General features: G+C 41.3%; 63 protein-coding genes (1 of these 63 running past the window's edge). 43 read left to right on the top strand and 20 right to left on the bottom strand.

From position 1 onward, the window contains the following. The 6 genes from V7K42_RS01865 to V7K42_RS01840 form a co-directional block, all read left to right on the top strand. On the top strand, nt 1–93 hold the 3' end of the coding sequence (locus tag V7K42_RS01865) for an HNH endonuclease (RefSeq protein ID WP_334913007.1). The gene continues 219 nt to the left of window position 1, outside the view; 93 of the gene's 312 nt are visible here — the last part of the coding sequence; its start codon lies off the left edge, out of view; it ends in the stop codon at nt 91–93. A 99-nt stretch (nt 94–192) separates the two neighbouring features. Beyond that, on the top strand, nt 193–699 hold the full coding sequence (locus tag V7K42_RS01860; RefSeq protein ID WP_334913005.1) for a hypothetical protein: 507 nt from the start codon (nt 193–195) through the stop codon (nt 697–699). A 91-nt stretch (nt 700–790) separates the two neighbouring features. Then, nucleotides 791–5,452: a hypothetical protein gene (locus tag V7K42_RS01855; RefSeq protein WP_334913003.1), complete on the top strand. Its 4,662-nt coding sequence runs from the start codon at nt 791–793 to the stop codon at nt 5,450–5,452. Beyond that, nucleotides 5,449–5,691, top strand: coding sequence for a hypothetical protein (locus V7K42_RS01850; RefSeq protein WP_334913001.1), 243 nt, complete (start codon nt 5,449–5,451; stop codon nt 5,689–5,691). Before V7K42_RS01855 ends, V7K42_RS01850 begins: the two co-directional genes overlap by 4 nt. Nucleotides 5,692–5,757: 66 nt before the next feature. Next, nucleotides 5,758–6,387, top strand: a complete 630-nt coding sequence (locus V7K42_RS01845; protein ID WP_334912999.1) for a hypothetical protein — start codon at nt 5,758–5,760, stop codon at nt 6,385–6,387. Next, complete coding sequence (locus V7K42_RS01840) at nt 6,371–6,952, top strand: hypothetical protein (RefSeq protein WP_334912997.1); 582 nt, start codon at nt 6,371–6,373, stop codon at nt 6,950–6,952. The genes V7K42_RS01845 and V7K42_RS01840 overlap by 17 nt, the downstream gene beginning before the upstream one ends. Here V7K42_RS01840 and V7K42_RS01835 read toward each other — a convergent pair. Next, nucleotides 6,949–7,200, bottom strand: a complete 252-nt coding sequence (locus V7K42_RS01835) for a hypothetical protein (RefSeq protein ID WP_334912995.1) — start codon at nt 7,198–7,200, stop codon at nt 6,949–6,951. The genes V7K42_RS01840 and V7K42_RS01835 overlap by 4 nt on opposite strands. A 73-nt stretch (nt 7,201–7,273) precedes the next feature. Here V7K42_RS01835 and V7K42_RS01830 point away from each other — a divergent pair, with 73 nt between their 5' ends. Both V7K42_RS01830 and tnpA read left to right on the top strand, forming a co-directional pair. After that, nucleotides 7,274–7,735, top strand: a complete 462-nt coding sequence (locus V7K42_RS01830; RefSeq protein ID WP_334912993.1) for a helix-turn-helix domain-containing protein — start codon at nt 7,274–7,276, stop codon at nt 7,733–7,735. A gap of 21 nt (nt 7,736–7,756) precedes the next feature. Next, complete coding sequence (gene tnpA, locus V7K42_RS01825; protein ID WP_334912992.1) at nt 7,757–8,098, top strand: IS200/IS605 family transposase; 342 nt, start codon at nt 7,757–7,759, stop codon at nt 8,096–8,098. 134 nt (nt 8,099–8,232) lie between these two features. Here tnpA and V7K42_RS01820 read toward each other — a convergent pair whose 3' ends face one another. Then, entirely contained in the window at nt 8,233–8,664 is a 432-nt protein-coding gene (locus tag V7K42_RS01820) for a hypothetical protein (protein WP_334912990.1), read from the bottom strand. A gap of 144 nt (nt 8,665–8,808) precedes the next feature. Here V7K42_RS01820 and V7K42_RS01815 point away from each other — a divergent pair, with 144 nt between their 5' ends. From V7K42_RS01815 to V7K42_RS01730, 18 genes are all read left to right on the top strand, one after another. Further along, nucleotides 8,809–9,069, top strand: a complete 261-nt coding sequence (locus V7K42_RS01815; protein WP_334912988.1) for a helix-turn-helix domain-containing protein — start codon at nt 8,809–8,811, stop codon at nt 9,067–9,069. Nucleotides 9,070–9,167: 98 nt separating this feature from the next. Then, nucleotides 9,168–9,488 (top strand): hypothetical protein, encoded by a 321-nt coding sequence (locus V7K42_RS01810; protein WP_334912986.1) that lies wholly within the window; start codon nt 9,168–9,170, stop codon nt 9,486–9,488. A gap of 3 nt (nt 9,489–9,491) precedes the next feature. Then, nucleotides 9,492–9,926 (top strand): hypothetical protein, encoded by a 435-nt coding sequence (locus tag V7K42_RS01805; protein ID WP_334912984.1) that lies wholly within the window; start codon nt 9,492–9,494, stop codon nt 9,924–9,926. Next, the gene (locus V7K42_RS01800; RefSeq protein WP_334912982.1) at nt 9,917–10,489 is read left to right on the top strand and encodes a hypothetical protein; all 573 of its coding nucleotides are present in this window, start codon (nt 9,917–9,919) and stop codon (nt 10,487–10,489) included. The genes V7K42_RS01805 and V7K42_RS01800 overlap by 10 nt, the downstream gene beginning before the upstream one ends. Before the next feature lie 89 nt (nt 10,490–10,578). Then, nucleotides 10,579–10,920, top strand: a complete 342-nt coding sequence (locus V7K42_RS01795) for a hypothetical protein (protein ID WP_334912980.1) — start codon at nt 10,579–10,581, stop codon at nt 10,918–10,920. Then, complete coding sequence (locus tag V7K42_RS01790) at nt 10,880–11,317, top strand: hypothetical protein (RefSeq protein WP_334912976.1); 438 nt, start codon at nt 10,880–10,882, stop codon at nt 11,315–11,317. Before V7K42_RS01795 ends, V7K42_RS01790 begins: the two co-directional genes overlap by 41 nt. After that, complete coding sequence (locus V7K42_RS01785; protein WP_334912974.1) at nt 11,317–11,703, top strand: hypothetical protein; 387 nt, start codon at nt 11,317–11,319, stop codon at nt 11,701–11,703. Before V7K42_RS01790 ends, V7K42_RS01785 begins: the two co-directional genes overlap by 1 nt. After that, complete coding sequence (locus V7K42_RS01780; protein ID WP_334912972.1) at nt 11,704–11,991, top strand: hypothetical protein; 288 nt, start codon at nt 11,704–11,706, stop codon at nt 11,989–11,991. Continuing rightward, entirely contained in the window at nt 11,978–12,259 is a 282-nt protein-coding gene (locus V7K42_RS01775) for a hypothetical protein (RefSeq protein WP_334912970.1), read from the top strand. The genes V7K42_RS01780 and V7K42_RS01775 overlap by 14 nt, the downstream gene beginning before the upstream one ends. After that, nucleotides 12,243–13,796, top strand: a complete 1,554-nt coding sequence (locus tag V7K42_RS01770; protein WP_334912968.1) for a hypothetical protein — start codon at nt 12,243–12,245, stop codon at nt 13,794–13,796. Before V7K42_RS01775 ends, V7K42_RS01770 begins: the two co-directional genes overlap by 17 nt. Then, on the top strand, nt 13,793–14,104 hold the full coding sequence (locus tag V7K42_RS01765) for a hypothetical protein (RefSeq protein WP_334912966.1): 312 nt from the start codon (nt 13,793–13,795) through the stop codon (nt 14,102–14,104). The genes V7K42_RS01770 and V7K42_RS01765 overlap by 4 nt, the downstream gene beginning before the upstream one ends. Before the next feature lie 904 nt (nt 14,105–15,008). Beyond that, complete coding sequence (locus V7K42_RS01760; protein WP_334912965.1) at nt 15,009–15,449, top strand: hypothetical protein; 441 nt, start codon at nt 15,009–15,011, stop codon at nt 15,447–15,449. After that, nucleotides 15,442–15,645 (top strand): hypothetical protein, encoded by a 204-nt coding sequence (locus V7K42_RS01755; protein ID WP_334912963.1) that lies wholly within the window; start codon nt 15,442–15,444, stop codon nt 15,643–15,645. Before V7K42_RS01760 ends, V7K42_RS01755 begins: the two co-directional genes overlap by 8 nt. A 31-nt stretch (nt 15,646–15,676) precedes the next feature. Beyond that, nucleotides 15,677–16,198, top strand: a complete 522-nt coding sequence (locus V7K42_RS01750; protein WP_334912961.1) for a hypothetical protein — start codon at nt 15,677–15,679, stop codon at nt 16,196–16,198. A gap of 225 nt (nt 16,199–16,423) precedes the next feature. Beyond that, a complete protein-coding gene (locus V7K42_RS01745) occupies nt 16,424–16,795 on the top strand; it encodes a hypothetical protein (protein WP_334912959.1) in 372 nt (123 codons plus the stop codon). After that, nucleotides 16,782–16,928, top strand: coding sequence for a hypothetical protein (locus tag V7K42_RS01740; protein WP_334912957.1), 147 nt, complete (start codon nt 16,782–16,784; stop codon nt 16,926–16,928). Before V7K42_RS01745 ends, V7K42_RS01740 begins: the two co-directional genes overlap by 14 nt. A 12-nt stretch (nt 16,929–16,940) precedes the next feature. Further along, nucleotides 16,941–17,411, top strand: a complete 471-nt coding sequence (locus tag V7K42_RS01735) for a hypothetical protein (protein ID WP_334912955.1) — start codon at nt 16,941–16,943, stop codon at nt 17,409–17,411. A gap of 48 nt (nt 17,412–17,459) precedes the next feature. After that, a complete protein-coding gene (locus tag V7K42_RS01730; protein ID WP_334912953.1) occupies nt 17,460–17,813 on the top strand; it encodes a hypothetical protein in 354 nt (117 codons plus the stop codon). 172 nt (nt 17,814–17,985) lie between these two features. Here V7K42_RS01730 and V7K42_RS01725 read toward each other — a convergent pair whose 3' ends face one another. The 4 genes from V7K42_RS01725 to V7K42_RS01710 are packed head-to-tail and all read right to left on the bottom strand — an operon-like array spanning nt 17,986 to nt 20,000. Continuing rightward, nucleotides 17,986–18,567: a hypothetical protein gene (locus V7K42_RS01725; RefSeq protein ID WP_334912951.1), complete on the bottom strand. Its 582-nt coding sequence runs from the start codon at nt 18,565–18,567 to the stop codon at nt 17,986–17,988. Then, nucleotides 18,542–18,949, bottom strand: a complete 408-nt coding sequence (locus V7K42_RS01720) for an FHA domain-containing protein (protein WP_334912949.1) — start codon at nt 18,947–18,949, stop codon at nt 18,542–18,544. Before V7K42_RS01720 ends, V7K42_RS01725 begins: the two co-directional genes overlap by 26 nt. Further along, the gene (locus tag V7K42_RS01715; RefSeq protein ID WP_334912947.1) at nt 18,946–19,191 is read right to left on the bottom strand and encodes a hypothetical protein; all 246 of its coding nucleotides are present in this window, start codon (nt 19,189–19,191) and stop codon (nt 18,946–18,948) included. The genes V7K42_RS01720 and V7K42_RS01715 overlap by 4 nt, the downstream gene beginning before the upstream one ends. Next, on the bottom strand, nt 19,188–20,000 hold the full coding sequence (locus V7K42_RS01710) for a peptidoglycan-binding protein (RefSeq protein WP_334912945.1): 813 nt from the start codon (nt 19,998–20,000) through the stop codon (nt 19,188–19,190). Before V7K42_RS01710 ends, V7K42_RS01715 begins: the two co-directional genes overlap by 4 nt. A 307-nt stretch (nt 20,001–20,307) precedes the next feature. On the opposite strand from V7K42_RS01710, the gene V7K42_RS01705 reads away from it, so the two are divergent. Together V7K42_RS01705 and V7K42_RS01700 are read left to right on the top strand one after the other, a co-directional pair. Beyond that, the gene (locus tag V7K42_RS01705; RefSeq protein ID WP_334912943.1) at nt 20,308–20,688 is read left to right on the top strand and encodes a hypothetical protein; all 381 of its coding nucleotides are present in this window, start codon (nt 20,308–20,310) and stop codon (nt 20,686–20,688) included. 88 nt (nt 20,689–20,776) lie between these two features. After that, the gene (locus V7K42_RS01700) at nt 20,777–20,995 is read left to right on the top strand and encodes a hypothetical protein (protein WP_334912941.1); all 219 of its coding nucleotides are present in this window, start codon (nt 20,777–20,779) and stop codon (nt 20,993–20,995) included. Nucleotides 20,996–21,552: 557 nt separating this feature from the next. Here the strand turns inward: V7K42_RS01700 and V7K42_RS01695 are convergent. After that, complete coding sequence (locus V7K42_RS01695; protein WP_334912939.1) at nt 21,553–21,804, bottom strand: hypothetical protein; 252 nt, start codon at nt 21,802–21,804, stop codon at nt 21,553–21,555. A 460-nt stretch (nt 21,805–22,264) separates the two neighbouring features. Here V7K42_RS01695 and V7K42_RS01690 point away from each other — a divergent pair, with 460 nt between their 5' ends. From V7K42_RS01690 to V7K42_RS01670, 5 genes are all read left to right on the top strand, one after another. After that, complete coding sequence (locus tag V7K42_RS01690; protein ID WP_334912937.1) at nt 22,265–22,870, top strand: sigma-70 family RNA polymerase sigma factor; 606 nt, start codon at nt 22,265–22,267, stop codon at nt 22,868–22,870. Further along, nucleotides 22,867–23,214 carry a hypothetical protein gene (locus V7K42_RS01685; protein WP_334912935.1) on the top strand — a complete coding sequence of 116 codons (348 nt, stop codon included), beginning with the start codon at nt 22,867–22,869 and terminating at the stop codon, nt 23,212–23,214. The genes V7K42_RS01690 and V7K42_RS01685 overlap by 4 nt, the downstream gene beginning before the upstream one ends. Nucleotides 23,215–23,654: 440 nt before the next feature. Next, nucleotides 23,655–24,122 carry a Spy/CpxP family protein refolding chaperone gene (locus tag V7K42_RS01680; protein WP_094344454.1) on the top strand — a complete coding sequence of 156 codons (468 nt, stop codon included), beginning with the start codon at nt 23,655–23,657 and terminating at the stop codon, nt 24,120–24,122. A gap of 4 nt (nt 24,123–24,126) precedes the next feature. Then, a complete protein-coding gene (locus V7K42_RS01675; RefSeq protein ID WP_334912934.1) occupies nt 24,127–25,662 on the top strand; it encodes a DUF1800 domain-containing protein in 1,536 nt (511 codons plus the stop codon). 149 nt (nt 25,663–25,811) lie between these two features. After that, a complete protein-coding gene (locus V7K42_RS01670; RefSeq protein WP_334912932.1) occupies nt 25,812–27,044 on the top strand; it encodes a DUF1501 domain-containing protein in 1,233 nt (410 codons plus the stop codon). Between the two features lie 442 nt (nt 27,045–27,486). On the opposite strand, the gene V7K42_RS01665 is transcribed toward V7K42_RS01670, so the two are convergent. The 4 genes from V7K42_RS01665 to recQ all read right to left on the bottom strand — a co-directional run bounded on the left by V7K42_RS01665 (nt 27,487) and on the right by recQ (nt 32,081). Then, the gene (locus V7K42_RS01665) at nt 27,487–28,677 is read right to left on the bottom strand and encodes an MFS transporter (protein WP_334912930.1); all 1,191 of its coding nucleotides are present in this window, start codon (nt 28,675–28,677) and stop codon (nt 27,487–27,489) included. Between the two features lie 12 nt (nt 28,678–28,689). Beyond that, nucleotides 28,690–29,262 (bottom strand): Uma2 family endonuclease, encoded by a 573-nt coding sequence (locus V7K42_RS01660; RefSeq protein ID WP_334912928.1) that lies wholly within the window; start codon nt 29,260–29,262, stop codon nt 28,690–28,692. 63 nt (nt 29,263–29,325) lie between these two features. Further along, complete coding sequence (locus V7K42_RS01655; RefSeq protein ID WP_334912926.1) at nt 29,326–29,823, bottom strand: hypothetical protein; 498 nt, start codon at nt 29,821–29,823, stop codon at nt 29,326–29,328. Nucleotides 29,824–29,918: 95 nt separating this feature from the next. Further along, complete coding sequence (gene recQ / locus V7K42_RS01650) at nt 29,919–32,081, bottom strand: DNA helicase RecQ (protein ID WP_334912924.1); 2,163 nt, start codon at nt 32,079–32,081, stop codon at nt 29,919–29,921. Nucleotides 32,082–32,358: 277 nt separating this feature from the next. On the opposite strand from recQ, the gene V7K42_RS01645 reads away from it, so the two are divergent. Next, entirely contained in the window at nt 32,359–32,556 is a 198-nt protein-coding gene (locus V7K42_RS01645) for a type II toxin-antitoxin system HicB family antitoxin (protein ID WP_334913031.1), read from the top strand. Nucleotides 32,557–32,671: 115 nt separating this feature from the next. Here the strand turns inward: V7K42_RS01645 and V7K42_RS01640 are convergent, their stop codons facing one another. The 3 genes from V7K42_RS01640 to V7K42_RS01630 all read right to left on the bottom strand — a co-directional run bounded on the left by V7K42_RS01640 (nt 32,672) and on the right by V7K42_RS01630 (nt 36,865). After that, entirely contained in the window at nt 32,672–34,234 is a 1,563-nt protein-coding gene (locus tag V7K42_RS01640; RefSeq protein WP_334912922.1) for an AAA-like domain-containing protein, read from the bottom strand. Nucleotides 34,235–34,372: 138 nt separating this feature from the next. Beyond that, nucleotides 34,373–35,761 carry an AAA-like domain-containing protein gene (locus V7K42_RS01635; protein WP_442938505.1) on the bottom strand — a complete coding sequence of 463 codons (1,389 nt, stop codon included), beginning with the start codon at nt 35,759–35,761 and terminating at the stop codon, nt 34,373–34,375. 441 nt (nt 35,762–36,202) lie between these two features. Next, a complete protein-coding gene (locus V7K42_RS01630) occupies nt 36,203–36,865 on the bottom strand; it encodes a class I SAM-dependent methyltransferase (protein ID WP_334912918.1) in 663 nt (220 codons plus the stop codon). A 355-nt stretch (nt 36,866–37,220) separates the two neighbouring features. Here V7K42_RS01630 and V7K42_RS01625 point away from each other — a divergent pair, with 355 nt between their 5' ends. Continuing rightward, nucleotides 37,221–38,159: a phosphoribulokinase gene (locus tag V7K42_RS01625; protein WP_334913029.1), complete on the top strand. Its 939-nt coding sequence runs from the start codon at nt 37,221–37,223 to the stop codon at nt 38,157–38,159. Between the two features lie 76 nt (nt 38,160–38,235). Here V7K42_RS01625 and V7K42_RS01620 read toward each other — a convergent pair whose 3' ends face one another. After that, nucleotides 38,236–38,832: a hypothetical protein gene (locus tag V7K42_RS01620; RefSeq protein ID WP_334912916.1), complete on the bottom strand. Its 597-nt coding sequence runs from the start codon at nt 38,830–38,832 to the stop codon at nt 38,236–38,238. Between the two features lie 93 nt (nt 38,833–38,925). Continuing rightward, nucleotides 38,926–39,213 carry a hypothetical protein gene (locus V7K42_RS01615; RefSeq protein WP_334912914.1) on the bottom strand — a complete coding sequence of 96 codons (288 nt, stop codon included), beginning with the start codon at nt 39,211–39,213 and terminating at the stop codon, nt 38,926–38,928. 46 nt (nt 39,214–39,259) lie between these two features. Here V7K42_RS01615 and V7K42_RS01610 point away from each other — a divergent pair, with 46 nt between their 5' ends. Both V7K42_RS01610 and hisS read left to right on the top strand, forming a co-directional pair. Continuing rightward, nucleotides 39,260–39,709, top strand: coding sequence for a DUF3598 family protein (locus V7K42_RS01610; protein WP_334912912.1), 450 nt, complete (start codon nt 39,260–39,262; stop codon nt 39,707–39,709). A gap of 125 nt (nt 39,710–39,834) precedes the next feature. After that, on the top strand, nt 39,835–41,223 hold the full coding sequence (hisS, locus tag V7K42_RS01605; protein ID WP_334912910.1) for a histidine--tRNA ligase: 1,389 nt from the start codon (nt 39,835–39,837) through the stop codon (nt 41,221–41,223). 55 nt (nt 41,224–41,278) lie between these two features. Here the strand turns inward: hisS and V7K42_RS01600 are convergent, their stop codons facing one another. Both V7K42_RS01600 and V7K42_RS01595 read right to left on the bottom strand, forming a co-directional pair. After that, on the bottom strand, nt 41,279–42,325 hold the full coding sequence (locus V7K42_RS01600; protein ID WP_334912908.1) for a glycerate kinase: 1,047 nt from the start codon (nt 42,323–42,325) through the stop codon (nt 41,279–41,281). A 53-nt stretch (nt 42,326–42,378) separates the two neighbouring features. Beyond that, nucleotides 42,379–42,711 (bottom strand): DUF565 domain-containing protein, encoded by a 333-nt coding sequence (locus V7K42_RS01595; protein ID WP_334912906.1) that lies wholly within the window; start codon nt 42,709–42,711, stop codon nt 42,379–42,381. Nucleotides 42,712–43,270: 559 nt separating this feature from the next. Between V7K42_RS01595 and V7K42_RS01590 the strand changes: the two genes are divergently transcribed. Both V7K42_RS01590 and V7K42_RS01585 read left to right on the top strand, forming a co-directional pair. Next, nucleotides 43,271–43,894 carry a hypothetical protein gene (locus V7K42_RS01590; RefSeq protein ID WP_334912904.1) on the top strand — a complete coding sequence of 208 codons (624 nt, stop codon included), beginning with the start codon at nt 43,271–43,273 and terminating at the stop codon, nt 43,892–43,894. 179 nt (nt 43,895–44,073) lie between these two features. Further along, nucleotides 44,074–45,933 (top strand): ArnT family glycosyltransferase, encoded by a 1,860-nt coding sequence (locus tag V7K42_RS01585; RefSeq protein ID WP_334912902.1) that lies wholly within the window; start codon nt 44,074–44,076, stop codon nt 45,931–45,933. Between the two features lie 71 nt (nt 45,934–46,004). On the opposite strand, the gene V7K42_RS01580 is transcribed toward V7K42_RS01585, so the two are convergent. Next, complete coding sequence (locus V7K42_RS01580; protein ID WP_334913027.1) at nt 46,005–49,238, bottom strand: ATP-binding protein; 3,234 nt, start codon at nt 49,236–49,238, stop codon at nt 46,005–46,007. Between the two features lie 949 nt (nt 49,239–50,187). Here V7K42_RS01580 and V7K42_RS01575 point away from each other — a divergent pair. The 4 genes from V7K42_RS01575 to V7K42_RS01560 all read left to right on the top strand — a co-directional run bounded on the left by V7K42_RS01575 (nt 50,188) and on the right by V7K42_RS01560 (nt 55,415). Next, nucleotides 50,188–50,769, top strand: coding sequence for a KaiA family protein (locus V7K42_RS01575; protein ID WP_334912900.1), 582 nt, complete (start codon nt 50,188–50,190; stop codon nt 50,767–50,769). A gap of 104 nt (nt 50,770–50,873) precedes the next feature. Beyond that, nucleotides 50,874–51,188 (top strand): circadian clock protein KaiB, encoded by a 315-nt coding sequence (gene kaiB, locus V7K42_RS01570; protein WP_094328522.1) that lies wholly within the window; start codon nt 50,874–50,876, stop codon nt 51,186–51,188. Between the two features lie 272 nt (nt 51,189–51,460). Next, on the top strand, nt 51,461–53,023 hold the full coding sequence (gene kaiC, locus V7K42_RS01565) for a circadian clock protein KaiC (protein WP_334912898.1): 1,563 nt from the start codon (nt 51,461–51,463) through the stop codon (nt 53,021–53,023). Between the two features lie 103 nt (nt 53,024–53,126). After that, nucleotides 53,127–55,415: a TolC family protein gene (locus V7K42_RS01560; RefSeq protein WP_334912896.1), complete on the top strand. Its 2,289-nt coding sequence runs from the start codon at nt 53,127–53,129 to the stop codon at nt 55,413–55,415. A 447-nt stretch (nt 55,416–55,862) separates the two neighbouring features. Here the strand turns inward: V7K42_RS01560 and V7K42_RS01555 are convergent, their stop codons facing one another. Further along, on the bottom strand, nt 55,863–56,627 hold the full coding sequence (locus V7K42_RS01555) for an FkbM family methyltransferase (protein WP_334912894.1): 765 nt from the start codon (nt 56,625–56,627) through the stop codon (nt 55,863–55,865). Between the last annotated feature and the right edge of the window lie 168 nt (nt 56,628–56,795).

Raw genomic sequence — 56,795 nt, 5'->3', positions numbered from 1 at the left:
AGAACCTGCCACCAAAAATTTCATCAACCATTGAAGACTGCGATCAAGAAGCCAAAAGTTAAGCGTCGCGTTCAAGCAAGAAAACCTCAGTAGCTTTACTCAAATTAATTGAAAGTACAATCAGTTACAACCATGACACGACGATAGCGGGTAGCTCCCGCTTTTCTCGTCGCGTCGTTGTTGGAGAATTTTATGGATGCACAGGCGATCGCCTCAACACTTTCAGAAAGCATTGAACAACCCGTTGAGGTTTACGAGCAATACGGGGTTCTAGTTTTAAAAGTTAAATCAGTTGATGTTAAATTGGGCGATCGCATTATTGCCCTACTGCCAACTTCATCTAAAACTGTGCAGATATCGGGCACGGGTTGGACTAAGTTTTTTACATTGACCAATGGTAAATATCAGGAGAATAGCGGTGCTGTGGTTTTAGTGGGGATTGGGATTGTGGGGGCGATCGCTTTTGTTATTGGTGTTGGCATATTTTACAAGCCACCTGCGCCCGTTGCTGCGCCACCCGTCTCAGTAAGAACATTTATTGGCACTGGCCCGACTGGATACGAGATTTGGCAAGATAAATCCTGTGTGTATATCAAAGGGTTAAGGGAGTCGGATCTACAACGGATGAATACGGACTTGAATGGGGTCAAGAAAGTTGTGAAAGAGCAGACAGGTTATAGCTGCGTACTATTTGAATAGCAAAGCAGGGTAAGCGCGACCGCCCCACTTTGCTAATATACTGGTTTTGTTGCAACTCAGGATGTACTGATTATATCTTGAGGGTTTTGCCGTGGCAGCAATTTCACCACTGACGCTGATTTTTCAGGCGGTCGATCAAGCGTCACCAGTGGTTAGAAACCTGATTGGTGATTTAAAAAAGAATTTTGAAATTGTCACCTCGCTCTCATTTGCGTATAACGAGGTGGCGCAAACTATTCAGCAATTCGCTGCCCAAGGACAAAGAGCATACAGCCTATTAATTGGCCAAAATGTTGAATTGCAACAGCAGCTACTAAGCACACAAGCCACTCTCGTTGCCACTAACAAAGTAATTTCGCAAGGAGTTGAAGTCACAGATCCAGGGAAAGCAATCCAGGCGCTTACCGATCCAGTAAACCAAGCGGTCGCTAGGTTACGCAAAGGATCGTTAGAGCTAGTGGGCGTAACAAGCAACGAATTGATACCCTTGTTTCAGATAACAGCACAATCATCTGCAAGTATCGGCGCAAGTTTAGATCAAAGCGCCGACTTAGCTTTGTCCTTTGGAAGCGCTTTAGGTACGCTAGGTATCCCATTGCAACAAGCGCGGCAAGAGCTTTTAAGTATTTATACGGCTCAAGTTACGTCAGATTCGCAACTAGCAAAGAGCATTGGATTAAATAATGAGCAAATAAACCAATACAAATCCCAAGGAATACTAGTTCAAAAGCTTACAGAAAAATTGGCTGCATTCCGCGCGGGCAATGCGATTCAGGCACAAACAATAAGTGGTATAACGTCAAACATTCAGGACGTAATAGATGAGCTTGGCAGGGTAACTGGCGCTCCACTATTGCAGCCAATTGTTACTCAATTAAATGTATTGTACAACTTTTTGATACAAAACAAAGATGCAATTCAAGACATCGCTACATCTGTTATAAATTTCTTCTTACAAATTGGCACTAAATTAGGAGAGGCGATCGCCGCCCTGCAACCAGTATTAAAAACATTAAGTGAAGCTTTATTTAACCAGTTATCGGCAGAGGCGAGTGCAGCAGCAAGCATCATCACGATATTGGTAAATGCTTTTGTAAATTTGGTGCAAGCGTCTGCCCCATTGTTGCAAGTGTTGGCCAATATCACTTTATTTTTTGCTCAGTTATCCAATAGTCCAATTGGTCAAATTGTAATTGAGGCGGGAGCGTTGCTGGCGATCGCCTCTACCTTACTCCCAGTTATTTCGGCATTGTTTGTTACGGTCACTTCCTTGATATCCGGTGCAATTTTGTTATCAGGGTCAATTGCAACGCTGACGGCAGGTTTTACGAGTTTTATAGCGGCTGCTGGGGGTGTGTCGGGGATTCTAGCTACAATCGCCAGTGGTGGATTCCCAGCATTAGCGGCAGCTGCATTAGGGGCAGTACCCGCATTGGGGACGTTCGCGGCCGCCGCCACAGCTGCTGTCGCCCCCCTACTCCCCATCATCGCTTTAGGTGGAGCAGTCGTACTAGCGCTAGAAATCAAGCAAACAGGGGATTTGCGAGTTGCTAATGAGGAATTAGAAGAATTTAGGCAGCAAAACGATCTACTTGGCGATCAATCTATTGAGCTTGCAACAAAACTTAAGACGCTCAATGACGCTGAACGCGCCAACGGCAAACTAACAGAGGAAGAAACCAAGCGCCGCAAGGGTTTGCAGCAAATCACCAAGGAACAAACTGAGGCATTGCAATCTCAAATAGCGGCTATCAAACAAGTACAGCCTGCTAATGAAGAGCAAAAACGTACTCAAGAGGCACAAGTAGTAGAGCTACAAAAGCAAATTGATTTACTCTCCAAGCTTTCTGGAGGCGTTAAGCTTACAGCCAAAGATGTACAGATTTTGGGTAACGATTACCAGCAACTTGCCAAAAAGATTGGAGATGCCCAAACACAGTTCAATTCTGGCGGAGGTGGCGACAATTCCAGGTTTCAATCGGCTGCTAAGGATGTTGTAAAACTTACTCAAGAACAGGTTGAATTAGGGCAGATTACCGAGGCACAGGCTGTTGAACAGCTTAATAAAGTCAGGAATAATGTTTCTGTTGAACTGGATGTCAGAAGGTCGGCTCAACAAGAAATAGAGAAAATTCAACAAGGTGGAGTTGAAAAGCGGACTAAAACACTAGAGAATGAGCAACAAAAAATCCAAGTAGCGATCGCCAATGAGACAACTTCTCAAGCAGAAGGTCAGCGCCAGATTACAGAGAATAAGCTTAAGCAACTGGATATCCAGTTGAAGGCAACCGAGAAAGCGATCGCCGATGAGAATGTTTTAAGAAAATCCCAAGTTGATGCTCAAGTTGCCGCTATCGACATTCAGGTAAATGAGGCACAAAAGCGGTTAGCTGATGCCCAAGGCAAAGGGGACAAAGGAGGGGTGAGGATTGCTAATGAAGATATTGCAAAATTAGAGGGGCAAAGGACAGCAGCGCAAGAATCGCTCAAGATTGATAACGATCGCATCACTCAACTCAAAGGTCAACAGCAGAAATTCTCCACCGAAATCGCTCAAACCCAGGGACAGGAGCGTACGCGAGTGCGCCAAGAACGCCTCAAAGACTTTGATGAGCAACAGCAGATATTGGATGCCCAAAATGCCCAAAGATTGATTACTCAAGAGCAATTTAACCAGCAGTCACTCGCGATCGCCCGCAACAAAGCCACCGCCGAATTAGCCCAACTTGAGGAGCAACGGGGGAAAACTACTGATAAGGAAGGATTAGAGGCGATCGCCGCAAAGGAAGCCACGATCAGGCAAAAACTTGCTGATGCCACCGAGAAATTTGAGGGCGAAAAATCAAAGGCGAGGATTGCCGTAGTAGATACCGAGCAGAAGGAATTGTCCGCCAAATTAGCTGAGGGTGGAGTAACTCAACAAGAATACAATCAGCGATCGCTGACACTAACTCAACAACGACTTGCTGCTGAACTTGATGAGGTGCAGCGTCAACGGAAACGACTGCGTGCTGGGGATACCCAAAGATTAAATGAGCTTGATGCTCAAGAGGCGGATATTAGAAAGCGGGGGGTTGATGCCACCGAGAAATTTGAGGGCGAAAAATCAAAGGCGAGGATTGCCGTAGTAGATACCGAGCAGAAGGAATTGTCTGCCAAATTAGCTGAGGGTGCGGTATCGCAGCAGCAGTACAACGAGCAGTCCTTGGGGCTAACTCGACAACGACTTACTGCCGAACTTGACGAGGTGCAGCGTCAGAGGGGACGACTAAAGGCTGGGGATACCCAAAGATTAAATGAGCTTGATGCTCAAGAAGCGGATATCAGGAAGCGAAGACTTGACGCGATCGCCCAAAACCAAGAACAGCAGGTGGCGTTGATTGAGCAAGCACAAAAGCGAGCGACTGATGTTGTTAGTCAATCAGAGAGCGATCGTTTAGTTGAAATCACCCGATTAGAAGCGTCCCAAACAATTGAAAAAGTTGATGCTGAGAAATTAAGACTTGATACGACTTCGCGTCGTATCAAACAAGAATTGGCACTTGAGAAAGATAAATTAGCCGAACTTGAGGCATTGCCACCGTTTAGTGACCCAACTAAGGAAGAGAACCGCCAAGGGCAAATAAGGGCATCTCGGCTTAAGACTTCTGGACTTACTAAATCAATCATCGATAACGAAATACAGCAGCGAGAAGCACTTTATAGAATTGTTGAGGATAGGTTAAATAAAGAAATTCAGCAGATTCAAAATAATGCTACTGCTCAAAATCAAGCGTTAGAAAAAGAAAAGCAGTTGCAAGATTTTTTAACTAAAACTATTGAGAATCAAGTTAAGTTGTTACAAGCAAGGAAAGACGTAGTTTCCTCAGTTGCAGGATTCTACGAAGGTGAGTTAAACGTACTCAAGGAAACTACTAAAAATCAGAAAGAGCAAAAGCAGATTGCTGAGTCGGCTGCATTAATTGCTCTAAATGCAGCGCGGGAAGAGTTTAAAATTCAACAGGAAATTACCAAGGAGAAATTGGAACAAAAGCAAATTGAGTTGGATTTGAAAGAGTTGGAGTTGCGAGGAGAACAGGCGGGAGCAAAGGCCGATACCTTAAAAGCACAAGCTGAACAGAAGAAAGTTGAGGCACGCCCAGGTGCGACCCAAGGTGAGAAGGAAGCAGCCGCGCTTACCGTGCAAGCGGCACAGGCTAAGGAGTCGGGATTGCAAATTAAAGGGGTGTTGTTGGGACAGGAAAGGGCGATCGCCTCTACCGAGGGACAACAGGAGTTAGATAAGCTTTCCCGTGATGCTCAACTTCAAGACGATCAAAATCGACTGAAATTAGCTCAAAGTAGAGTGAGTAAAAGTGAGGGGCGGCGAGAGACTCAGCAGTTGGGGAATGAAATTAAGGGGCAGGTTGGCGATCCTCGGACGTTGGGCGATCGCGTTAATTTTGCGGGTGTAGGTACAGACGTATTACCCCTATTGGCACAGTTAGAAGCGCAAATCAAGCAGCAACTTCCCGCTTTTGTACCACAAACCACTCAAGGGGCAGTTGCATCTGCTGTAATCCCAACACAACAGTCAGCTAAAGTGGGGGAGGCATTGCAGGCATTAGCCAATCAAAAACCAGTGGGGACGGTTATTATCAATGTAACTAATGAGTTTAGTGGGCAAGATGCGACCAACGGCAAAGCGGCTGATGTGTTCACACAGAACATTAGAAAAGAGTTGTTTGACTTAGGTACTTTGTTGACGAGATGACAGAATTTACAACAATAACGCTTTTTGATAATATGGAAATCAATATCACTAAGATTGATTGGGTTGACTGTTTAAGAAACACAGCTTTAGGAGAATCTTATGTGATTCGTTTTTGCAGTGGGAACGAATTTACGATTTATAACAAAAAACAATTTTTCCCTCTTGGAGATAAAAAATGCCACTCCCGCAAATGCCACGGGATGAATTTATCCAGTTTTGGAAAAAAGCTATTTCAATGATTAACCAAAACGATCGCTAAGTTGCTTATGTTACGCCCTGTAAAACTAATTGAGAAGATCGAAGTCGTGTCAATTGAGGATATTTGCAATAAATATTCTTTTACAGAAACTTTTTGCGTAGATAATCAATGGTGGGGATTTGAGCGCGGAAGCGTTATGGCAGTGCCGTTTGATAGAGGATGGCGTAAAACAGTTCAATGGGATGATAATCATTCCCCTGGATATCCTTTTGAAATACCAGAGATTTACTTTAGAGAAGTTAAAATCCCTTGGAATTATAAAGAAGTATGGGACAAACCTTATGTCCTACAAAAAATCTGTGTTCGCACCGACGTTTACCCTCTTATGTGGGTATTTTGGTGGTGGTATTTTAGGATTGGAGCTAGCTTGGCTTTGATTATGCGATCGCTTGTTTATCTACTGGAAATCTGGGGATTGGCTCAAACTAATTCTGGGGAGATAACAAGATGGCATAATATCAAATTTTTAAGCCAGCTACAAAAACGACTCAAATCACTTAGTTTTAGCGCTTCTATTTACGACGGTGGTTTTTGGTTTCGCATACTTGGGATTGGATTGTCTGTAGTGAATAGGGAGAAACACCCGCCACTGTTTAGCCAAAGAAATGGATTTATGAAATCAATTAAATTTGGAAAATGGAATATTGCTAAACTAAAAAATGACCCTATTAACTGAAATCCAAACCGCCCAATCCCTCCTACATCCGCCTTTTGTAAATAAACAATTACTAGTGCGATCGCCCCTATCAGTAATTGAATTATTCAACCCCAGTCATCAAAATCTGTGGCTATTTGACCCCACGCATTACGATAGTACGGACACGGATGATTACGCCTATCTGCGACTATTTCCAAAATACGAGCCGCAAGATGTTGGCTTAGGCGATCGCTCATTTAAACCAAGTTTTAGTAGGATAATCGCTACTACTTCCACAGTACAAAGAACATTTCAATCAACGATCTTTCAATCTCAAGGATTTATTTATAGAATCCTTGAGAGACTAATACTAATTGCTGAAACTAGTATTTACAACCAGTACACGCCAATTAAAATAGTTGATTTTTGTAAACCAGAGGCAATTGATGATTCTACTACATCAATATTTAATGGAGAACCTGCCACTGTGCGATTCGGAAGAATTGATATAACAAAAATCCCCGCTTTTGTGCGGGGATGGAAGGGAGAATACGTAATTTCCGAATGGGAATTTAAGTTTAGTGAAGCGAGGTACAGAAATTAAGCTGGGGTTGCAGACAAAGCTTTAGCGGCAACAGCTTTTAAGTTTTCAGCCAATTGTTCTATGGTTTGGGAAGTCGCTTCATCATCTACCGAATTGAGCAACTGTGCCTTCAGGGTATCAATTTCAGAATGAGCTTCATCAAGTTTGGCATGGTCACTAGCCGAGGCATCAAGAAGCTTGCCTACAGTAGTTGCATAAGAATTCAATCCTTCGGTAAGTGAGGCGATCGCGTCAGTCGTTTTTGTCATGGTGCTAATCACTCTTGTTAATTACAACACCAAAAGTTTAAACTATCGTCATTCATGGCGGAGGTGACGGTAGTTGACGGGATTAAACAAGACTGAGGCTTTGAAGTATTTACGAATTTCTGAACGCACCCTAGAACGATGGGTGAAAAAGTACAAAATTGCTGTCAGATACGAAAACACGGAACACGGTAGACAGCCATTTTTTGAGATGGCAGAATTAGATCGGGTGAAAAAGGAGCGAAGCCCGACTCACCACCCTGCTATATCATCGGAACTAGCGCCGATTGCAATAAGTATTGAGGAGCGATCGCAAGTTTCTTTTTGGGCGGAGTTAGCAGCACGTAGCCAATTAATGCAGCAATTAAGCTTACAATTAACTTTGTCACTTGATGAGGCGGCCGTACTTTCGGGAATCAGGCGATCGCGCTTACTCAAAGCGGCAAGATATGGGAAATTAAAAGCGATAAAGTTACCAGAATGGCGAATTCGGCTTATTGATTTGAGGGAATATATTGATAGGATATTTGAAATTTGATGAGGGGCGATCGCCCCTTACTTGTACCGTAGTCAGGTATTTGAAGGCGCAATAGAGGTGGAATTAAAACGAATTATTGGTGAAACCTGCCAAACCTACGGATGGACACTTCACGCGATTGAAATCATGCCCGATCATGTTCATGTATTTGTGCAGGCAGACCACACAACAGCACCAGTGGAGATTGCTAAAACAATGAAATCAATCTCTGCTGTGCATATATTCAGTACGTTTAAGGATTTAAAAAAGCGTAGATTCTGGGGTTCTGGATTGTGGAGTGATGGAACGTTCTACTCGTCTGTGGGTGGGGCATCAGAGGAGGCGGTCAAGCAATATATTGCCACTCAAAAACAACGTGGATAGTGTTAAATTATGGGGTTCGATGCCCCATAATTTAACCGTGCTTACATCCCCGCCCACAAGGGGACGGGGTTTTACACACGTTGAATAAACACCAGACTTACCCCTAACTTCAGGGTAAGTATTTAAAGATTTTTTCATTCTTCCCCTAATACTTGATTTAACCGTGCTTTGCGTTCTCTTCCCCTAGCTTTGTAGAAGCCTTTTATTTTGCTTCTTACAACTCTTGGATCAACATTAAACACTTCGGACTTAATTCTTTCCTTATGTTCTACTAGTTGGAGATTACCAAGGTCAGTAATGTAGTGATTGATCATGTCTTTCACGCCACCAGCTTTATCCAACCCCTTAGCTCCCCATATCTCAAGCAAAACTTCATAGGCTTCTGCTGTCGCATCTCCGCGAATCTCAACGGGTTTTACTCGCACTGCTGGAACCAAACGGCCATCATCAGCCGCAAACATACCGCGCTCAGGATGATTAGCGATATCCGCTTCTAGCTCTTGTGGCGTTTCTGGTTTCTTCCTTCTCTCAGTCATTGGTAGAGTTACAAATGGTTTATTATTCATAACATCTTATATTGCGCTAGCGCTCTAGTTAGCGCGATGCTATATTATTTTTAATATTTAGAAAAGAGATGCGCCCCCCAGTGCTTACGACACTGAGAGACGACTTCCCCGACACAGAGATTACCTGTAGAAGGAGCAACTAACATGATGGACTTAAACGATCGCGATCGCAACCCACCAGAAATCCAAAACTTACACGATTTTTTGAACAAACACCCAATGTACCAACGCCAGCTTGCTCAATTATTAGGCGTTACCAAGTCATCTGTAGAGAAGTGGAGTAGCGGCGATCGCCGTATCACTCAACGAACTCTAAATGACCTCAACAGATTGCATTATTACCTAAATCAAAATCCAGAAATTAGAGAAAATTACGTTTCAACCAGACAATGTGTGGCTTGTTAAAGGGCTGAAAAAGCAACCACACAAAGTGCAGAGATATCCATTGCCCAGTCCGACTGGGTTTTTTAATATAAAGGTGTCGAACGGTTGAACGGAGGCAGATGCTAACAGTCGCAGAAGCACGAATTCTCTTAGAGATTCAGAGTAGAGACACCATGAACGAAGATTTAAAGGCACTGGGGTTGTTTGGGTGCGATCGCTTGATGTGGTCAGAAGTCAAAAGTCTGTTAGAAATGCGTAAATTTTTAGGTTTGAAACCTGGAATTCACAGCAGAGAACAGTTTTTAAAAACTCCAAAGGAGCAACTAAATACTTTGTTTTATCGCTATGGGCTGAACATCGAAGAACAATTTCAAGCGTTACAAGCACAAAAACAAGGAACGCATAGAGTTTCGGTGCAGCTAGTTTTAGGCAGAGAGTAGGTTATGCCAAAAATAAAAACTGCAAACGACCCACTGCGATCGCACTATGAAGCGATCGCCAATCAAGTTTTACGACACAGCCAATGGAGCGAAATTCGCTCAAACTTGATTCGATCTGGAATGCGGCTTTCCAAACAAAATGTAGCCAAGTACGCCAAGTTCAGGCAACTCGCACCCCGAAAACACATCACGTTGTTGCAGCGTGAAGCATACCAAGAATTTATCAACCAATACGGTTCTCGCCCCGACTTTCTTGGGGTTGAACTAATCGAAATCGTGCAGCAACTATATCCACCAATCAAAAACCGCCCCACTCAAATTAGAAAGCGGTTTTACGCAGTGGGATTGAAGTGCGATCGCTCATCTATTTACAGCTTTCAAGATGCTTGCAAGGCAGTAGCATCATGTTTACTTTACACACCAAAAGAATGGAAATAACTAGATCCCATATCGAAAATGTTCGCCGTGTAGCTAAAGATAAAGGCATTAGCAGCCCGACATCTGAGCAAATAAGAGAGGCGATCGCCCAGTTCTACGACAGCGAGGACGCAGAGTTTAACACGGCTGATATTCCCCAGATTGTCGATATCTTGTTAGCACAGCAACCGCCCCAGCCGCTCGGCATCTTTTCTGAATTAAGTATTGTTGTAGCCGAAGAAGAAAAGCACAATTTAGTAGCGGAAACAGCCCAGCAAATCGGCGTTAATTTAGTTGCATCTGAAATCAAACAAATCGCCCAAGGCATCGCATCAGGCTTTGATAGCCGCGAACAATTATTCAATGAAGTAACAAATGCTATTGTCGCTTTCATAGAATACAGGATTGGCGCTCAAAGCGACACCCTCAAAGACGCAGCCCTTAGAATTCGGGCTAAGTTGGGCGAAGGAAACAGTGCAACAAGAGATGTTTTTCACGCCATTCGCCAAGATGTAGATTCCACAAATACTGATTTTAAAAGACATCTCGAGGGAATCACGGCACTTTTTACTATCCCATCCTAAAGCAAATGTTTCATCAATTTTACGCCCTAGCAATTGGATGGTATTGGCTGTATTTCTTCAGGGCTTTTTCTTTGTAGGGATGTTGTTTTATGGATTTTCTCAATCTCGCACAGATAGAAGCGCCGAACCCACACCTGTCAGAGATTCGATTTACCGTCAAGCCGAGTGGTGAATTGAATTTTAAGGGTGCGCCAAGTACAGATGTTATTGAGCAATTGATGGCGAGTTCTGATTATTTAGCAAGTAGCGATCGCCAAATCCAGCGAGAGACAAATAAGGCTACAGAAAGAATTAACCTACTAACCATCTGCTTCCTTGGTTCAAGCTTTATAGTGGCGATCGCTTGCTGTTTCTGGTCTGTTAATGCCAATCATGGGGATGTAAATAATAATGTCAATCGAGAATTTGTTCGGGGGACTTACTGCCGATAACAGTAGTAAGTTAAATGGGATCGGTAGCGACCCAACAGCAGTTGGCAAGATGGGCAATTCATTAGGGCGCATCAAAGAAAAGATGAAATTGCCTGAAAAAATAAATGCTCAAACTGTAATTAAACTAGAAAAGGAATTGGGTAAAGTGGACGGAGAAATTGAACTAGGGCGGCAGATAGTACAGAAGCAAGGGCAGCAATTAGACAAGCTTACTCAACTGCATCAAATAAATAGTCAGTGGGCAGAAACCACTATGAAAGTCGATCAGAAAGTGAGAGAAATTGAATCTACTCACAAACAAAAAGTATCTCAGTATATGCTTGGAGCTTCTGAAACTCAAGCGTATTTAGATGGATATCAAGAAGCATACCAGATGAGCGCGGAGATTTTCTCATAATGAATAATCAACAACCAGAGTATAAACAAGTATTCGATGACTTCTGGAAAGAGATAGTTTGCGACGAAAACGGCAAACTCAAGTTAGACCAAGTGCAACGTGAGTTATTTGATTATTGGGTAGCAATACAAAATGTTCCCAAGGTTTACTGCCAAGTAACAGGAGGACTGTTTTCTAAACTCAATACAGATGCTAGTTACGTAATCGATGCAGCAGAAGAACGCTATTCAAAACTTTATGAAGGTGGGGATTGTAATTTAACTTTAAGTACACAGCAAGCGATCGCCCTTCGCAACTTTATAAGTGAACAGGCATATCCCACGATGCACGAACAACCGGAAATCGCGGCGATCTTTGACCAACTGCAAAGCAAGGTAGGAATGTAGATGAAAAACCTTTTCTACGCCGGATGTTGTTTTAGTGGTTATTCTTTATTCCAAATTTTAGGGTTTATCACCAAAGCTTTCCCTGGCAGTCGCTTAGGCGCGATCGCCCTCATCGTTTTAGGGTTACTCATTATCTTTGTAATGGGTGTTACCAACTGGTGTGGACTCTACTACAAACGCAATGGAGTTTTAGACCGCACTCAATCAATCGTTGGATTTGCGCCAACTTTTGTATTTGGTACGTTTGCGATCGCAGCAGTGGTGGTAGGAATATATGCAGCAACTTGACGAGCTTAACGAGTCTGAGCAATATACTCTCTTTCTGCTCTTGAGTATACATTTATTTGAAGCTGCTAAGATTCGGTCTATCACTGTTGGGCAATTGTCTGTAGAAAAAGTGTTTGAAATTTGTAAACGCTTTGACCAAAAAGCTGTTCTTTATCTTATTTACGAACAACTACCTTATCCATCTGAAGACCCTAGTAATGATTTGGTTCATAAGCTGAGACTGGCTTTGCAATTAATGAAACAAGAAGAATATGCAGATACACAGTAACCCATTTTCTCGTGATAAAGATGCTTATGCTCCGTTACTACTAAAAGAACGGATGCTTATGGGACTGTTTGCTGCCACTGCGATCGCTGGTACTTTTTCCCCTGTTATTTGGTCGCAACAACTCAACGAGAGCAAATTAATTCAGCAGTTATGGGGGCTATTTGCTAGTGGATGTTTCACAGCCGCAGCATATACCCGAAAACAGAAAGAAAAAGACTACCAAGCGATCGCCACTGCAAATCACAAGATTGTCACCGAACACTTAAAAGGGGAGTTCACGTATCATCAAAGCAAAGAGCAGATTGAATCAAGGAGAAAACTAGCTACCTACATCAATACTCTGCCGATTGAGGAGCGCGAGAGGTGGATGCAAGCTTACGGATTACACGGGCTTGTAGAACTTCCTCAAGTCCAACAAGCCGTAATTGATGCGCCATCTCGACAACTGGCTGGTGGAACATCTATACCTAATCCTGACATTGCAACCGTTAATGAAGACGCAGTGCAGGAAATTATCAACCCTGGCGTGATGTCACAGCTTCAGGCAATCGCATCTCAATATCCTAAATACATCAGGCTTGACCCTGAGTGGATTGATGAGTTGTGCGACTCATCAGCACTGCATAATTTAAGCGATCGCTCAAACCATCACTTCATGCTTGTGGGCGGGACACAATCCGGGAAGTCCACTCTTGCAGGTGTGATCATTAATAAAATTGCGGCGCAGTCTCAAAAACCTGCGATCGTACTGGGCAGCGACCCCAAGGATAATGTTACTCGTTGGCTTTGTAAATTTTCCCGACGATTTGACGGAATGAAAGAGTTGTCCAACTGGATTAAGTTTGTTACTGAAGTAGTTGAAAATCGCAAAACCGAAATAGCAAAAGTTGGAAGTACAAACGGCATATCTGAAATTTTCTTTGTACAAGATGAAGTTGATACTTGCTATGGCAAGGGGCAAGGATTCCCAGGCCGAGTTACGCCTATTATTGCTAAAGAGTTACAGGCTATATGGAACTTTATTGCTAAATTTACGGCCGGTCTAAAATGCCACGGCATATTCTTAGGGCAGTCGCCATTGTCTGAAGAGACTGGATTTACACGCCCCAATTTGAAAAATCTTTGCTTTATAGCTTTAGGGCAGCTATCTTCTTATATTCTGGGCAAACCTGCTGATTTTCTGAACGCCAAACCAGAAATAATCGAGTTACTAAAACAAGTCTGCGAACTACTAGATGCCGAGGGTATTCGATATGCTCTAGTAGTTCCGACTCGCAATAATCCCTATATTGCCCTCATCCCCACTTTTGATATTACCGGGATGGAGCAAAAGCACCAACCAAGGGAATCCGAGAGTAAAGATTCCCAGTCTCCAACTTCTAGCAATTGGTATGAGGAAATCAACGCATGGGCTAAGAAGATTGCTCGTCGTCCAACTCCAGCAGAATTAAAAACTAAATGGCAAGAGCTAACAGGGCAACAATTAAGCGACAAAGGAGTGCAACTGCTTTTAGAACATCTAGGACACACGGATTGAACTGGGACGCACGTTACGGTAGGAATTATAAAAAGCAGTGTGCGATCGCACACGAAAAGCATAAAAAAGGTAAATCGTTGTGCTGTTGCTGTTTGAAGCAACGCGCTGATGAAATGCATCATACAAGTTACGGCGGCAATCGATTAGGCGATAACTGGTTTCCGATGTGTAAGCGATGTCATGAGGACGTTTGTCACTTAAACAGTAATTGGATCAAAGATAATAAAAACCCAGTTTGGGGTAACAGAAATACCCCAGAATTCACCAAAAGATTGCGCTTGGGTTATCAACTTTTATATGCTAAATGAAAAAGATACTATTTACGATTGATGAAAATCAGCAGAAAAATCTATTTGATTTATGTGTAGGAATTTTTGTTTCTATCGTCGTATTCTTATGCTTTGCAATTAATAAACCTATTCCACAACAGGCACGCGATCAAACCACAAACTTAAATACCAATCAAAATAAATGAGATGCTTGAGATTTGAGCGCTAACTCGTTATATCTAAAATCCCGTAACGTGTCGCAAAACTGTTGCCAACAACGAATTTACGCCAACTGTTGCCAATCATAAACTTGCAACACTCTTTAAACTTATTGCAATGACTATAAGAATAAATTCCGTAACGTGCTGCAACGACTAAGATTTATATAGAAAAAGAATTGCACCGAATTCAATAACACGCTCTGACTCGTGAATAGTGTGTGGTTTACTGCCGCAGATATCGCATTTATCCACGCCTCCTACCTCAAGAATTCTCCGTATTTTGTCTGTCCAAGTTGCGGCGGACGGATGCGAAGTGACAACACAACTGGCATTTGTGGAAAATGCCAAACCAATCAACGGAGTAACAGTAAGTATCGAAAAAATGCCAAGCACAAAAAATTGAAAAACTGCGACTAAAAATGTCGTAAGAAAGAAGAAACGCTTTATCTGGTATCTGTAGATATCTAGTGCGAAAGCAAGGAATATCGTGGGCTACTCTGCTCAATTGGGCGACGCATAGAAGCAGGGTTGTTGAGTGATAGGTTTCAAGAACAGAACGGACGTTACAAAGAATACATTAATCAATATCGAGAATTTTTGAGTCAGGCGCAGGAGTCAATCGAATTAAGAAGTTTGCTTGGAAATTAATTTATTTTGGTGCTTGCCAAAATTAGTCAAGTGATGATAGTATTGGTGCATACCAGAACAAAGAGGGGAAAGAAATGACCAATGCATCACTTTCTGAAAAAACCGTGGAAATTTTAAACAACAATAAAGCAACATGCTTATTCACATCACGGAGATGGTTTGGGCACGAAGGTGTAATAGATTGGTTTTCTAAAGAAGAAATAGTAAATTTTCTAAAATCGCTAGGAGAATCTCATTTTTTAGGAAAGGGTTTTTACCCCAAAGGAGTAACTGGGAAAAAACCTCCAACCCTTATTTTTCAGGGTTACGAAATAAATTACGTATATCCTGTTCCTGTTGGAACAGAAATCAATTTAGAAAATTGGACGACTGTTCGTGAGCGGGCGGATGAATATTTACTTGCTCAAGGGAAAGGATACAAAATAGTGCAGGGGAGTCGCTGCACTGTTAGCACAAATTTAGAAACTAGAGAAATGACAGTATTATATGTCGAAGTAGAGGGGCTAAATGGCTAGGCCATCTCGCTCTACTCCTAAACCCCGGTTCACTTTGCAGGTTGAGCCGGAAGACCAAGAAAAACTTAAAGCGATCGCCCTCTTTCTTGGTTACATAATCCCTAGTGGCAAACGCGCTGGGGAAGGTAGTACTTCTGCTTTGATGAAGGCGATCGCTCAAATAGATCCAGAAAAATTAAAAAAGATTTTAAAATAGTTTGCGCGGGTTAAATACCCGCTTTTTGCGTATGCAACCGCTTAAAATTACCGCACATTTAGGAAGTGCGATCGCCACTTACGATTCTTGGAGCCCAAGCCTAGATTCGCTTCTGGAGTGGCTTTTGCTTGACGAACTTAACCTCATCTCTCCTAACCCCACACCGGAACAGGTGCAAGCAACAAGGGGTACAGTTGATGACCGGATGCCATTGAGTAAGGGTGAAATCATGGGTGAATGGTATTGGAAGGTATCTTCGCCCTGTTATCAAATCGTATCTGAGTACACTGATAAATTTAGAAAGAGGTGGGATAATCATGACCAAAATTTGAATTGGAGCAAACGGAAAGCTAAGTGGTCAACCTCAGAAGTCCCAGAAAAAAGCTACGATTTACCCTTGTATTGCCGCAATGTGGAGAATATCACTTGGTATGCAGTGGGGAACAGAGAGGCGATCGCCTTCCATCGGGGTTCAAGACTGCTGCAATTAATTTCGCACGTTGCTATAAAAAATGATTGGACTTCAAAGCCATCACAATCAACCTTGCCCTAATAAATGCTCATTTGGATTAATTCAGACTCCTAGCGGGGGAGTTGTGCCGTGTCCGCGCTGTGATGGAAACGGCGAAATTTCTATGGTAAGTCATGACGCAGAGCGATTATCCGAAATTGAACGGATGTTTTTGGCAACAGGCTGGATATACCGCGATGATACAATTTGGCTTATTGAAATTTTGAAAGAGAAATTGTAGAAACGCAAAGGCAGAAGGTTATTGATATGGCTTGTTGGGGAATTATAGAAACTGAAAGTGTTTTTTACGAAATTTTTAAAAATACTCGCATTCCAATTCGCTCCATTGTTCCTTTTGTGCCTAGAGAGGAAGGGATGCCATTGTGCTACATGGTTTTGACAAAAGATTTGCCCAATGATGCTATTGAGAAGCTGTCTCGCAAAATTTACGAAGTATGGAAACCTGAGTGCAAGAACTTGCAGCAAGCACGAGATTATTTGTTGGCAAACGGGCTACCTTTGAAAACAAGCCACTTTTCTGGTGTTGGTAGTGATGATTATTTCCAAATGACCGGAGTAGCGCTAAATGCCGCGTTGCGCTTTGCCCAAGTGGAGGCGATCGCTAATGACGAAATCTAAACCAAAATGCGAGAACTGCAACCGATTGTCCGATGTGGTTTATGTAGGCGACGATGGAGACATGGGTTATGGCGATTGGATTTGCTTGGCTTGTGGAGTATATTTTTACACGAATAATCAAAGAGCAAAATAAGGGGCGATCGCAATGCTGAAGCTTACTGCCAAACTGAAAAATAGCGGAACTTTATACTGTTTTGGGTTATCAGAGACAAATTTAAATAGATTAGAGTTCAACAACGAACCTATATTTTTTGATTTTGACTACGCAGGACATTCAGACTTGTTCGGGCTGATTTTGTATTTTGATGAATTTAAAGAACCTACTGAAATTGCTGCAAATCCTCATGCAGTGGAGAGGCGATGTATTCCTTTTTTGAACGAAAAACATAATGTAACTGAAAAAACTTTAAGAGTTTTCCCAATTGCTCAAAACATAATGAAAACGCTCAGAAGTAAACCTTTGTGGAGTTTTCAAAGCAAGACTCAAATTGCTAACCCTGATGATATACAACTCTTTTTATCTGCAAGAACTGAGCAGGAACTTGAGCAATATTTTAGACGCGAGGGATTTATTAGCCCACAGACAAAAGAATACAAAGGATTTAGGAAACGATAGAGGGGGCGATCGCAATGAACACAAATAATCAGAATTTCAGAGAGATAAATGAAGTTAGGTAAAGCAGAATTAACCGAGGGGTATCCACACTTTAGACTGATATCTGAAAATGGTATTTGGGAGTTAGGTATACCAGAGATACAGACAAATGGGATAAGAGTGTGTGCTGGCAAGGTTAACAGCAATTGCTATGAAATAATTTATTATGCTGGTTTCGAGAAAGGCATGGCTTTGAGTCTGTTAGGATTAGTATCTATAATTATGTCTGAATTGTCTGAAACAGTTTCTTATCCAGAGTTCAAAGCAACGTTTCCTGTGCAGACTGTAAAGCCTATCTTAGAAGATTTGAAGTGTTGGGAGGCTTTGAATTTTTTGGCAACAGACAAAACAATAAGTGAGTAGCGATCGCGTAGTGTCCCGTAGAAAATTTGACAAAGCACATTACTCATTACTCATCCATAAACCTTTTTTTCTTTTAGCGGCGCGACGGGGAACCAATTAGATGTAGTGCGAATAATTGCGGAGAATTTTTACTTTCCAAAAGTTCGATAGCGATCGCATTACTCAAATAGCTTCAATCAGTAGCCCAATCTTGTACCTTAATATCAAGTTTATTGCCTTCTACAATAGCCGCTAAATCATCAACTTTGCTAGTAAGTCGGTCAATCTTCAAATAAACCTCTCCTCGTTCAGTGGCTACGTCTAAAGCTGCTCGAAGATCGCTAATTTCGTACTGAATCTTGAATAGTTGCTTCATCAGCCCCTCGTGTCCAATTTCAGAGCGGTGCAATTCAAGTCGCGCGATCCCCTCTTGACGGTATAATTCTTGCTGACTTTGTAATACCGCTAAATCCTGCTTTATCTCGGATAACTCCCGCTCTTGGTTATAATCGCGTAAATCTGAATCTTTACGGAGTTCTGATATTGATGTTTGGAATCCACTAACCTTAGTTTCCTCATTTGCGTTGAGAGCGATCGCTATCTGCCATCCTGCAAATAATAATCCGGCGATTGCAAATCCCCAAGTAAAGAAGTTACTGAGGTTTTCAGCATTTTTAAAATAATCGATTAATTTGATAATTACAATATTTACTGTTACTAGTAAAGCAATATATATTAATATCTTCCGTTTACTGGATATCTGTTCCATATTCATTTGGGAAAGTTCCTTCCTCTTTGTTTAATTCGTCTGCTCTTTCTAGTAAAAAAATAATTTCAGGATAACCGCAAGGAACGCCAAAAGTTATTACGTCCTTGTGTCTCAATCGAATAGAGTTATCAATTCTTTTGCTATTCACCCACACGCCATTAGAGCTTTTATTGCCCCGGAGAACTCCGTCTCTTAGTGTGTAGTAATAAGAGTCGTTTTTCTTATCCGGTGGATGCAAAATTAGCGTAGCGTGATGCCTTGAAAGAAATTTATTTACTAATTGAATATCGCAGGAGTTGTGTCTGCCGATTATGTATGAAGATTTTTCCAAATCTTGAAAATCTGGGAGAGAAGATTCGGTTAAATATATGCATAAAAAGTATTTCACTTTTCGGATGGATTATTTTGAATTGAGTCAATCTGCACGCGATCGCCTTTTACATTTGTAGAATCACTACTTCCACCTCGCGCCAATCCACCGGCAGAAGCGATCGCGGCAAGGGCTAAATTAATCCCTGATGAGCGAGCTGTTTCACTTATACTGGGGGCAAGCATGGCAGCAAGTCCAATGAAAAGCCCAATCAGCGCCAAGAATCCGGGAGTGCAAGCTTGGATGATTTCAGGTTTCACAATTTGTCACCGGGGATAACGGTAGTTAAGAAAACGTAATTGCTATTGGCTTGATAGCGTGGGTCAGATTTCACAAGCTTCATAAACTCCTCGTGTCCTTCTACAGATTGCCCCACAAGACATCCAGCGCTAGCACCGTCTACGTGTTGCATTGAATATCCGTGGTGTTGATCCACGCCAAAATCATCTCCCCGCACCACAAGGTCGCCCGTCCGTAGTCCATCTTTGTTGCGATCGCGGTATCCCACAATTTCCCCTACTTGCACCAACGCAACGTGCGTTTTGTGCCACCCTACAGACCACGCTTTGTATTGTCCAAATGCAATGCGGAAAGCACCATCAGGGTTCAATGGTTGCATAGTGTATTTCAATCCTGGTTCAGTTGTCGCTTTCCACGATCGCGCAATTGTGGGAACGCTATCTTTAATTACTAGAAGACTCCGCACGTCGTTCCATTCGTTCATCGTGTCGGCGTTGGGTGTGCCGTCTAAATCGCATCCTTCCACATAAACGATATTGGCGTGATTTTCATCGATCCAGTAATTTTGGGAGAGCATATACTTGGCGATTTTTGAAGCAAAATCACTTTTGCTCAAATCAAGTTTTGGTTGTGGGAGGGATAATAGTCGCAGTAAGTTGTCAGTTATCTCGGTGTTTTTGGTAATTAGCAAGAGTTCCGCGATCGCCCCAATCGATTGCGGCCCAATTTTTCCGTCGGCTACACCAGAGAGTAATTTTAAATCAATTAATAGTTGTTGTACTTGTATTGCTAGTTGCTTGCTAGTAGAAATTTCTTGAATAGTTACCATACGTCGCCACGATTATAATTGTCGTGGCGTTTCCCACGCTTGCTTGATTGTGCCTTGCAGATTCGGTTAATGCCACCTGCAAGGCTACTGAAAGCAGGAAGACAGGGTTTTTCCTGTCTTCCAATATTTATACTGAGTTTGTGAATGCCTAAAATTGAGCGATAATGGTTAAGCAAATATTCTGCGGCAAGACATATCCTAATTATCTGTACTGAAACGATCGCACCTCATTGGCGATCGCTTTTATCTAATTAGTTGAGGCATTCGGGTAGATCAAAACAATAGTATCAATTACAGGAACACAGCAATGGCAATTCAATTTGACGAAGAAAGACTTAAACATCTGGTAACTGACGCGATTTTTAATGAATTAACCACACCAGAATCAAGAGAGCAATTGCTTAAAGATGCGATCGCATCTTTGTTGAAACCCACTAGGCAGAAAACATCTTATGGAGGTAGTGAACCTTATGACCCTATTGAAAACGCAATCGCCATAGCGGTATCACAGACGACTCAGCAAATTTTGATTGAGGAAATCAAAAATCACCCTGAAATAAAAAACGCAGTTCATACTATTGTCACCAAAGTAATTGATTCAATGCTTGATGATGACGAGGCAGTTAGGCGTATAACAGAAAGTTTTACAGAATTGATTGTTAAAACAATTGCACGTCCTTATAGATAAAGTTTGACAGTACCATCTGTGCCCCAAATGCTAAAACCCACAACAGCGATTCGCGTTAAATTTATCAGTGTAAGTACTGATAAATTTCATGGGCAGACTGTTGACTGATGAAAAACTACGAAATCTCACTGAGATATATCATTTTTTGGATGGGAGCGAAATTCCTTTTTTGATAAAAGCGCTTCACAGTCTCAGGGATCTTCAAAAGGATCTAAAAGCAGTTCCCGAATTAAAAGCCCAATACTTGCTGATGCAAGCAGAGAAACTTGATGATGCGATCGCTTTTCAAATTCTTCAGTCGATTTAGGGCAGATTTAGGGTAAGTAAAATTCTAATTCTTAAAACCCCTTACTATTGGGCTATTGCAGTAATTTGTATTTCGCTCAAGGGGCGATGACATAAATGGCAGGAGTATAAGTATATACTTTAATATGATTTTAATTAAAGTATATTTTGGCTGTAATCGTGCCACTTATTAGGCTAATAGATATTAATGTTTAACTCCTATATAACTCAGATTTTATTTTTGAAATACATGTAGGGTCCGTTATACCAAAGGCTAAGGCACCACTTCGGATTTAAGATGCGTTACATTAGCGATGCCAGTTGGAGAGAATTAATTCGTCAATTGACTATCATTCCTCTCAATGATTTGGTAACAAAAGCTTTTTCCTGTAATGCCACAAAAGAAGGGAAGTTACTGCCTCCCTTCTACTCTTTTAATACTTACGCAACAACTCTCTGAAAATCTTATTTCTCCGTGTACTCTACGCCCTCTGTGGTTCGTTTTTCATGATTTTGCGTAAGTCCTGTCTTTATCGAGCTAACGTATTAAGTGTTAATCTCTTAACTGAGAGTGATTGATTATCGATAGTCATACTCATGTCTAGAGCGCCACTCCCGTTTTTCATGTTCTCTACGTAGCCATTCACGGCGCTCACGTTCTTCCCGTTCTCTACGTAGCAATACTAGCCTCCTTTGTTCCCGTTCGCGCCACTCATGTTGGTGATTGTTTCCCAAAATTACTTCTACTTGAGCAGATGCACGGTCTGCTAAAACACTCGAAGTTAGCAAAACGCCTAACAAACAAGATGAAAGAATTCTTTTCATGTTCATAAAGAGATACCTTTGATTGAACCAGAAATCTATAGCTTTAGACTTTTTACTTTCACAAAAGGTTCAATTTGGGGAGACGCTTCCAAATAATCCTAGTCGTATTCTTAATTACTCGTTGTATGGTGTTGTTCTGGATTGTACTTTTATATATATTCAGAATATATTCAGAAATTATCCGTTTTAGCTCTTTGAGAGAATTCATTTTGAGCAATTTTTGCCTATACCCAAACTTCTAACCTATTTGACCCGCATTTCTCACAAGCTTGAAGGGAAGGATGGGCAGAGGGGAAAGAAGTTGGTATTTGAACTCTCCCCTGCTCCCCTGCTCCCCTGCTCCTCCGCTCCTCCGCTCCCCTGCTCAAGCATAGGCTTAATCGAGATGTGGTGAGAAATCCGAATTTGAACCTTTTTTCCATTCATCCGGTCTAATAAATACAAGCAACGAAACGGATAGAGGAGAATGCCTCAGGTGTTAGTTGTGCCAGCCAAGGTTTCAAAAGCAAATCAATTGATTGGTGAATCAGAAAGCGAATCTGACAGTTATCTAGTAGACCAGTGCCTGCGGGGTGATACCCAAAGCTACGGTCAGCTTTACCGTCGCCATCAGCAAAGAGTGAGGTCAATCCTCTACAAACTTTGTACTCCTACCAGCCTGGATGATGTGGTGCAGGAAGTGTTTTTGCAAGCCTGGAAAGGATTGCCCAAATTCCGCCAAACAGCAAAATTTTCCACCTGGCTGTACCGAATTGCTTGGAATGTGGCTAGCGACCAGCGACAGGCAGATGTTAAAAGGCGGACTCAATTACAAATTCTGAGTGAAAAAACTCCTACCCAACAGGAAGCCCCAGAGTTAATGAATCTGCATTATCAAGACCTTGTGCAACGGGGACTAGCAAACCTAAGTTTTGACCATCGCACGATATTGGTTTTGCATGATTTGGAAGAAGTACCTCAAAAAGAGGTAGCACAAATCCTAAATATTCCCTTGGGAACGGTCAAATCACGTCTATTCCATGCTCGTGCTGCGATGCGTCAATTTCTCCAAAACCAAGGAGTACAGCTATGACTCAGCCACCCGATGATGATTCTGACCTAATTAATTTTCTGTGCCAACATCGCCGAGAAGTTCCGCCAGCTTCACCTGATTTAGAACAACAAATTTTACAACAAGTGAAAGCTTGCCCTTTGCCACCCTTACGCCACTATTCAAGGTTGAGGTTAGTTTTGCCTGCTCTCGCTGCTGGATTAGTAGCTGCTATAGTTGGCTACCGTGCCTTTATACCAGTTCAACCGAGTCCAGCTGAACTTGCTACATTGCAAAATTTTATTGAAAGCAATTGGCAAGATACAGTCAGTAACGAACATCTGGAAAGTGATGTATGGCATTTTACAGACTTAGATACTGAATAGAATGGCACGCTTGTAAAGGAAAAATTGTTGAGGCTGTTGGGTGCAGGGGAGCAGGGGAGCAGGGGAGCAGGGGAGCAGGGGAGCAGAGGAGCAGGGGAGCAGGGGAGAAAGAAGAAGTTGGGAGCAACGCGAAAAAGTGAGATCATCGTCCAATGAGCAGGGGGAGCAGGGGGAGTAGGGGGAGTAGGGGAGGCAGGGGGAGTCAAGAGAAATATTTAGTAATTTTTGCTGCCAAGATAGTCCAAAATACACTTAATTTCTTGATTCCCCCCCTGCCTCCTCTGCATCCCCTGCCTCCCCTGCTTACCCACCTCACTGTTAGAGCATTGCTCCCGAAGAAGTTTTAGGTATTGCGTTCGGATATTTAGATAATTCCCCTCTGCACCCTTGCCCTTCAGCTTAACTTAGTGCCATTCGATACTGAATAGGAGATCGCTTTGATGTTAATTCGTCGTGTTTCTATTTTGGCGGTGGCAATGATTGCCCTTGGTAGCACCATTGCTCTGGCCAAGCCAACTTTGCTTTCACGCCAAGTCATTGCCCAAACTCCCACAAATCTATCTCGCCCAAATCGTGCTAAATCAGGGGGATGGCTTAAAGATTTGAATTTGACATCCCAGCAACTACAACAGATTAAGGAAATTCGTCGTCAATCTAAACAGCAGATAGCCCAAAAATCACAAGAGATACGTCAAGGGCAACAGGAATTACATGACTTAATAGCAGGGACGACAGCTACTAAAGAGCAAGTGCGGGATAAATATAACCAAATTAAGCTTGTGAAGCAGCAGCTTGCTGATATTCAGTTTGAAAATACCCTTGCTATTCGGGAAATTTTGAACCCAGAGCAACGGCAGAAATTTGCCGATCGCATGTATAAGAAAAATCCTCCAGCACAGCACAATTAACTCTATGCTTGTAAAGCCTAAATATTGGGTGTTGTTGCTGTTGATCTTGCTGGGGTCAATTCCTCCCAGTAATGCAGCCTCCACAACTGTTGACCCAAAAGTATTACATATAATTAATCGCCTCAGCTTTGGCCCTCGTCCGGGAGATGTACAAAGAGTGGAATCTATAGGTGTAGAGCGATATATTCAGGAGCAACTCTCACCCGAATCGATTCCCGAACCAGAAAGTCTCACAAGCCAACTAAAGCAGCTAGATACGCTCCAATTGAATCCGGTGGAACTTTTAGAACATGGTACAACTAATCCCCCAGGACAAAAACCCACCCAGTTAGAAAGAAAAGCTGCCAACCAATGGGCTAAACAGGTGCTAGTTCAGGCAGTCCAGGCGCGATTATTAAAGGCAACTAGCAGTCAGCGACAACTCCAGGAAGTGATGGTGGACTTTTGGTATAACCATTTTAATGTGGATGCTGCTAAAGGACGCGATCGCCTCTGGGTAGGAGCTTATGAACAACAAGCGATTCGACCTTACGCTTTGGGTCGCTTTCGTGACCTGTTAGGGGCAACAGCTCATCATCCAGCCATGCAGTTTTATCTAGACAACTTCCAAAATCGAGCTGACACCCGCCCCGATGCCCAAGGTAATATTCGAGGTTTAAATGAGAACTATGCCCGCGAACTGATGGAGCTACACACTCTCGGCGTAGATGGAGGTTATACCCAGCAAGATGTGATTGCTCTGGCGCGGATTTTAAGTGGTTGGGGTTTCAGTCGTCCCAGTCAGCAGACAGATAATCCTTTCGGATTTTACTTCAATCCAAAGCGTCATGATTTTAGTGACAAAGTTTTCCTAGGACACACAATTAAAAGCGGTGGTGAAGCCCAAGGGGAGGAAGCTTTAGATATTTTGGCTCGAAGTCCGGCGACTGCACGTCACATTAGCTATCAGATAGCTCAATATTTTGTCAGCGATGTTCCTCCAACTGCCCTAGTAAACAATCTCACACAACGTTATCTTGCCACTGATGGCAATATTCGTGAGCTTCTTAACACCCTATTCCACAGCCGGGAATTCTGGGATGCAAAAAACTTTAATGCCAAGTTTAAAACCCCCTATCAATTCGCTATCTCGGCGGTGCGAGCCACAGGTGTCGAAGTGCAGAATACAAAACCAATCTCCAATCTGCTGCAACAGTTAGGAATGCCCCTATATGGTTGCCAAACTCCAGACGGTTACAAAAACACAGCAGATGTGTGGTTAAATCCTGATGCCATGAATCGCCGCCTGAGTTTTGCTTCAGCGATCGCTAATGGAAATTTACCCTTATCAAGTGTCCCCATAAATCTGCAACAGTGGGAGAAAATCGGCACTGAGCAAAGACCTTTACAAAAGTCTCCCAATATTCCTGTAGATGCTTGGCAACTAACTAATACATTGGGCAATTCTTTGTCAATGAAAACACAGAAGGCGATCGCTTCTAGTTCCCCTCAAATTCATAGTGCTTTAATTTTGGGAAGCCCAGAATTTATGCGTCGTTAGGGACTCTTTCTTTGCGATCGCAGTCGCTCGGGAGACCCCTTTGGCGTAGCCTCTCACTTTGGGAGAAGACCGCGCTGCCTCCCCTTTGCGGTTTGTTCCTCATATACTTTGGCGCATCTTCATACAAAATTGGTATCAATAATTTAATTATGAAAAGACGTGACTTCCTAATCCAAAGTGGAATTTTTTCAGCTGCTGCAATTTCAGCCGTAAGCAGCAATGCTTGGATAGCTAGATCCGCTACCCAAAACAGTGACCAGAAGCGCTTGATTGTAATTTTCCTCCGGGGGGCAGTAGACGGTTTAAATATCGTGGTTCCTTACTCAGAGACAGCTTACTATCAAGCTCGACCGCAAATTGCTATCCCCCAACCAGAGAAGGAAGGGGGAGTAATAGATTTAGATGGACGCTTTGGCTTGCATCCAGCATTAGGTTCTTTGATGCCTTTCTGGCAGCAAAACAGTTTGGCATTTGTTCATGCCTGTGGTTCTCCCGATCCAACTCGCTCTCACTTTGATGCTCAACAATACATGGAAAACGCTACCCCTGGTGACAAACATACTCAGGATGGTTGGATGAATCGTTTACTAGGGGTAATTTCTCAAAAAACACCCATCCAAGCGGTAAGTGTCGGAGAAACAACACCCTGGATTTTTTCTGGACGGATGCCTGTAGCTAACATCGCATCCGGGAGAAATGCTAACAGACCTCTGCCAATAGATCGTCCTCAATTAGCAGCAGCATTTGACCAACTTTATAACGGTAATGATGCCTTAAGTCAGACCTATCGCCAAGGACGGATGGCGCGTCAGGCCATCATGAATGACCTGGATAATGAAATGAAAATGGCAAATAATGGTGCGCCTTCACCTGATGGCTTTGCTACCGATGCCCAACGATTAGCACAATTAATGCTCAAAGACCCCAGAATTGAGTTAGGGTTTATGGCTTTGGGGGGTTGGGATACTCATGTCAATCAAGGTAGCACTCAAGGACAGTTAGCTCGGAACTTAAAAAAATTGGGTTCAGGTTTGACAGCTTTAGTCAAAGGTTTGGGAAGCGTTTACCAGAATACGACAATTGTCGTAATGTCTGAGTTTGGTCGCACAGTTAAGCAAAATGATAATGGTGGTACTGACCACGGTCATGGGAATGTCATGTGGGTTTTGGGCGGTAAAATTCGCGGTGGTAAAGTTTATGGTGAATGGCCTGGTCTATCTACAGCCCAACTTTATCAAGGTAGAGACTTGGCTATTACCACTGATTTTCGGGATGTTATCTCTGCTGTATTGTCAGATCATCTACATGTCAATGAAGCAAAATTAAATCAAGTATTGCCAAATTACGCCTCTAATCAGAAAGTAGGATTAATTTCCACTTAGTACCAATTGCCGAAATTGTCTAGAAATTTTGCTTCAAACTAAAAATATAGTAAACAAAAATCTTGAAATCAAGGCGATCGCACATGACTTTAATTGATGGTATATTTCTAACACTGCTAAATACTGTTGTTTGTCTCGCGCTGCCTAAATTGCTAGTCATTATCTCTGCAAAAAGTCAAAATACTGCACAATTCAAATCTGCTGCAACCTCACAATCCAACTCTGAAATCCCTAGCTTTTCGTAATCTAAGGTGATTGTATCTAGATATCGCCTTGATGAGGAAAAAATTTATTTAGTTATTGGTGCAAGGCCATGTCTTAAGGGAAGTTATACACATTTAGTTTTAGTACAAGAATGAATGTGTATGTTTTCCAAAAATAAATATAAATATTTACGCTCTTCTAATTACTTATGTTGTTTTAATCAAAAACGAGAGTTTGATTATTTATTTATTCTGGTTGTAGCTATTTTCGGTCTTACGATAATAAAAAATGCGATCAAAGTAAAAACTAACATTTGCCAAGTTACCAAATTCCAGCCACCAAGATTCCAGCATAATAAACCAATGCTAGTACCTACAGAACCGCCGATAAAATAGATAGTCATGTAAACTGTGTTGATGCGACTATTTGATTGAGCATCAAGAGTGTATATTCTTGCGACATTGGTGACTTGGATTGCCTGTACCCCTACATCTACTAACAATACAGCGATCGCGATCGCGATCGCTGAAGTAGAAGCAATTTTAGCAATTACTAAACTTGCAATCACTAGCGATACAGCAATACTCAAGGAACGTTGCGAGTTACCTCGATCGGCTAGTTTACCAAAAACTGGTGCCATCAATGCACCTGCGATTGCCACAAACCCATACATCCCAATTGTGTCAGATTCAAAATTAAAAGGCGCTCCGCTTAAATGGAAAGTCAGCGTTGTCCAAAATGAGCAAAAGACACCAAACAATAACCCACTAATTAAAGATGCTTCTCTTAATAATGGAAAACGTTTTAATTGATGAAGTGTTGAGCTTAATAATTCCAAATAATAACCATTGAATTCATTCTTGGCATTAGGTAAATATATTTTTAGTAAAACAATAACAATTAAAATCATTATTGCCGAAAATCCATATACATAACGCCAACTTAACCATTCAGCAATATATCCGCTAAAAACCCTTGCTCCTAAAACTCCAATTAATATACCAGTAAAAATGTTGCCTACGGTTTGGCCTGTAGTTACTCTATCTATACTTGCTGCTAAAGGAAGAATAATCTGAGCTGAGACTGTAGCAATCCCAATTGCTACACTTAATATCCAAACTTCGATGATGTTCTGTGAAAACGTCATGAATATCAACAAACAAAACAAACATGTTAATAAAGAGAGAATCAATTTTTTCTTATTGATTTTATCGCCCAAGGGAATTAGAAAGAAAATTCCAAGACCGTAACCAACTTGCGTCAGCACAGAGATGATACCCGCTTCGCCTTCACTGACTCGAAAAGATAATGCAATATCTTTGAGGATTGGCTGATTATAATAAACGTTAGCAACACACACACCAGATGCGATCGCCATAATCAATACCTGGACTTTAGTTAATCCGTTATTTGAAATTTGTTGTTCCATTAAATCTAAAATTTATACAGGGAAAAACTGGCCTACAGTACAGCTAAAACCAGGTAATAGCGGAGAAATTATATTATCATTACTAAATAAGGTTGCTACCAAGTTAAGTTGACTTTGTTCGCGTCGATAGACCTCTAGTTTACGCGATCGCCAATCAGCAATCCAATATTCTTTGACTCCTCTGGAAGAATAAAGTTTAAGTTTAGCTTCCTTATCTCGTCTTTCGTCTGACTTATTTGCAGACAATACTTCGACTATTAAATCTGGTGCGCCAGTTAAATGTCCCTCTTCATTCAACATTACCGCCAAGGTTTCTTTAGTAGCCCAAACTACATCAGGAATCACATTATCTGATTCCGAAAACAAAACGCCGGGGTTGATTACAGCTTCTCCTAAACCAGTAGACTCTGACCAAATGTTAAGCTGTTGGAAAATTCTGCCACAAGTTTGCTGATGTTTAAAGTGAGGTGCCCTGGTCATAAATAATTCTCCATCAACTATCTCGTAGCGTGTCCCTTCATTTTCTGCTAACAGTTCCACATCGTGAATTGTCCAGCGTACTCCTGTATTAAGCATCTGACTCATTGCCTAACTCCTTTAATCTGGCTCTTTTATTTTAATCATAAAATTTAAGTTTAGCTTCCTTATCTACTTTTTCAAAAAACAAATATATGAGCAAATAGTAAGACTTAAACAAAATGCACCAAATAAAATGCAAAACCAGCCAACTAGTATGAGAGGATTAGAGTTATCTTGAGTGAGTGTCAGAAATTGCTGTTGAGAATCGTTTAAAAAGGCGTTAATTTTATCAGCAAGTTTTTGTGCAGATAGTTGCCAGTAGGAGGAGTTAAAAATGCGATAATTTTTCCCGTCCTTAATAACAGGGCTGACATAATATAGTTTGCCTCCATCATCATTAATTGCCTTAACTTCTACGCCCATCCATAAATCTAATTCAGAATAGATTTTTATAGAAGACTCCCACCAATCTCGATTAGTCAACTGACAATTTATGTGCTTTGGTGTTCGCTCACAGGAGAAAGTTGTAATCTTCTCTGGTGCAGATATTAGCATGACTCCAAATGCAATAAGCAGAACACAACAAAGTAAATATATCAAGTTATGGCAATGCATTAATTTTGGCATACTTAAGATATTTTATTTCTCTGTTATGTTAATTTTTTATTTTCATTTATAACAAAACAATTATTGTGCTTTTTATTACTTATTTTAAGTAAATTTTATTTACGATTTTCACGCCGCCACTTACACCGTACTAAACGAATTTCATCAAAAGTATAGCTTTCACCTAGTTGTTCTTTAATGGGAGTAAGCGAAATATCACCGAGTACTTCTAAAACTTGCCAAATTTTTTGTTGATGTTCTAGAGGTATTAATTGATTTAAATCAACTGGCTGATTTTTCTCAATTAATTTTTCTAAATGATTGCTAACTGTTGCCGGACTAAGGTTCCGCTTTTTGGCAATTTGAGCAATATTTAAACCTTGTTGATGTAATTGTAATGTCTGTAATTCGGTGTAAGAAGATGAGTTGGGAGAAGATACAGAAGCGGGAGTAACAGATTTATTTTGCAAACCTTTTTCTTGGCGGTAAGCGCGAATTTCTGTAATAAATTTTTCGCCATATTGAGCGAGTTTGTGACTACCTACACCAGAAAGTTTGGCAAATTCAGCTAAGTTTTGGGGTTGCACCTGTACCATTAATTTTAAAGTGGAATCGTGAAAAATGACATAAGGTGGTACAGATTGTTCATCGGCTAATTGTTTGCGTAGCGATCGCAACTTCTGTAATAATATCTCTGCAACTTCTGCTTTTTCACTCCCCTGTTCCCAGCTAATCTTTTGAACTGTGGTTACAGCTAGCGAAACTGTACGTTGTTTTCGCATTACTTCCCAACTTGAGGCATTTAGTTTTAAAACTGAGTAACCATCGCTAGTTTGTTCTATTAATCCTTGATGTAAAAGCGATCGCCCCAACATTCGCCATTCATCTAGAGTTCTATCTTTACCAATACCATAGGTAGAAAGTTTATCGTGTTCGTACTGAAGAATTTTGTCTTTTTTTGCCCCCCGCAACACATCAATTATGTGCAGCATTCCAAACCTTTCTTTGCAACGCGCCACACAAGATAAAAACTTCATGGCTTCAATTGTCCAATCTTGCATAGGTTTGGGATGACGACAATTGTCACAGTTACCGCAATTTCCAGGAAACCTTTCGCCAAAATAACCCAGTTGAATCGTTCGCCGACAATCAGTCCCTTCAGCGTAATCGATCATTTGTCGCAGTTGTTGTTTAGCAATCAACTGTTCTTGAGGATCAGTTTTTTGATCGATACTCCATTCAATTGTTTTAACATCACCAAAGCTGAAAAAGATTGTACACCGAGATGGTTCTCCGTCTCTACCGGCTCGACCCGATTCTTGATAATAACCCTCTATATTTCTGGGCATATCAAAGTGAACTACCAGCCGCACATCGGGTTTATTAATTCCCATCCCAAAAGCAACTGTTGCCACCATCACGCGGACATCATCTCGAATAAATCGCGTTTGATTACTACTACGTTCTTCATCAGTTAATCCAGCGTGATAAGGCAGAACACCAACCTTATCATTTTGCAATTTAAAAGTGAGTTCATCGACTTTTTTCCGAGTTAAAGAATAAATAATTGTCGAACCTTCAGTTTCTCTAATTAGTTCTAATAATTCCGCGTAAGCATATTTCGTTTTAGGACGAACTTCATAATAAAGATTTTCACGATTGAAACTGGCAAGATGAATGCTTGGTTGCTTCAGTCCTAATTGTTGAATAATATCACTACGGACGCGATCGGTTGCTGTGGCGGTGAGGGCGACGGTAGGAACATCAGGATAGCGTTTTCTAAGAGATTTTAACTGGCGATATTCTGGACGAAAATCGTGCCCCCATTCCGAAACGCAGTGCGCTTCATCAATAGCAAAGCTAGAAATACCGATTTTTTCTTTAACTAAATCGATAAATGGGAGAAACCTTTCACTGAGGAGACGTTCTGGGGCAACGTATAGTAATTTTACTTTACCATTGAGGATGGCTTCTTCCCGCGATCGCACTTGGTAAGCATTCAAGCTGCTATTGAGAAATGTGGCGTTAATATTATTATTTCGCAGTGCTTCTACTTGGTCTTGCATCAAAGCAATTAACGGCGACACTACCACAGTTAGCCCATTTTTTAACAACGCTGGTAGCTGAAAACACAAAGATTTTCCCCCACCAGTCGGCATCACAACCATTAAATCTCGATTTTGCAGCGCATCTTCGATAATTTGCCGTTGTCCGGGGCGGAATTGGTCGTAACCGAAGTGATATTTTAGCGCTTGTTCGAGATGGGGATACTGAAGCATAGCGATCGCTTTTTCGGGGGCTGTCTGCGTGAGTAGTTATTAAAGATATCAGCATTTTAACTCACATTTTCGGCAGCTTTGGTTAGGACTACATTTCTGTTGCCGATCGTTTAACTTTCAAGACAATTGCTACAAAATCGGCGATCGCACTGCTTTCAGCAACATAACCTAAAAGCCTTTATTATAAAATTATGCTGAGGTAAAAGTAGGAAGATCGTAAACAAATTGAAAATATATGGACAACAATAATAAACAAATTTAAAATTACACAGTTCTTCTGGAAAAAGAATCAGATGGAGGTTATCACGCTTTTTGTCCAATCCTAAAAAGTTGTCATTCTCAAGGAGATTCTTTTGAAGAGGCCATCGAGAATATTAGAGAAGCTATGGAATTATATATTGAAAGTTTAAGGGCTGATAATCTGTCAATTCCTAGAGATGATTTAATTGTTAAGCCATTAAGTATCTTGGCATGAGTAATTTTCCCAGTGTCACTCAAGCAGAGTCCCTAGCTAAGTTTTTTAATGACCATTATTCTGGACTTTCTATAACGGCTTTTGACTTTATCTAATCTAAAATCCAAAATTTGCCTCAGCATCCATTTAACCGAGAATTTGCTGTTATTACTTTCCCATGATGCCCGATCTGGTTACATTTTAACTGAGATTCTAAAGCATCAATCTTTCGTAAAAGCGACACTCCCCACACTATAGAAATCACCAACTTGATTGTCATACCTACGAGTAAAAGTGTCACAATTGTGGCAGCTTTCTTTTGTTGAGCAAGCCTTTTTTGTTGTTCTGCAAGTCGTGCTTCAACTTCTTTGGCACGTTCGGCTTCTAATGCTTGCTGCATTTCTCGCCGATCTAATTCTTCACTAGCAGCTAAAAATCGATAATCTAAGTTGCTCAAGCTTTTACCATGTGCCCAAGTTTGGGCATCAATCAAGGCTTGTCCCCGCAATAGGCGAGATTCATCATTTTGGTTTGAGGCTATCCACGAATTGAAGCTTTCATAGTAGGGGCGCAAGTAAGCTAATTTTTTTCCAACCCATTCTAAATTGAAAACTTCTTGATAAATTCGGTTTTTGATTTGCAGAAAACCTTGCTTTTTAATCGCCAAACCAGACAGCAATAGTTCTACCTGTTCTCGACTATCGTCGGTTGGTACTTCCACTCCTTGGAGGACTTGCTGATAAATTCCTAGCAATCTAGCGGCAATTTGTTCATTTCGGAGGATGCGATCGCGAATTGTCCGCAAATGCTCTGGTTCATCTTGTGATTCCCATTTTTCGATGATATGCGATCGCACCACATTTTCTATCCAAAATTCTTCTGTGCCAGGGGGAATTTTTAGCGTTCTACCCACATCATCTTGAGATAAACTGACGAGTAACCGACACAGCTTTTGAGTAAGAAATGGTTGCCCTTTTGTCCAAGCTAATACTTCTTTCAAAACTTTCTGGGGATGATTGTCTTTAATATCCAGTCCTAAAGATAGTGGTTGAGCTTCTTCAAATGTAAAACCATTTACTCGGATGGCTTTACCAAAATTAAATGGTGTAATATGATTTTGATATAAAATTAAGTCTGAAGGTGTAGCAACACCAAAAATTGCAAATGTAATCCGATAATATTCTGGATCGATTGCTCGTTGGTTATAACAAAACCGAATTAAGCTAAAAAAGTCATCTACAGAAAAATCGAGACCGAGAATACTATCAATTTCATCAAGAAAAATGAATAGTCTTTCGTTAGGAAACTGAGCTAACAAAACTTCCGAAATAAACCGACTGAGTTTATGAACCAAAGAAATATCATTTTGTTCTTGCCACCAGGCTTTTAAATTGACTTTTCCTAAGAGTTTAAAACCCAACCATAAATCGCCTACAACTCCCTTATACCACTGTTCTGGAGTTATATTTTCGCAACCAATATTAGTCATATCAACAGTGGCACATCTAAAACCTTCTTGTTGCAAGCGATGCTTGGTTTTTACCATAAGTGAAGATTTACCCATTTGCCTACAGCTAAGGATGTAGCAAAATTCACCTTGTCTCAAGGCTTCGTAAAGTTCCACATCCGCTCTGCGCTCAACATAGCTAGGAGCGTCACTAGTTAAAGTGCCACCAACTTGATATCGATAATTGTCCATTTAATTTAAAATTTAAAATTTTCAATTCTTTCTCGTTCTTAATAAATGAATTGGAATCGAGACAATTGATATAATTCATATTAAGAACAAGAATTACTTATTTTCTGGATTTTTCTTTCAACAGTTTACCAGAACTATCTAGTATCCTGAATGCTTTCCAAGCTGTTGACTAAAATAAAGGCGATATAACTCACACATAGCGTAAGCTTGATTGCCATTGAGTTTAACCAAACCCATACTTTCTAGTTTGTAAGCAGCGATCGCGTCTAGCTCTACTTTTTCATCTGTTGCAATTACTTGTTGCATAGCTGACATTAATTCTGGTTCTTTTTGCAGTAAGCTCAATAGTTCTCGTAAATGCTGACTGTAAATTCCCATTGGTGTAGATGCGGTTTCTAGTAATACCTCTAATGTCATTTCCTCCTGACATAGATGATATAGCGCAAGGCTCACCAAATACGGATGTCCTCCTAGCATTGTTTGTAAGGGTGCAAGGCGTTTTGCCCCTTGGGAATCTGCTGCACAATTTAGTCCGTAACGCAATGCTAAATTCTGTACTTGATTGAGAGTTAAGGGTGGCAAGGTAATTGTTATCCCGACATTGAAAGGCGATTGGTTAAGCTTGAGTGGAATATAAATTTCTGTGGTGTGAACTACCACCATCCGTAGTTTTTGCCAGATTTGCTCCTGCTTTGCTTGTTCGTGCCAAAATCGCAGCATTGGCAGAAAGTCTTGGGCAATATTGCTATGTTCAAAAACTCGATGGACTTCATTTAAAGCCAAAACTAGAGGACTATTATCAATGTATTGCAGCAGATATGCTTCAAAATAGATTTTGCAGCTTACCTTGCTGCCCATTTCTGTATCCCAAAAATCATCTAGACAGGGAAGCAGATTTAACTGTCTGCTGACATTGACACAAAACCAACGCAAAAATTTATCAAGAGAAGCAAAAACGTCTTGGTCGGCTTCTTGAAAGTCCAAATAGACAATTTGATAACCTTGGTCTTTAGCATAAGCAATCATCCGGTTGAGCAGCGAACTTTTTCCGGTCTTTCTAGGTGCTTTGATTCGGATTAAACAACCAGGGTGTAAAAGCTCATTACAAACAAGTTCTTCTAGGGGAGGGCGATTGATATAAAGAGGAGAACTCAGTGGTACGGGGCCGCTAGGAAATTCAATCTTGCTAGCTGAAAAAAAGTCTGGAGAAACTATTTCTAAGCTAGATTTTTCGCCCAAATTTTGTTGGTTCTGATTTTCCCGATCGCCTATTTTGTCTTGCAGATATTTATTCAACGCTAAATGCAGATTTTTTTTCGTTACTCTTTTTCCAAGTGCTATGGAAAGGTCTTGCCACAACTCAGAGCCAACTTCCTTGATGTAATTGTCACGGTAGCCTGATTCCTGTGCCATTTCACCATAAGTTTTGCCCAACCATGATTGATAAAGCACAAACCATTGAATGGAAGCAAGAGGCTTGTCTTGTAGAATTCCTTCTACTGCTTGCAGAATATCTTCCACGGATATTAAAGGTTAAACAGTTACAGTTAGTAGATGCATTTATCTACTTTGAGCTAGTAATAATATACAACCGAATAAATATTTAAAAAAATAAAAATGAATATATACCGTTATATTTATTTACATTACAAGTAAGTGGACGAGAAAATTTCTAAGTATGTAACAAAATGTAAATTTAGCACAAACTTGATAAATTAGTTATTTCACCGTTTTTATAAAACTAAACATATATTGGTTTTATTGTGCCTACCTACTTAATTAATTTGCAAGCGAATAAAATACTTAGTAAAAAAATCAGCCGCGAGAACCCGCATTTCTCACAAGCTTGAGAGAGGCAGAGGGGAAAGAACTTGGTATTTTAACTCTCCCCTGCTCCCCTGCTCCCCTGCTCCCCTGCCCCTCTGCCCCTCTGCCCATCTAGCTTGTGAGAAATGCGGGTTAAAGATATTACTTCTTCAGTGCCAGAGTTAAGCCATCTGCGATCGCTACTAAACTAAGACTAACTCGCTGGTCTTGATGCAGCTTTTGATTAAAGGCACGAATTCTTTTAGTTCTATTATCCTGCGCTTGAGGGTCGGCAACCTTGCCTGACCAAAGGACATTATCGATCGCAATCAGTCCCCCCGGACGCACTAATTGCAGCGATCGCTCATAATAGCCATCATAGTTGCTTTTATCTGCATCAATGAAAGCAAAATCAAAGCTTTCCGCCTCTCCTGTTGCGAGTAATCGATCCAAAGTCTCCAAGGCTGGGGCAATATGCAATTGAATTTTATCCGCCACTCCAGCTTGCTGCCAATAACGTCGAGCGATCGTTGTAAATTCTTCACTCACATCACAGGCTACCACCTTCCCGTCGCTCGGTAACGCCAATGCCACCACCAGGGAGCTATAACCTGTAAATACCCCAACTTCCAGAGTTTTTTTCGCTCCAAGCAACTGCACCAGTAACGCCAGAAACTGCCCTTGTTCAGGAGCTATCTGCATTCTCCCTACTGGATGCTGGGCTGTTTCTTGCCTCAGTTGAGTTAAAATTTCCGGTTCTCGGAGAGAGACTGATAGTAGATAATTATATAGATTTTGTTCAAGTCCTAATGTTTGAGTTGTCATCAGATTGGGGATTGGGGATTGGGCATGGGGACGAGTTTTTGATATTCGCCAACGATTTTTGAGAAGTCAAAATTATGTTTAAATGCAATTCGGTATTATCAGCAAAGCGATCGCTGAGGATATTTAAATCATGCCAAATCTTAGTCGGATTTCTATAGAGACGTAGCATTGCTACATCTGTACATTTATTTTTCACCAAAAGTCTATTATGCAATCAACCAGCACACACACATTCTATATGTAGAGATATTGCATACCAAGCATTTGCTTGAGTTACTGGCCTAAACCCTTCTAGAATAAAGACTATTGTAGGGAAATTGTATTAATAAACATTACTTTTATTCTGGGAGGTATGATGAGCCGTCCAATAATTCTTGGTATTGTCGGTGACAGTGCTGCTGGAAAAACAACACTAACGCGGGGAATTGCTCAGGCACTCGGCCCAGAAAATGTCACAATCATCTGTACAGATGATTATCACCGTTACGATCGCCAACAACGTGCAGAAATTGGCATCACTGCCCTTCACCCCGAGTGCAACCACCTAGATATTATGCAGCAACATCTGTCGCTGCTACGCACAGGACAACCAATTCTCAAGCCAGTTTATAGCCATAAAACAGGCACATTCGAGGCACCGGACTATATCAAGCCCAGTAAATTCGTGATTATCGAAGGATTACTTGGTTATTCTACTCGTGCCGCCCGTGATTCTTACGATGTTAAAGTCTACCTTGCACCTCCTGAAGAGTTACGTGCTAAGTGGAAAGTCAAGCGAGATACGCAAAAGCGGGGCTACACTCCTCAACAAGTGCTAGAGGAACTAGAAAAACGCGAACCAGACTCAGCCCAGTTTATCCGTCCGCAACGGCAATGGTCTGATATAGTCATTAGTTTTTATCCACCTACTGATGAAGATGATGAAACCAATGGACACCTGAATGTGCGCCTGGTACTGCGTCCGACAATTCCGCATCCAGATTTCACCCCAATTACCAACTCTAGCTATGGTAATTCTGACTCAGCCATCCGCCTGGGGCTAGACAGGGATATGAGTAAGCCTGTGGATGTCTTAGAAGTTGATGGTCATGCCACCTTAGAACAGGTGAATAAGCTAGAGCATATTATTTGTTCTGATATGCCCCATTTACGAAATATTTGCGATCGCGAAAGTAATCCAGAATTGGGTAAAATTGCTGGTACAACTGGGGAGACATTGCAAAGTTACCCTCTTGCTCTCACCCAGCTAATTATTACCTACCACATGCTCAAAGCAACGCAAATTTATCAATAAATCAGCGAAGACAAAGGGCTTTAAATTGCTGGTGTAGACGCAAGCGCACTTTGCTTACTCAAATTTCAGATATTGCTTATGGTTGTACCTTGACAGGGGCTTGCAGCAATTCAATATCCCTAATCTGAAGAATGCCACTACTCTCAAACTGCACACTGATTTGGATTGTGACAGCATCCACTTCTTTTTTAAAATAGGCACGCACTTTGTAAGGCTGAAAATCTTCCATTAGTGTAACTCCTGTAGACCATGAGGTTGTCGTCATAGCGCCCCATTGTCCTGGTCTACGTAAACCTAAACTGACTTTAATTGGTTTTTCTGTGTCTAGCGCTTTCGCGTTAAATTGACAACTAAGAACACACTCTTGGATATCGGGTTCTGCAAGTTCAAATAAAATGACATTTCGCAAAGGATCTGTACTAGTCAACAACGACTGAGTATTATCGTCATAAGCTTCAATTTGCCAACTTTCTCCGACAATTGCAATGCCTCCCTTTGTCACTATGGAATCGGCAGGTGTGAATCGACGAATCAGCACAAATGGCTCTGCGGGTTCGGGAACGCCGAAGCGCTTTTGCAGATCGTTGCCAACTTCTTGAATTTTAGAGTCAATAAAACCTTTTAGATGGTTGAATAAATCGTCAAACATAGCGTAGTTTACTGCCGTAGGCATTGCCCTAAATCATATTATTTTTAGTATTCCCTTTGAAAGAGCAACCTTTTGTCATACTTGGACGTTGCTGTTTATCCGCTCAAACATCGTTTATTACGTCTGATTTATCTCTTGCGGCATAAAGCGATCGCTCCCGGTTTCGGTACTCTGGGCCAAAAGTCGCTGGAATGTAGGCAATCCGAGAGCGATCGCAGATTGGCAGCCAGTGGCTAAGGAGAAGAGGAAATAGTAGAGCGATCGCTTGTATGGGTTTTCGACTCTAAATTCCTTAAACATTTCGGTTTTAATCTCGAACTGCTTTGCTTGCTTATCGATTAACTTATGGGTGAACTTGGCAACAATCGGATTTATCTTGATAATGAAAGTGTGTGTTTTAAGCATTAAAGACCATCACAAAAATTGCAGATTCTAAAAAGGTTAATACAGCATGGTTTCTAATATTCGACAAGGAATGCCTGTACTTACCCGTCATGAGGGAGATTGGGTAGGAACTTATACATCAATTGATACAGCAGGAAAAATCCTCGACAGTTATGAGTCTCACTTAACTTGTCAATTTCCAGAAAATGGCCCTCATCCCTACTACCAAATTAATCGCTATAAGTGGTCTGATACGAAACGAGAAGAATATGAATTTCCTGGAAGCTATAAAGATAATAAACTCTGGTTTGACACCGATCGCATTCAAGGTAAAGCTTGGGAAGCCGATGATTCAATTGTGATTTTGTGGTTTACTTATAAAGCAAATCCAGAAATGAGTATATACGAAATGATCTACATTAGTCCTGACAATAACAATCGTGCCCGCACTTGGCATTGGTTTAAGAACAATAAAATCTTTCAACGCACCTTAATTCAAGAAGAACGGCTAAAATAGTAATTTCTGTTTTCAAACATAATCATTCATTATTCTCCAGTCCGCGTAGGCGGACTTTGTTTGTGTAGCCACGATTTCTAGTAGTTAGGCTTTCATCTCAAATAGCAACTTAGTAAGGTACACGTATGGCAAAAGGTGACAAAATAAACTTTTCTACTCCTAGTGGTTTTCCAGAATTCCTGCCTAATGAAAAACGTCTAGAATTATATTTACTAGATATCATCTGTAGAGTTTTTGAAAGCTACGGATTTACGCCTATCGAAACACCAGCTGTAGAGCGTTTAGAAGTGCTGCAAGCTAAAGGAAATCAAGGCGATAATATCATTTATGCCATTGATCCGATCCTTCCACCAAATCGACAAACCGAGAGAGATAAATCCGGCGAAACTGCTTCAGAAGCAAGAGCTTTAAAGTTTGATCAAACAGTTCCTTTGGCGGCTTATATTGCTCGTCACCTAAATGAGTTAACCTTTCCCTTTGCTCGCTACCAAACTGATATGGTTTTTCGAGGAGAACGGGCAAAAGATGGGCGTTTCCGTCAATTCCGCCAGTGCGATATTGATGTAGTTGCTCGTAAGGAACTCAGCTTACTTTATGATGCTCAGATGCCTGCAATTATCGCTGAAATATTTGAAGCAATTAACATCGGTGATTTTCTGATTCGCATCAATAATCGCAAAGTTCTTACAGGTTTTTTTAAATCAGTTGGAATTACGGAAGATAAAATTAAATCGTGTATTAGTATTGTTGATAATCTAGAAAAAATTGGTGAAAGTAAAGTAAAAATAGAATTAGAGAAAGAGGGAGTTTCAGGAGAACAGACGCAAAAAATTATTGATTTTATTAAGATAGATGGTTCCGTTGATGAAGTATTAGATAAGCTTAAGCATATCGCTCAAAGTCTACCAGAAACCGAGCAATTAAGCCGCGGAATTAGCGAATTAGAAACGATAATTACAGGCGTGCGTAATCTTGGGGTTGCCGAAAATCGTTTTTGTATTGATTTATCCATTGCTCGTGGACTTGATTACTATACTGGTACAGTTTACGAAACAACCTTATTAGGACATGAAGCTTTAGGTAGTATTTGTTCTGGCGGTAGATATGAAGAATTAGTCGGGGTATTTTTGGGTGAAAAAATGCCTGGCGTAGGTATATCTATTGGCTTAACTCGCTTAATTAGTCGGTTGTTAAAAGCGGGTATTCTTAGTACCTTAGCTGCTACACCAGCCCAGGTGATGGTAGTAAATATACAAGAAGATTTAATCCCAACTTATTTAAAAGTTTCGCAAAATCTCCGTCAAGCTGGAATTAACGTTATCACTAACTTTGATAAGCGTCCCTTAGGTAAGCAATTTCAGCTAGCCGATAAGCAAGGAATTCAATTTTGTGTAATTATTGGTTCTGAAGAAGCAGCAGCGCAAAAATCTTCGCTCAAAGATTTGAAAACAGGTGAGCAAGTAGAAGTGTTACTTGTAGATTTAGCTGAAGAAGTTAAAAGAAGGCTTGGCTAATATACTTCTTACAACTTGTATAAGTTTTTAACTGATTTGCTTGAGAAGTAACGTCCTAAGTGCGATCGCAATAAACTTCACCAAAGCTACGATCGGTATGGATCTCAATCACTAAATCAACTACTGTTGCATCTTTTAGCAACGGCTTGATGAATAATTCCGGGTGAAGCGATCGCCAAAAATAATTGACAAATTGCTCTATCTCTGAATTGCTCATCCCCGACTTCCCCGCAGCAATCATCTGCTGTTCCGCCTGTTTGCGCCACTTCAAAGAACAGCGATAATCGGTTGGATAGAGCAAAATTAAGCTGTCTAATCGCTCCCACAGTGGTAAATAATCATGAAGGCGATGATTCATATCACGGGCAAATGCTCTATCTTCATCTGTGATAATTGGCGGCGGTGCAGTATCAAATAAATCTGCGTTAATTGGTCGTACACCCACAAACCAACCTTCAAATAGTACAATATCTACACCTGTTATCATTTCTGGATTAGTGCGATCGCCAGCGCCTCTGTACGCAGATTTATCAAAGCGGGGAACCATAACAGAATTTTGCGACTCGCGGATTTTATCTAGTACATCTAAGCCTAAATCTACATCGTGGGTTCCTGGTGGCCCGCGCCAAATTAATCGGGGATCTTGCTGTGTTAAAACCAAGCGATCGCTGTAAGTTTTATATAAGTCATCCAAAGACAAACTCAGAGTCTGGTATCCCAACTGATTCAAAATCAAGCTGAGAACCTTAGACATTGTGGTTTTACCAGTGCCTTGTCCTCCTAATATTCCCTGAATCAGAGGGCGTTCCAACTGTTGGCGCTGCGATGCTAGTTTGATCCCCAAAGGCAGCCACAAGTCCCACAATACTTGTAACATTTCCTTGGGTTCGATTTGGAGAGTAGTTTGGCAGAATTGACTGAAAGTTGGGAGGACAGATTTTAGTAACTGCGATCGCTTTTTTATTACTTCATCAACATTTTCTGGCGCAATCCCAAAAGCTTTAGCCCTTGACTTATCTGCCAGCGCTGCAACTCTAGCTTGTTGCTGCCAAGTTTCCCCCAGTTCATCCGTTACCAAAATTTCACCCAACCACCAACTCATAAATTTTCCCCCCTGCTCCCCTGCTCCCCTGCTCCCCTGCTCCCTACCTCTTCTCACGATCCCAGCTTAAAGGCTTCGAGAAACAGGCTGTAAGTGAAACCAACTTTGAGGAGATTTAGTGAGTCTACCAAGAGCGATCGCTTGCCGAAAAAGCTCTGACTGTAAAATATCCTACTAATAACTTCCGTCAACACTACAAAAAAACCAGTTACCACAATATCTAATTCTGCCCGTTGACCGGCTGTAGTGGAAACTGCGTTTCCCAGAAAAAAACCGAACAAAAAACTAATTATCAGCAACGATAGCCGCCGCCAAGGATTTAAAAACCATTGACCCAAGCGTGTAACAATGGCATCAAACAAGTTATTGAGACGGGTATTTTGCATCACAATGACTTTTGAGTAAAAGTCAAGATATCTTGAAATATCTCTATATTAAGTAAGGAAGATATTAGTTTTAGTCTAAGCTTATTTGTTAATATTATATATGTATGCTGGATCTCCAGCATTAATCCAAATTTGCACATCCGATCGTCTTTCAGAAAGTACAGTCCCTTCAAAGGGTACTTATTCTAACGCAAGATGAAATATATATCTTAGATTTATCTAAGGTTTGGCAAAGAACGTCTTGTTGAAACCGTTAGCGGTTTCAGTAAATTCTTATTTTTTATACAAATGAATTGCTGGCGCGGTATCTAATTCTCTTATTTTTATCCAAGCCTACGGTCAATACATAAAACAAAGGGTGTCTGTAACCCTTGTATATCAAACATCAAGGGAATTATTTTCTCCGAATATTTTCCGATAAAAATGATATTTATAATACATTAGTATCCCTAATTTGAGAAAAGTCTATATTAGGATACTTTCTATGATTGGCTTTTGTGATAATAGGCTAGTATTTGGTCAAGCCTAAACAAAATATTTATTTCTAATAACTATCAATATGAAATATTCAGTGTATCGTAACGTCGGTATTACAGCTTCTTGCTTGGGACTGCTTGTTGCGTTGGTAGGATACTTCGGAGTGAGTATATCTTTTGAGTCCAAAAACCCAGATACATCTTCACAACTGCCAACAGAAACTCAAGGGTGGGAGACAACTTCCTCTACACCTATTTCATCTGAAAAAGGTATTTCCGCTAATCTATCTACTCCAAGCAATCAAGGAGAACATAGTATTAGAGATAATACTTATCCTGTCTTGGCAGAGCGTGATAAATCAGCAAGCATTGCCAAGGGCGAAGGGACTTTACGGATGAGCAATCAAACAAATCAGCCTGTGCGGTTGGCTCTACTGGCACGACAGTCAGTAGCAAAAGGCTCTAGTACTAAACAGACTCACTATGATATACCGGCACATTGGGATTTTGCTCCCCAAGAAGGTAGTGAGAAGGGACTGGTTTTATCCCTACCTCAGAATAATTTAAAACTGGAGAAGGGAGATATTTTAGTTGCTTTTGCACAAGATGGTTCCCGTCGCTACTGGGGCCCCTACGTTGTCGGTGAAACTCAATTACCTAAATGGAATTCCCAAAATAGGGAATGGCAACTAGTGCTGAGTCCATAGTTAGTAGCGCTAATAGCACCCTCGATCGTTCGGTCAAACTTTTATTTTGACATTGTAGGCAGTGTCTACCCTACAGTTGGTAGAGTACTGAGTAGAGGAAAATTATTAAATTAAAAACTCCGAAGAACAAAACATAGATTACCAACGACTATTGAGTAGTGATTGTTGACTATTGACTAATGAGCATGAATTTGAGTGTTAAGCACACTGTTGATCGGTGGTTCAACAAGATAGCAAAGAATCCAGCCCTGAGCGTAACTGTATCCATTTTGTGGTTAATGGTGATTGGCTGGATAGCTTTTGGGTGGAATTTGGGCAACACTGGCTTGATTGATGAGACAGAGCCGCTATTTGCCGAAGCTTCCCGCCAGATGTTCGTTACAGGTGATTGGATAACCCCATTTTTCAATGGTGACACTCGTTTCGATAAACCTGCTTTAATTTACTGGTGTCAAGCGATCGCGTATCACATAATTGGGGTGAATGAGTGGGCAGTACGCCTTCCTTCTGCGATCGCAGCATTCGGCTTAATTTGTTTAGCTTTTTACACCATACAGTGGTATTTAGCTAAACAAGACGAATTAGAGCAAGTTTCACGTCCTACTCGTCGCTACTTAACATCTTTTACAGCAGCAGCGCTCATGGCACTCAATCCCGAAACTATTATTTGGGCAAGAACGGGTGTTTCTGATATGTTGCTTACCGGATGTATGGCATCAGCTTTGTTATGTTTCTTTCTAGGGTATGCAGGGGAGGAAGGGAGCAGGGAGCAGGGGGAAATAACCAATTCCCAATTCCCAAATAAGTGGTACTTAGCTTGTTATGTGCTAATTGCCGGAGCAATTTTGACTAAAGGCCCAGTGGGAATTGTCTTACCGGGGATAATTGTTGGTGCATTTTTGCTTTACGTGGGAAGGTTTCGAGAGGTATTGCGAGAAATGCGCCTCCTGGTGGGTATGCTGATAATTTTGGGTTTGTCAGTGCCCTGGTATGCTTTAGTAATTTGGCGCAATGGCTGGAATTACATTAACTCCTTTTTTGGTTATCACAACCTGGAACGCTTTACAGAAGTAGTTAATGGTCACTCAGCACCTTGGTATTTTTATTTTATAGTGGTGCTGTTGGGTTTTGCACCATGCTCAGTGTATATACCAATAGCAGTAATCAGGCTTAAGTTTTGGCAGCGATCGCATTGGCGATCTCTTGAACGTTTTCAGCAGTTTGGTTTATTCGCCTGGTTCTGGTTTGCTAGCATCTTTGGCTTTTTCTGCATTGCTGTTACCAAACTCCCTAGTTACGTATTGCCTTTAATGCCAGCAGCAGCCATCCTAGTAGCCTTGTTGTGGAGCGACTTTTTCCAGGATACAGAGGATAGACAAACAATTCCTATTTCCTCCTTTCCTACTTTTCTCCGAGTGAGTGGTTGGTTGAATGTAGTGTTTTTATCAGTTCTGTCAACAGCACTGTTTAACATAACCCACATCTTAGGTACCGATCCAGCTATCAGTAACTTCCATGAACTAATTCAAAAATCTGGTTTACCAGTAATAGCCGGCGTAATGTGGTTGGTTTCTGCCATTTTAGTTGCGGGTTTTTTACTGAGTCGTCAATGGAAGCACATTATCAGTATTAATTTAATCGGGTTTGTGGCGTTTGTAATTTTTGTTTTAACGCCTGCTTCGTTTTTTATCGATCGAGAACGTCAATTACCTTTAAGAGAATTATCTGCGGTTATTCTAGAAGCAAAACAACCAAATGAAGAATTGATCATGCTTGGCTTCAAAAAGCCTAGTGTGGTATTTTATAGCCACATTCATGTAAATTATTTAGGATTTCCTGAAGAAGCTATAGAGCATATTAAAAACCAGGCTGCCAAAGGTTTAAAACCTCCATCGGTGCTGCTATTGGCTGAACAGAAAAAGTTTTTACAAATGGACTTACAGCCAGATGATTACAAGAGTTTATCGACAAAGGGTGCTTATAACTTAGTTCGAGTTCCTTTTAAGAAAAAGAAAAATGAAAAAATAGATATATCTTAAGTTGTCATTTGTCATTTGTCATTTGTCATTTGTAAATAACCAATGACCAGTGACCAATGACTAATGACCAATTAACATTTACCATTGTAACCGTTGACAGCTAAGGCTTGATTGATCTGGTTTAAGAGGTCTTCCATTGATATGGAACGCGGTAAGATTCGGGTAGCGATCGCACCAACAACAGTCTCTATAGATTCCAAACCATTCTTCTTCTGCTTGTCAATTTTGTTATAAGCTACCCCAGCCGGAAAAGTGGTTTCTGAGAGATTTAATCGCTGATTTAGTACTACAATCGGTGGTAATTTGTCTGGCGAATCTCCCAGTGTTTTCAAGGCTTTTAGCACATCTTTGTGGATAGCGGATTCTCCTAAACAAATTAGCAGTAAGTCAACGCTTTGGTGGCGAATTTGTTGTAACACTTCTGCCCAACAAGGACTCATCGCCGCTTTGAAGCCTGCTGTTTGTAGGTACTGAATTAAAGCTTGGAACCACTCAGAGCCTCGTTCAGCAGTTTCACTACTAATTGAGCAATTGTTTTCTATTTGATAACCCTTAGTTTGCTTGCGTCTTACCTGTGGAAAATCACGCAACATTGTCAAATCCACTACCAAGATGTTAGGAGGGCAGCAAATACCAGAAGCAATTTGCAGTACTGACAATAAGGCATCTGTCTTCTCAATACGACTGCTGTTGTCTTTGCTAAATGGTGTTAAGTAAGGAAATACAGATAACCCTGGTATTTTAGAAGCAATAAGAGTCGTTGCAACATCGCAAGTAACCAGTGGTATAGCCGCCAAACGTGGATGCTGAATTAGTTGTTGTAGATAAATTTGGGCGATGGTACTTTCGACATCTAGCAAAATGACATCAAACTGCCATACCCGTGCTAAAAGTTCTGCCTGATCTAGATCGTCTACTTCAATCACCCGATGTTCTCGAAGTGAAGAGTGGGGATTTACTGATTCCAACTGGGGATTCACCAATCGGAGAATTCGCAGTGGGGTTTTAGGTTGAATAATCGCACTATTGTCTAACTCTTGCTGCGGAACTGCTTGTGCAGTACATAATTTTTCTAGAACTGGTGCTAAAACTTGATGCTCTACTGGCAAACTTAAGAAACCATCGGCTCGGTTAGCAAATGCTTGATCTTTTTCGGCTCCCGTCGCAGTCACAATTACAGATATATGACGGGTTGCGGTGTCGGATTTTAGTAAAGTTAGCACATCCCAGCCTGATAGGAGGGGTAATAACGGATTCAAAAATATTGCTATTGGTTGCAAGCGTCGGGCTTTTTCAACTGCTTCTGTCCCCGATCGCGCAATTACTACCCGATATCCTAAACCCTTGAGTTTGTCGGTCAAGTCTTCAATATATCGGGCTACTGCCTCGACTACCAAGACCAAGCGTTGCGAACTCGCGGGATGATGCTGTGTGTGTGTAGACTTACCGATCTGCTGACGAGTTGCTGCGGGGTTTTCCCGTGTCTGTTGGTGTCGCGTCTCCTCTTCTTCTCTAATTCCCATATCTGGCTCAGAAAAGCCTGTTTTCGGAGGAGTAGGCGGCAGAAGTAGGGTAAAGTGGCTACCTTTACCTTCACGAGATAAGAAGCTGACATCTCCTCCGTGGAGGCGAGCCAATGCCCGAGTTAATACCAGTCCCAAACCAGTGCCTTCAAATTGGCGGGTAAGGGGATTTTCCAGTTGTTGAAATTTTTGAAAAATTAAGTGTTGCTGGTGTTCAGGAATGCCAATACCTGTATCCCAAATTGTAAAGGCAATCCATCCTTCCCAACGACTCACTCGCAGCCCGATTTCGCCGGATATTTCGGTAAATTTAAAGGCATTGGAAAGTAAGTGGACTAGCATCTGGCGTAAGCGCAACTCATCTGCCACCATCTGATCTAAGCCTAGTTCAATAGAAAGGCAGAATTGGGGAGCAGATGAGCGGGCATTTTCTTGAGTTTGGGATGTCGTTTTGGTAGTTTGAGTGTGGATGGCTTTTGCTTCTGATAGAGCGCGATCGCACACAGCCTGAATTTTCACCGGAGTTAGCGTCAAATCCATCTGTCCCGTTTCCATCCGGGTCAAATCTAAAATGTCATTAACCACACTCATCAGGTGGCGGCCACTTTGATGAATCAGCCCCGCATAACGGGCTTGACGCTCGTTGAGTTCTCCCAACTGTTGATCTACAAGCAAACGCGATAATCCTAAAACGGCAGTTAGGGGAGTTTTGAGTTCATGACTAATACAAGCTAAAAACTCGTCCTTCAGCCGATTTAGTTGAATTAAATCGGCATTTTTTGCAGCTAATTCTTTGCAAAGCTGCTGCTGTTCAGTCACATCAGTAGCTAAAACTAACCACAAATCATTGCTGAGTAGAATCTCTGACTCAGCACTTATGACTTTAAACTCAGGACTATCTAATGGAATTTTGGCAAATTGCCAGATTCGCTCCTGACCATTTTGCACTTGGACAACGCAAGTACAAGTACCTACTTGACTATCCAAATAGCAGCGACTGTATACAGCATCTGGTGATGCTTCTTGCTGAGTCAGTTCTTGTTCAGCACCACAATCATTCTCCCTGCCGTTGGGATGAACCTTGATTGCTCGTTGGGTGGCATATTCTGATTTTTCGGAGGGCTTAGGAACAAGTATTGCCTCCACCTGTTGCCTAACTCCTTCTGGATCTTTCAAGGTTCCTAATTGCTGCCACCAAGCGGGATTCCTGGCTAACACCTCGCCAGTAGCAGTTTGCAACATCAAAGGCCAAGGTAGTCTTTCTAGTAATAGTATCAGTGGCTGGTGTCCTAATGACTTGGGTTTATTTGACTCCTGGCGCAACCTCTGGATGCCTGAACTTTGTAACCCAGCCATGCGTTCCTTAGCCAGCGATCGCAATAGGCGCGAACTATCCAGCAACCCTAAATATCGACCATCAGAGTCAATCAGCGCCCAATCTAAGTTATGGTGTTTTTCGCCTTGTGGACAATACAAGTGCAAGCTTAATTGCTCTACACGTTCAGAAGCTGATATTGTCTGTATTGGCTCAATTAGACCTTGACCCCAGATAGAGAGAGATTGCTGTAAATTTAGATTTTTATTGTCACTATGTGCTAATAATTTTTGGATTAAACGGGCAGAATACAGCAATCCTATAGGGCATTGCTGCTGATTCAGTACTACCAAGCGATCGCACTGCTCTTGCTCAAAAATCTCCAGCACCACTGCCAAAGAAGATGTTTGGAGGCAGCTAGGTACGGTTGCCTGAAAGTCATAAAGCGGGTAATCTAGCATTAACATAGGGCTTTGGGGGTCATTCTTCCTGTGGAAAGCTCCGGCATCTCCATCTGCCAATTGTTGATGGTCTTTTCGCCTAAAGCCATATCCTCTAAGAAGACTCATATAAGCAACTCTGGTTATTTCAACGCTATTGAATAAAACAACGGGATTTCCCCTCACGGACACTTGCTTGCAGACGAGTGCATTTTTCCAAGAGGCGACGTTTCTGATTTCTTGCAACCAGCCTCCCAGTTTCTTACTGGTATTTAAACTCCTCATCGATAGCGACGGCTACAACAATTATGGCCCCAAAGATTCGCTTTAGAACCTTGAGGAATTATAATGATTTAGAATGCGACAATCCTTTAAGTTCGTTTAAGTATCTTATCAAGGAGCAAAATCAAAAAATCTATCTACTTGTATAAATAAATATGCAAATAATAAATTAGCTACTGGATCTTGTTATGGCGACATAAATAGGATATAGGACTAATATTTTATTTTTGAAATCTTAGGTAGGGGAGGTAGTCGCGTGGGCGGGAAACCCCTGACTTGAGCGAACTGGCGTTGCGTTAGCAAGGAGAGGACGATACCATCCCAAGCTGATGGTGCGTGACAACGTTCCGTCTAACACACCCTACAAATACTTATATTTTTTCAAAAATCAAATATGATTCCTATAGTTAATTCATCATCAAAGACCTACTAAGTCCTACCACTCATCTGCGGTACTAGGTTGTTGAGTAGCTAGCATAAGCAGGCATAAATAACTATCCAGTTGAAAAAAGTTTAGTGCATAAGCAATACACTTCCTGCCTCCTGCCCTCTTAGACTATCTACTAACACAGAGCTTTATTTGGGCGTAGAATCACTAGTTTACTGCACATGAAGTTATTCCCCTAGGTTAGCCAAACTTCTTAGCCCACGTTTCTTTGTCAGGGCATCAAGGAGATAGATTATTAAAGAGTAAATGTTATTACCGATATTGATTCTGCAACCTGATATTAACAAATGTTTAGAAAATCTAGTTGGCTTGGCCAATCAAAGGATTTTTAGTGTGTGGGTGTGGAAATTTATTGACGCAATTATTGCCCAATTTTGCTACTTACCTGTTGCTGCAACTACCACTGGGGAAATCAAATATTTACCAAATTGGCCGCAAAAAAATCTAAGTAGCGCCTACACTGGCCAATACGTCTATGTATTTGCCAGTCAGATACAAAAAAGCCAACAGCATTTCCAGGAGATGACTCCACCACAAAGGCAAGGATTATTAAGACAACTTAAATCAGATTACACCCTAATCCTTATAAACTATTTTACTACAGACAAAACATTAAAAGAAAAAATTGATAAATTTATCAATACTATATTTTATGCTAATATTCCTGTGCCCCAAATCATTGAAATTCACATGGAAATAATTGAAGAATTTTCTATCCAGCTAAGAATAGAAGGAAGAAGCAATGAAACCTTACTTGATTATCGCCTGACGTTGATAGATATCTTGGCTCACCTGTGCGAAGTCTATAGAAGTTCGAGTTCTAGATAACTTGAAATTATCGATATTAAATTGGGAATAAACTAACGTTGTTAGTTATTATTAACGTGCGAACAGATCCTGTATTTCTATCTGTATAACTAGCCTTTAAATATATGATTAAAGCCAAAAAAACCTACGTTCTCAAGCTTTACGTAGCAGGGAACACCCCTAATTCTGTTCGGGCATTAAAAACACTCAAAGATATTTTAGAACAGGAGTTTGAAGGTGTTTATGCTTTAAAAGTGATCGATGTACTAAAAAGCCCCCAACTGGCGGAAGAAGATAAAATATTGGCAACGCCAACATTATCTAAAATTTTACCTCCACCCGTTCGCAAAATTATCGGGGATCTTTCAGATCGAGAAAGAGTATTAATTGGATTAGATTTGCTCTATGAAGAACTGAGTGAAGGAGATTTTGAAGAGTAAAATAATTAATGAATGTGGCAAGAGAGCATTTATAAAGGAAATTTTAACTGTGTAGAGAATCCAATGTGTTGCTCTAATCAAGATAGTTTGAACGCTATTCATCTGGATGGGTTCCGTAAAAAATATTTATTTTGGCGATCTTTTAGTTCAGATTGTTACCTAACACACCCTACTTGCTTAAAATTTGGTTTATAAATATCCTAAAAAAATTGAGTCCAAACTTACTTTAGTAATAAAACAAACAGTTTTTAATACCCTTTTATTATCAAGCAATGAGTCAAAACGAGCAAATAGAACCAAATAAAACACCTAAAAATGGAGGTGTAGAAAAAATTCGCACGATGATCGAAGGATTTGACGATATTAGTCATGGTGGTTTACCAATTGGTAGAACTACTTTGGTTAGTGGTACTTCCGGTACAGGTAAAACTTTATTATCTCTTCAGTTTCTCTATAACGGGATCACTTACTTTGATGAAGCCGGAGTATTTGTCACCTTTGAAGAATCACCCAGTGATATTATTAAAAATGCCCATGTTTTTGGTTGGAACTTGCCACGCCTAATTGAAGAAGGCAAGTTATTTATTCTTGATGCATCTCCCGATCCAGAAGGTCAAGATATTGTTGGAAATTTTGACCTTTCTGCACTTATTGAACGCCTGCAATATGCCATTCGCAAATACAAAGCTAAACGAGTTTCAATCGACTCAATGACAGCTGTATTTCAGCAGTACGAAGCGATGGGAGTAGTGAGACGCGAGATTTTTCGCTTGGTAGCACGGCTCAAAATACTGAATGTCACTACTGTAATTACCACTGAACGGGGTGAAGAATATGGCCCTGTTGCCTCTTTCGGTGTGGAAGAATTTGTTTCTGATAATGTAGTAATTGTTCGCAACGTTTTAGAAGGAGAACGTCGCCGTCGCACAGTTGAAATTCTCAAGTTGCGCGGTACAACCCACATGAAAGGCGAATATCCCTTCACTATTACTAATGAAGGAGTTAACATCTTTCCATTAGGGGCAATGCGTTTAACTCAACGCTCTTCTAATACCAGGGTATCTTCTGGTGTCGAAACCTTAGATGAGATGTGCGGTGGTGGTTTCTTTAAAGATTCCATTATCTTAGCAACTGGAGCCACAGGTACTGGCAAAACCTTGTTAGTTAGTAAGTTTATTCAAAATGGTTGTCTCAATGGAGAGCAGGCCATATTATTTGCTTACGAAGAATCACGCGCCCAACTATCTCGGAATGCTTCCTCTTGGGGAATTGATTTTGAAGAATTAGAAGATCGGGGTTTACTCAAAATTATTTGTACCTATCCTGAATCAACTGGTTTAGAAGACCACTTACAAATTATTAAATCAGAAATTGCTGTCTTCAAACCAGCTCGCATCGCCATTGATTCCTTATCAGCATTAGCAAGAGGAGTAAGCAATAATGCATTTAGGCAGTTTGTAATTGGCGTGACGGGTTATGCTAAACAAGAAGAAATTACTGGTTTCTTTACTAACACAACTGACCAATTTCTGGGAGCGCATTCGATTACTGACTCTCATATCTCCACGATCACCGATACAATTTTGATGTTACAGTACGTAGAAATTCGTGGAGAAATGTCGCGGGCAATTAACGTATTTAAAATGCGTGGGTCTTGGCACGATAAGGGCATTCGTGAGTATAATATCACTGCTGACGGGCCCGAAATTAAAGATTCTTTCCGAAACTACGAACGGATTATCAGCGGTGCTCCTACTCGCGTTAGTATCGATGAAAAGGCGGAACTTTCTCGCATTGTCAGACGTTTTGAAGACAAACAGAGTTCCGAACCCTAAATTTAGTATCGTAGTATATTCTTTCCTAAATTTAGTATCGTGCTATATTCTGTGGTGAAGAAAGGTTTTCTGCCGCTAGATTGATTTTCGTGTGAGGGATGCGGTGAAAGGACAGCAATTATTCTATAGCTTCTTGCCTGGTGTGACGGCAGCGGTCTTAACAACTCAGCCTGCTTGGGCTGGTACTGTAAAACTAACTGGGGTAAAGGTGGCTTCTTCTCCTAGTGTTTTGACTTCTACTTATGGTCAAAACTCGGTTGTAGACATGATGAATACCCAACTGCCAAATAGTGCAAATGTTAGTGTTCCAACCCTAGTACCCAGTTTTGGTTTCACTAAACTTAGTATGAAGCCTTTAAGTAATAACAGTATTCCAGCATTTACGGCTGGAAATACTGTTGTGCCAATAAAACAAGTACTTAAGAAAGATCGAGGTAGATTTTTAAGTTTGACACCTACCTCTAATCCTTCCCAACAGCTAGATGTTAGCCGTTCTGCTCAAAATAACCAAAAACAGAGTTACTCAAGTGCTGATGGGCAGAAATCAGAGAGCATAGTAGTTCCCAACTACACTTCAAAACTCTCTTCTATCCAAAAAGAAATTTTGCCCCTGTCTTCTGTACAGCAGCCAGTGGTTCAAAAGATAAATACTGTTACTGAGTTGCAAACATTTTTACAAGCTTCAGCTACAGGTGGAGAATCAGCGAAACTGTTGTCAGGGCAAAGATGCCAACAGGAGTCAGGGAAAAGTAAGACTGATTTCTTAGCGGCTTTGCGACTGGCTTCAAGCACCTGTTTACAACAAAATGCTGTTGGCCGCATTGCTCAAAGCAATACCCCGATTCCCACAGATTCTACCCCTACTATTGTACCAGGAACCGTAACTCCTGCGCCTGGGAATTCAGTGCTACCTGCCACTGTACCAGGAACCGTAACTCCTGCGTCTGGGAATTCAGTGCTACCTGCCACCGTGCCAGGAATCGTAACTCCTGCACCTGGGGGTTCAGTGCTACCTGCCACTGTACCAGGAACCGTAACTCCTGCACCTGGGGGTTCAGTACAAGTTCCCAATAACCTGATTCCTAACTCAAATCCCTTGCTATTTCCCACCAAAGCCGAGGAAGTGACATTTCAGGGAAATCAGCCGATTACTTTGGCACAGGCTCTAGAGCTAGCACGGCGTAACAACCACGATCTACAGGTGTCGATATTGCAGCTAGAACGCAGTCGTGCTGCTGTCCGCGAGGCACAAGCTGCTTTACTTCCCACTCTTGGGGTTAGTGCTGATATCACTCGCGGTCAATCTGCTTCGAGTCAACTTCAGGACGAATTATCCAGACAGCAAGGTTTCCCGTCTAACACAGGCTCACCTAGTACAGGTTTCAACGGTCAAGCACAACTGACATATAACCTTTATACTTCAGGGAATCGGGAAGCTACCATCAGACAAGCTGAGGAACAGGAGCGCTCTGATGAACTGGCTGTAGAAACTCAATACGAGACAATCCGGCTGAATGTTGCCACTGACTACTACAATCTGCAACAAGCAGACGAACAAGTGCGGATTAGCCAATCGGCTGTACAGAACTCTGCGGCTAGTTTGCGTGATGCGGAATCTTTAGAGCGAGCTGGGGTTGGTACGCGGTTCGATGTGTTGCGATCGCAGGTGACTTTAGCAAATTCTCAACAAAACCTGACTAATGCTATCTCCCAGCAGCAAATTGCCCGTCGTCAATTGGCTACTCGGATCAGTTTGCCGCAGTCAGTGAATATCAGCGCCGCCGACCCTGTACAATTAGCTGGTCTTTGGAACCAGACCCTAGAACAAACTATTGTGCTGGCTTTTCAAAACCGTTCGGAATTGCAACAGCAATTGGCACAACGTAATATTGGCGAACAACAGCGACGGCAAGCACTTTCAGCACTAGGGCCGCAAGTTAGTTTGGTAGCTAGCTATAGCCTACTAGATCAGTTTAATGATAGTGTCAGCGTGACTGATGGTTATTCAGTAGGAGTTAGGGCAAGCCTAAATTTGTATGATGGGGGAGCAGCAAGAGCAAGGGCATCTCAGGCAAAAGCTAATATAGCGATCGCAGAAACTCAATTTGCCGAACAGCGCAACCAAATTCGCTTTCAGGTAGAACAAGCCTATTCTAATCAGCAATCTAGTTTGGAAAATGTTCAAACCTCTAATACCGCTTTAGAACAAGCTAGAGAAGCTCTACGTTTAGCCCGTCTGCGATTCCAAGCTGGTGTAGGCACTCAAACTGATGTGATTAACTCTGAAAACGACCTCACACAAGCTGAAGGTAATCGAGTCACAGCAATTTTGGGTTACAACCGCGCCTTAGCTCAATTACAACGATCTGTTTCCCTCAGAGGATTACGCTAATTAGCCGAAACTCAACCGCGTCAAGACTTTTGGTTGCTGTTGGGTTTCATAATGCACTTCGCATCTGTTCTCAAGGCATCACAAGGGACTTCTAAATAGAAAAATAACCAATCGCTGCGTAAGCAGGGGGTACAGGGAGTAAGAAAAATATAATCTGAATAAATTGGATAGTTTATTTTCTGCAAGTCCCCAAAGTCAAGTAGCGTTTCTAATAAAAAGCTTCCATAAACCTCATATTTTCAGTGTATTTGCTGAAAATATGAGGCTTTTTAGTCAGAAAAGCAATTTAGAAGTCTTTTTGCAAATCGCTCGTGGATAATAACTCACCTCGACCTTGATGAGGAAAGACTAAGGTTTTTCTGAAGATGTGGTTTATCTAAAGTATTACTACTTTTGTATCTGAAAACGAAAAAAGCGGATGAGAGGATTACACCAACAAAATGTAGATTAGCAACTACGAACCCAAATCTCACCGTAGCCGTCTTTCGCAAGGTCTATCACATCTTCAGGAAAACGCTTTAGAAACTCATCTGGAGGCAACCATTCTTGAAATACAAATGAATGCATTTCAGCAGGTACAACATTAATCAGTATCTTTCCCAGATTGGATAGATAATCTATACAAGCACCAGTGGTATTAATTTCGCGTTCTGTTATGTGGTATTCAAATGACACTAAAGGAATAGGTTGTGTCAACCCTTTTAAGACTTCAAGCTCCCACCCTTCAACATCAATTTTGCAGTAATCTGGTGTTCCAAATTCATCAATTGCGCGATCGAGAGTTGTAATAGAAACTTGAATACTGTTTTGGACAGTACCTATCCAATCCTCATAAAAACTTGCGATTCCACTTCGTTCGCGAGTGTACAATCTTGCTTCTCCAGGTTCTGCACCAACAGCCTTCTGAACGGCATGAAACTTACTGCCATAATAACTGCATCGAGCTTTCAGTTCTCTCATACATTCAGGCTGTGGTTCAAATGCCACAACTCTTGCGCCTGATATAAGAAAAGCCTCTGCTTTGTCACCGATGTTTGCACCAATATCGAAGCAGAGACTATCAGGATTTAATAGCTTCGAGTAGAAAGAAATTTCTCGTTGAAAATAACTTGAGTAATCTTTTAACCGATCTTGATTTAATAACCGATATAGACTCCTAATTGGTCTATATAGACCAGTTGATATGGAAAAATTCTTTCCAATAGATTTCATTACACTAAGTTGCATGTTGTATTCACCTCAACCAGCAGTTTTAGATTCAATAATTATAAAGTGGATGCCATGAATTAAGTAGCTGGGCGGGAAAATTTATAACTATGTAACGAAAAGTTAATTAGAACGATTAAAGTCAAATTTGACACGTTTTGTACTGTAGTTTCC

The sequence above is a fragment of the Nostoc sp. genome (assembly GCF_036917455.1).
In the GTDB taxonomy this organism is placed as follows: domain Bacteria; phylum Cyanobacteriota; class Cyanobacteriia; order Cyanobacteriales; family Nostocaceae; genus Nostoc.
The sequence above is the reverse complement of the archived record's forward strand: the minus strand, read 5'-3'. Positions and strand labels throughout refer to the sequence as shown.

Bases quoted from the DNA above. Each gene is read 5' to 3' on its own strand.
- V7K42_RS01615 (WP_334912914.1), bottom strand. From the start codon at position 39,213: ATGCTTAAAACACACACTTTCATTATCAAGATAAATCCGATTGTTGCC.
- V7K42_RS01670 (WP_334912932.1), top strand. From the start codon at position 25,812: ATGAAAAGACGTGACTTCCTAATCCAAAGTGGAATTTTTTCAGCTGCT.
- V7K42_RS01585 (WP_334912902.1), top strand. From the start codon at position 44,074: ATGAGCATGAATTTGAGTGTTAAGCACACTGTTGATCGGTGGTTCAAC.
- V7K42_RS01820 (WP_334912990.1), bottom strand. From the start codon at position 8,664: ATGAATAATAAACCATTTGTAACTCTACCAATGACTGAGAGAAGGAAG.
- V7K42_RS01835 (WP_334912995.1), bottom strand. From the start codon at position 7,200: ATGACAAAAACGACTGACGCGATCGCCTCACTTACCGAAGGATTGAAT.
- kaiB (WP_094328522.1), top strand. From the start codon at position 50,874: ATGATTAAAGCCAAAAAAACCTACGTTCTCAAGCTTTACGTAGCAGGG.
- V7K42_RS01810 (WP_334912986.1), top strand. From the start codon at position 9,168: ATGCTAACAGTCGCAGAAGCACGAATTCTCTTAGAGATTCAGAGTAGA.
- V7K42_RS01665 (WP_334912930.1), bottom strand. From the start codon at position 28,677: ATGGAACAACAAATTTCAAATAACGGATTAACTAAAGTCCAGGTATTG.
- V7K42_RS01780 (WP_334912972.1), top strand. From the start codon at position 11,704: ATGAAAAACCTTTTCTACGCCGGATGTTGTTTTAGTGGTTATTCTTTA.
- V7K42_RS01600 (WP_334912908.1), bottom strand. From the start codon at position 42,325: ATGAGTTGGTGGTTGGGTGAAATTTTGGTAACGGATGAACTGGGGGAA.
- V7K42_RS01790 (WP_334912976.1), top strand. From the start codon at position 10,880: ATGTCAATCGAGAATTTGTTCGGGGGACTTACTGCCGATAACAGTAGT.
- V7K42_RS01555 (WP_334912894.1), bottom strand. From the start codon at position 56,627: ATGAAATCTATTGGAAAGAATTTTTCCATATCAACTGGTCTATATAGA.
- V7K42_RS01675 (WP_334912934.1), top strand. From the start codon at position 24,127: ATGCTTGTAAAGCCTAAATATTGGGTGTTGTTGCTGTTGATCTTGCTG.
- V7K42_RS01680 (WP_094344454.1), top strand. From the start codon at position 23,655: ATGTTAATTCGTCGTGTTTCTATTTTGGCGGTGGCAATGATTGCCCTT.
- V7K42_RS01815 (WP_334912988.1), top strand. From the start codon at position 8,809: ATGATGGACTTAAACGATCGCGATCGCAACCCACCAGAAATCCAAAAC.
- V7K42_RS01710 (WP_334912945.1), bottom strand. From the start codon at position 20,000: ATGGTAACTATTCAAGAAATTTCTACTAGCAAGCAACTAGCAATACAA.
- V7K42_RS01775 (WP_334912970.1), top strand. From the start codon at position 11,978: ATGCAGCAACTTGACGAGCTTAACGAGTCTGAGCAATATACTCTCTTT.
- V7K42_RS01725 (WP_334912951.1), bottom strand. From the start codon at position 18,567: ATGAATATGGAACAGATATCCAGTAAACGGAAGATATTAATATATATT.
- V7K42_RS01630 (WP_334912918.1), bottom strand. From the start codon at position 36,865: ATGACAACTCAAACATTAGGACTTGAACAAAATCTATATAATTATCTA.
- V7K42_RS01735 (WP_334912955.1), top strand. From the start codon at position 16,941: ATGCTGAAGCTTACTGCCAAACTGAAAAATAGCGGAACTTTATACTGT.
- recQ (WP_334912924.1), bottom strand. From the start codon at position 32,081: ATGCTTCAGTATCCCCATCTCGAACAAGCGCTAAAATATCACTTCGGT.
- V7K42_RS01760 (WP_334912965.1), top strand. From the start codon at position 15,009: ATGACCAATGCATCACTTTCTGAAAAAACCGTGGAAATTTTAAACAAC.
- V7K42_RS01805 (WP_334912984.1), top strand. From the start codon at position 9,492: ATGCCAAAAATAAAAACTGCAAACGACCCACTGCGATCGCACTATGAA.
- hisS (WP_334912910.1), top strand. From the start codon at position 39,835: ATGGCAAAAGGTGACAAAATAAACTTTTCTACTCCTAGTGGTTTTCCA.
- V7K42_RS01860 (WP_334913005.1), top strand. From the start codon at position 193: ATGGATGCACAGGCGATCGCCTCAACACTTTCAGAAAGCATTGAACAA.
- V7K42_RS01840 (WP_334912997.1), top strand. From the start codon at position 6,371: ATGACCCTATTAACTGAAATCCAAACCGCCCAATCCCTCCTACATCCG.
- V7K42_RS01740 (WP_334912957.1), top strand. From the start codon at position 16,782: ATGACGAAATCTAAACCAAAATGCGAGAACTGCAACCGATTGTCCGAT.
- V7K42_RS01800 (WP_334912982.1), top strand. From the start codon at position 9,917: ATGGAAATAACTAGATCCCATATCGAAAATGTTCGCCGTGTAGCTAAA.
- V7K42_RS01745 (WP_334912959.1), top strand. From the start codon at position 16,424: ATGGCTTGTTGGGGAATTATAGAAACTGAAAGTGTTTTTTACGAAATT.
- V7K42_RS01655 (WP_334912926.1), bottom strand. From the start codon at position 29,823: ATGCCAAAATTAATGCATTGCCATAACTTGATATATTTACTTTGTTGT.
- V7K42_RS01690 (WP_334912937.1), top strand. From the start codon at position 22,265: ATGCCTCAGGTGTTAGTTGTGCCAGCCAAGGTTTCAAAAGCAAATCAA.
- V7K42_RS01660 (WP_334912928.1), bottom strand. From the start codon at position 29,262: ATGAGTCAGATGCTTAATACAGGAGTACGCTGGACAATTCACGATGTG.
- V7K42_RS01580 (WP_334913027.1), bottom strand. From the start codon at position 49,238: ATGTTAATGCTAGATTACCCGCTTTATGACTTTCAGGCAACCGTACCT.
- V7K42_RS01705 (WP_334912943.1), top strand. From the start codon at position 20,308: ATGGCAATTCAATTTGACGAAGAAAGACTTAAACATCTGGTAACTGAC.
- V7K42_RS01750 (WP_334912961.1), top strand. From the start codon at position 15,677: ATGCAACCGCTTAAAATTACCGCACATTTAGGAAGTGCGATCGCCACT.
- V7K42_RS01575 (WP_334912900.1), top strand. From the start codon at position 50,188: ATGTTATTACCGATATTGATTCTGCAACCTGATATTAACAAATGTTTA.
- V7K42_RS01610 (WP_334912912.1), top strand. From the start codon at position 39,260: ATGGTTTCTAATATTCGACAAGGAATGCCTGTACTTACCCGTCATGAG.
- V7K42_RS01620 (WP_334912916.1), bottom strand. From the start codon at position 38,832: ATGCCTACGGCAGTAAACTACGCTATGTTTGACGATTTATTCAACCAT.
- V7K42_RS01640 (WP_334912922.1), bottom strand. From the start codon at position 34,234: ATGGACAATTATCGATATCAAGTTGGTGGCACTTTAACTAGTGACGCT.
- V7K42_RS01590 (WP_334912904.1), top strand. From the start codon at position 43,271: ATGAAATATTCAGTGTATCGTAACGTCGGTATTACAGCTTCTTGCTTG.
- kaiC (WP_334912898.1), top strand. From the start codon at position 51,461: ATGAGTCAAAACGAGCAAATAGAACCAAATAAAACACCTAAAAATGGA.
- V7K42_RS01685 (WP_334912935.1), top strand. From the start codon at position 22,867: ATGACTCAGCCACCCGATGATGATTCTGACCTAATTAATTTTCTGTGC.
- V7K42_RS01770 (WP_334912968.1), top strand. From the start codon at position 12,243: ATGCAGATACACAGTAACCCATTTTCTCGTGATAAAGATGCTTATGCT.
- V7K42_RS01755 (WP_334912963.1), top strand. From the start codon at position 15,442: ATGGCTAGGCCATCTCGCTCTACTCCTAAACCCCGGTTCACTTTGCAG.
- V7K42_RS01850 (WP_334913001.1), top strand. From the start codon at position 5,449: ATGACAGAATTTACAACAATAACGCTTTTTGATAATATGGAAATCAAT.
- V7K42_RS01695 (WP_334912939.1), bottom strand. From the start codon at position 21,804: ATGAACATGAAAAGAATTCTTTCATCTTGTTTGTTAGGCGTTTTGCTA.
- V7K42_RS01730 (WP_334912953.1), top strand. From the start codon at position 17,460: ATGAAGTTAGGTAAAGCAGAATTAACCGAGGGGTATCCACACTTTAGA.
- V7K42_RS01625 (WP_334913029.1), top strand. From the start codon at position 37,221: ATGAGCCGTCCAATAATTCTTGGTATTGTCGGTGACAGTGCTGCTGGA.
- V7K42_RS01785 (WP_334912974.1), top strand. From the start codon at position 11,317: ATGAATAATCAACAACCAGAGTATAAACAAGTATTCGATGACTTCTGG.
- V7K42_RS01595 (WP_334912906.1), bottom strand. From the start codon at position 42,711: ATGCAAAATACCCGTCTCAATAACTTGTTTGATGCCATTGTTACACGC.
- V7K42_RS01795 (WP_334912980.1), top strand. From the start codon at position 10,579: ATGGATTTTCTCAATCTCGCACAGATAGAAGCGCCGAACCCACACCTG.
- V7K42_RS01700 (WP_334912941.1), top strand. From the start codon at position 20,777: ATGGGCAGACTGTTGACTGATGAAAAACTACGAAATCTCACTGAGATA.